The sequence below is a fragment of the Sphingomonas sp. PP-CC-3A-396 genome (assembly GCF_004343105.1).
Classification (GTDB): domain Bacteria; phylum Pseudomonadota; class Alphaproteobacteria; order Sphingomonadales; family Sphingomonadaceae; genus Sphingomonas.
Window position 1 is genome coordinate 458058 of the sequence record NZ_SLYF01000003.1, and the last position, 57671, is coordinate 515728.

At 64.4% G+C, this 57671-nt stretch carries 48 protein-coding genes (1 of these 48 only partly in view); 21 read left to right on the forward strand and 27 right to left on the reverse strand.

All coding sequences use genetic code 11. The annotated features are described in order from the left end of the window. Positions 1–45: 45 nt before the first annotated feature. The 3 genes from C8J40_RS08135 to C8J40_RS08150 all read right to left on the reverse strand — a co-directional run bounded on the left by C8J40_RS08135 (position 46) and on the right by C8J40_RS08150 (position 5392). Positions 46–471 carry a fasciclin domain-containing protein gene (locus tag C8J40_RS08135; RefSeq protein ID WP_132896569.1) on the reverse strand — a complete coding sequence of 142 codons (426 nt, stop codon included), beginning with the start codon at positions 469–471 and terminating at the stop codon, positions 46–48. Between the two features lie 395 nt (positions 472–866). Further along, complete coding sequence (locus tag C8J40_RS08145) at positions 867–2966, reverse strand: phospholipase C, phosphocholine-specific (protein ID WP_132896571.1); 2100 nt, start codon at positions 2964–2966, stop codon at positions 867–869. 62 nt (positions 2967–3028) lie between these two features. After that, positions 3029–5392 carry a TonB-dependent receptor gene (locus C8J40_RS08150; protein ID WP_132896572.1) on the reverse strand — a complete coding sequence of 788 codons (2364 nt, stop codon included), beginning with the start codon at positions 5390–5392 and terminating at the stop codon, positions 3029–3031. 163 nt (positions 5393–5555) lie between these two features. Here C8J40_RS08150 and C8J40_RS08155 point away from each other — a divergent pair, with 163 nt between their 5' ends. Further along, positions 5556–6314 (forward strand): DeoR/GlpR family DNA-binding transcription regulator, encoded by a 759-nt coding sequence (locus C8J40_RS08155; RefSeq protein ID WP_243693272.1) that lies wholly within the window; start codon positions 5556–5558, stop codon positions 6312–6314. Between the two features lie 6 nt (positions 6315–6320). Here the strand turns inward: C8J40_RS08155 and C8J40_RS08160 are convergent, their stop codons facing one another. From C8J40_RS08160 to C8J40_RS08165, 3 genes are read right to left on the reverse strand one after another with little or no spacing between them, the layout of a single operon-like run. Next, positions 6321–7595 carry a DUF5690 family protein gene (locus C8J40_RS08160; protein ID WP_207901165.1) on the reverse strand — a complete coding sequence of 425 codons (1275 nt, stop codon included), beginning with the start codon at positions 7593–7595 and terminating at the stop codon, positions 6321–6323. 49 nt (positions 7596–7644) lie between these two features. Beyond that, positions 7645–7782, reverse strand: coding sequence for a hypothetical protein (locus C8J40_RS20555; RefSeq protein ID WP_207901166.1), 138 nt, complete (start codon positions 7780–7782; stop codon positions 7645–7647). Then, the gene (locus C8J40_RS08165) at positions 7779–8900 is read right to left on the reverse strand and encodes an alkaline phosphatase (RefSeq protein WP_243693273.1); all 1122 of its coding nucleotides are present in this window, start codon (positions 8898–8900) and stop codon (positions 7779–7781) included. The genes C8J40_RS20555 and C8J40_RS08165 overlap by 4 nt, the downstream gene beginning before the upstream one ends. A gap of 303 nt (positions 8901–9203) precedes the next feature. On the opposite strand from C8J40_RS08165, the gene C8J40_RS08170 reads away from it, so the two are divergent. The 3 genes from C8J40_RS08170 to C8J40_RS08180 are packed head-to-tail and all read left to right on the forward strand — an operon-like array spanning position 9204 to position 13536. Next, the gene (locus C8J40_RS08170) at positions 9204–11711 is read left to right on the forward strand and encodes a TonB-dependent receptor (RefSeq protein WP_132896575.1); all 2508 of its coding nucleotides are present in this window, start codon (positions 9204–9206) and stop codon (positions 11709–11711) included. Between the two features lie 14 nt (positions 11712–11725). Next, positions 11726–12799, forward strand: a complete 1074-nt coding sequence (locus C8J40_RS08175) for a phosphatidylinositol-specific phospholipase C1-like protein (protein ID WP_207901167.1) — start codon at positions 11726–11728, stop codon at positions 12797–12799. Continuing rightward, on the forward strand, positions 12796–13536 hold the full coding sequence (locus C8J40_RS08180; protein WP_132896576.1) for a phosphatase PAP2 family protein: 741 nt from the start codon (positions 12796–12798) through the stop codon (positions 13534–13536). Before C8J40_RS08175 ends, C8J40_RS08180 begins: the two co-directional genes overlap by 4 nt. Here the strand turns inward: C8J40_RS08180 and C8J40_RS08185 are convergent. The 6 genes from C8J40_RS08185 to C8J40_RS08210 form a co-directional block, all read right to left on the reverse strand. Next, positions 13527–14009 (reverse strand): hypothetical protein, encoded by a 483-nt coding sequence (locus C8J40_RS08185; protein ID WP_132896577.1) that lies wholly within the window; start codon positions 14007–14009, stop codon positions 13527–13529. The genes C8J40_RS08180 and C8J40_RS08185 overlap by 10 nt on opposite strands. Positions 14010–14070: 61 nt before the next feature. Continuing rightward, positions 14071–14919, reverse strand: a complete 849-nt coding sequence (locus C8J40_RS08190; protein WP_132896578.1) for an NPP1 family protein — start codon at positions 14917–14919, stop codon at positions 14071–14073. Between the two features lie 76 nt (positions 14920–14995). Then, complete coding sequence (locus tag C8J40_RS08195) at positions 14996–17992, reverse strand: TonB-dependent receptor (protein WP_243693274.1); 2997 nt, start codon at positions 17990–17992, stop codon at positions 14996–14998. 78 nt (positions 17993–18070) lie between these two features. Then, positions 18071–18925, reverse strand: a complete 855-nt coding sequence (locus C8J40_RS08200; protein ID WP_132896579.1) for a FecR domain-containing protein — start codon at positions 18923–18925, stop codon at positions 18071–18073. Beyond that, positions 18922–19485 carry an RNA polymerase sigma factor gene (locus C8J40_RS08205; protein WP_165911385.1) on the reverse strand — a complete coding sequence of 188 codons (564 nt, stop codon included), beginning with the start codon at positions 19483–19485 and terminating at the stop codon, positions 18922–18924. Before C8J40_RS08205 ends, C8J40_RS08200 begins: the two co-directional genes overlap by 4 nt. 185 nt (positions 19486–19670) lie before the next feature. Beyond that, complete coding sequence (locus C8J40_RS08210; RefSeq protein ID WP_132896581.1) at positions 19671–19895, reverse strand: hypothetical protein; 225 nt, start codon at positions 19893–19895, stop codon at positions 19671–19673. Between the two features lie 766 nt (positions 19896–20661). On the opposite strand from C8J40_RS08210, the gene C8J40_RS08215 reads away from it, so the two are divergent. The 3 genes from C8J40_RS08215 (at position 20662) to C8J40_RS08225 (ending at position 23399) form a co-directional block, all read left to right on the forward strand. Continuing rightward, positions 20662–21267, forward strand: coding sequence for a sulfite oxidase-like oxidoreductase (locus C8J40_RS08215; protein ID WP_132896582.1), 606 nt, complete (start codon positions 20662–20664; stop codon positions 21265–21267). Beyond that, positions 21260–22006, forward strand: coding sequence for a ferredoxin reductase (locus C8J40_RS08220; protein ID WP_132896583.1), 747 nt, complete (start codon positions 21260–21262; stop codon positions 22004–22006). Before C8J40_RS08215 ends, C8J40_RS08220 begins: the two co-directional genes overlap by 8 nt. A gap of 241 nt (positions 22007–22247) precedes the next feature. Further along, positions 22248–23399: an epoxide hydrolase family protein gene (locus C8J40_RS08225; protein WP_132896584.1), complete on the forward strand. Its 1152-nt coding sequence runs from the start codon at positions 22248–22250 to the stop codon at positions 23397–23399. Between the two features lie 205 nt (positions 23400–23604). Here C8J40_RS08225 and C8J40_RS08230 read toward each other — a convergent pair whose 3' ends face one another. Together C8J40_RS08230 and C8J40_RS08235 are read right to left on the reverse strand one after the other, a co-directional pair. Continuing rightward, a complete protein-coding gene (locus C8J40_RS08230; RefSeq protein WP_207901168.1) occupies positions 23605–24039 on the reverse strand; it encodes an acyltransferase in 435 nt (144 codons plus the stop codon). Positions 24040–24111: 72 nt separating this feature from the next. After that, positions 24112–27018 carry a TonB-dependent receptor gene (locus C8J40_RS08235; protein WP_132896585.1) on the reverse strand — a complete coding sequence of 969 codons (2907 nt, stop codon included), beginning with the start codon at positions 27016–27018 and terminating at the stop codon, positions 24112–24114. A 175-nt stretch (positions 27019–27193) separates the two neighbouring features. Here C8J40_RS08235 and C8J40_RS08240 point away from each other — a divergent pair, with 175 nt between their 5' ends. The 3 genes from C8J40_RS08240 to C8J40_RS08250 are packed head-to-tail and all read left to right on the forward strand — an operon-like array spanning position 27194 to position 30188. Further along, positions 27194–28471: an extracellular solute-binding protein gene (locus C8J40_RS08240; protein WP_165911386.1), complete on the forward strand. Its 1278-nt coding sequence runs from the start codon at positions 27194–27196 to the stop codon at positions 28469–28471. Then, positions 28468–29349, forward strand: coding sequence for a sugar ABC transporter permease (locus C8J40_RS08245; protein ID WP_132896587.1), 882 nt, complete (start codon positions 28468–28470; stop codon positions 29347–29349). Before C8J40_RS08240 ends, C8J40_RS08245 begins: the two co-directional genes overlap by 4 nt. After that, positions 29340–30188 (forward strand): carbohydrate ABC transporter permease, encoded by an 849-nt coding sequence (locus tag C8J40_RS08250; RefSeq protein WP_165911387.1) that lies wholly within the window; start codon positions 29340–29342, stop codon positions 30186–30188. The genes C8J40_RS08245 and C8J40_RS08250 overlap by 10 nt, the downstream gene beginning before the upstream one ends. Here C8J40_RS08250 and C8J40_RS08255 read toward each other — a convergent pair. Then, the gene (locus tag C8J40_RS08255; protein ID WP_132896588.1) at positions 30149–31258 is read right to left on the reverse strand and encodes an ABC transporter ATP-binding protein; all 1110 of its coding nucleotides are present in this window, start codon (positions 31256–31258) and stop codon (positions 30149–30151) included. The genes C8J40_RS08250 and C8J40_RS08255 overlap by 40 nt on opposite strands. Positions 31259–31581: 323 nt before the next feature. Between C8J40_RS08255 and C8J40_RS08260 the strand changes: the two genes are divergently transcribed. Together C8J40_RS08260 and C8J40_RS08265 are read left to right on the forward strand one after the other, a co-directional pair. After that, entirely contained in the window at positions 31582–34137 is a 2556-nt protein-coding gene (locus tag C8J40_RS08260) for a TonB-dependent receptor (protein WP_132896589.1), read from the forward strand. Between the two features lie 78 nt (positions 34138–34215). Next, on the forward strand, positions 34216–36237 hold the full coding sequence (locus C8J40_RS08265; RefSeq protein WP_132896590.1) for a hypothetical protein: 2022 nt from the start codon (positions 34216–34218) through the stop codon (positions 36235–36237). On the opposite strand, the gene C8J40_RS08270 is transcribed toward C8J40_RS08265, so the two are convergent. Continuing rightward, entirely contained in the window at positions 36234–36905 is a 672-nt protein-coding gene (locus tag C8J40_RS08270; protein WP_132896591.1) for a DUF6445 family protein, read from the reverse strand. The genes C8J40_RS08265 and C8J40_RS08270 overlap by 4 nt on opposite strands. After that, positions 36902–38410, reverse strand: a complete 1509-nt coding sequence (locus C8J40_RS08275) for a tryptophan halogenase family protein (protein ID WP_132896592.1) — start codon at positions 38408–38410, stop codon at positions 36902–36904. The genes C8J40_RS08270 and C8J40_RS08275 overlap by 4 nt, the downstream gene beginning before the upstream one ends. 530 nt (positions 38411–38940) lie before the next feature. On the opposite strand from C8J40_RS08275, the gene C8J40_RS08280 reads away from it, so the two are divergent. From C8J40_RS08280 to C8J40_RS08310, 7 genes are all read left to right on the forward strand, one after another. After that, entirely contained in the window at positions 38941–39303 is a 363-nt protein-coding gene (locus C8J40_RS08280; protein WP_243693275.1) for a hypothetical protein, read from the forward strand. Between the two features lie 94 nt (positions 39304–39397). Further along, entirely contained in the window at positions 39398–40822 is a 1425-nt protein-coding gene (locus C8J40_RS08285) for a mechanosensitive ion channel (protein WP_132740673.1), read from the forward strand. A gap of 33 nt (positions 40823–40855) precedes the next feature. Then, positions 40856–41140, forward strand: a complete 285-nt coding sequence (locus tag C8J40_RS08290) for a CsbD family protein (RefSeq protein ID WP_132740676.1) — start codon at positions 40856–40858, stop codon at positions 41138–41140. A 190-nt stretch (positions 41141–41330) separates the two neighbouring features. Then, positions 41331–42119 carry an aquaporin Z gene (aqpZ, locus tag C8J40_RS08295; protein WP_132740927.1) on the forward strand — a complete coding sequence of 263 codons (789 nt, stop codon included), beginning with the start codon at positions 41331–41333 and terminating at the stop codon, positions 42117–42119. A 418-nt stretch (positions 42120–42537) separates the two neighbouring features. Next, positions 42538–43527: a LuxR C-terminal-related transcriptional regulator gene (locus C8J40_RS08300; RefSeq protein ID WP_165911388.1), complete on the forward strand. Its 990-nt coding sequence runs from the start codon at positions 42538–42540 to the stop codon at positions 43525–43527. A gap of 190 nt (positions 43528–43717) precedes the next feature. Next, entirely contained in the window at positions 43718–43900 is a 183-nt protein-coding gene (locus C8J40_RS08305) for a hypothetical protein (protein ID WP_132896594.1), read from the forward strand. Positions 43901–43912: 12 nt separating this feature from the next. After that, positions 43913–44056: an entericidin A/B family lipoprotein gene (locus C8J40_RS08310; protein WP_132740684.1), complete on the forward strand. Its 144-nt coding sequence runs from the start codon at positions 43913–43915 to the stop codon at positions 44054–44056. Between the two features lie 289 nt (positions 44057–44345). Here the strand turns inward: C8J40_RS08310 and C8J40_RS08315 are convergent, their stop codons facing one another. The 9 genes from C8J40_RS08315 to C8J40_RS08355 all read right to left on the reverse strand — a co-directional run bounded on the left by C8J40_RS08315 (position 44346) and on the right by C8J40_RS08355 (position 54763). Further along, positions 44346–45068 (reverse strand): FadR/GntR family transcriptional regulator, encoded by a 723-nt coding sequence (locus C8J40_RS08315; protein ID WP_132896595.1) that lies wholly within the window; start codon positions 45066–45068, stop codon positions 44346–44348. Further along, positions 45065–45817 carry an AraC family transcriptional regulator gene (locus C8J40_RS08320; protein ID WP_132896596.1) on the reverse strand — a complete coding sequence of 251 codons (753 nt, stop codon included), beginning with the start codon at positions 45815–45817 and terminating at the stop codon, positions 45065–45067. The genes C8J40_RS08315 and C8J40_RS08320 overlap by 4 nt, the downstream gene beginning before the upstream one ends. Positions 45818–45913: 96 nt before the next feature. Next, on the reverse strand, positions 45914–47218 hold the full coding sequence (locus C8J40_RS08325) for an MFS transporter (protein ID WP_243693276.1): 1305 nt from the start codon (positions 47216–47218) through the stop codon (positions 45914–45916). A gap of 9 nt (positions 47219–47227) precedes the next feature. After that, positions 47228–48166, reverse strand: a complete 939-nt coding sequence (locus C8J40_RS08330) for an alpha/beta hydrolase (RefSeq protein WP_243693277.1) — start codon at positions 48164–48166, stop codon at positions 47228–47230. Positions 48167–48214: 48 nt separating this feature from the next. Beyond that, positions 48215–49618, reverse strand: a complete 1404-nt coding sequence (locus tag C8J40_RS08335) for an FAD-linked oxidase C-terminal domain-containing protein (RefSeq protein WP_132896598.1) — start codon at positions 49616–49618, stop codon at positions 48215–48217. Position 49619: 1 nt separating this feature from the next. Next, positions 49620–51779, reverse strand: coding sequence for a TonB-dependent receptor (locus C8J40_RS08340; RefSeq protein WP_132896599.1), 2160 nt, complete (start codon positions 51777–51779; stop codon positions 49620–49622). Positions 51780–51908: 129 nt separating this feature from the next. Continuing rightward, positions 51909–52670: an SDR family oxidoreductase gene (locus tag C8J40_RS08345; protein ID WP_132896600.1), complete on the reverse strand. Its 762-nt coding sequence runs from the start codon at positions 52668–52670 to the stop codon at positions 51909–51911. Between the two features lie 9 nt (positions 52671–52679). Further along, complete coding sequence (locus tag C8J40_RS08350) at positions 52680–54164, reverse strand: carboxylesterase family protein (RefSeq protein ID WP_243693278.1); 1485 nt, start codon at positions 54162–54164, stop codon at positions 52680–52682. Positions 54165–54295: 131 nt separating this feature from the next. Continuing rightward, positions 54296–54763, reverse strand: a complete 468-nt coding sequence (locus C8J40_RS08355) for an NUDIX domain-containing protein (protein WP_132896602.1) — start codon at positions 54761–54763, stop codon at positions 54296–54298. A gap of 252 nt (positions 54764–55015) precedes the next feature. On the opposite strand from C8J40_RS08355, the gene C8J40_RS08360 reads away from it, so the two are divergent. Continuing rightward, positions 55016–56143 carry an alpha-hydroxy acid oxidase gene (locus tag C8J40_RS08360; protein WP_243693279.1) on the forward strand — a complete coding sequence of 376 codons (1128 nt, stop codon included), beginning with the start codon at positions 55016–55018 and terminating at the stop codon, positions 56141–56143. A 358-nt stretch (positions 56144–56501) separates the two neighbouring features. Here the strand turns inward: C8J40_RS08360 and C8J40_RS08365 are convergent, their stop codons facing one another. Beyond that, positions 56502–56963: a VOC family protein gene (locus C8J40_RS08365; protein WP_132896604.1), complete on the reverse strand. Its 462-nt coding sequence runs from the start codon at positions 56961–56963 to the stop codon at positions 56502–56504. 635 nt (positions 56964–57598) lie between these two features. Between C8J40_RS08365 and C8J40_RS08370 the strand changes: the two genes are divergently transcribed. Next, positions 57599–57671: the start of an FUSC family protein gene (locus C8J40_RS08370; protein WP_132896605.1), read on the forward strand. The gene runs 1019 nt beyond the window's last position; the window shows 73 of its 1092 coding nt (coding positions 1–73); its start codon is at positions 57599–57601; the stop codon falls past the right edge of the window.

The following is a 57671-nucleotide window of genomic DNA, read 5'->3' on the forward strand; positions in this document are numbered from 1 at the left end:
GGTGGCACCGGGACGTTGCTGCCCCGGTGCCGGATTGTGGAGTCCTCAGCCGGTCGGCAGCAGCACCTTGTCGATCACGTGGATCACACCGTTGGTGCAGGCGATGTCGGCGGTCACCACCTTGGCGCCATTGACGGTCACGCCGTCGGTGCCATCGACATGGACCGTTGCGCCGCCGGCGGTTGCCGGGTCGAGCACCTTGCCGCTCACGTCCGCCGCCATCACCGTACCGGGCAGCACGTGGAGCAGGAGGATTTCGGTCAGCTTGGCCTTGTTCTCGGGCTTGACCAGATCGTCGACGGTGCCGGCCGGCAGCGCAGCGAATGCATTGTCCGACGGTGCGAAGACGGTGAATGGCCCCTCGCCCTTCAGCGTGTCGACCAGCCCCGCGGCGCCGACTGCGGCGACCAGTGTCGTGAACGAACCCGCAGCGACGGCAGTATCGACAATATCATGCTTGGTATCGGTCATCTTGTTCGTCCTGAATCAGAGCAAATTAGTGCGTTTGCCAAGGTTCGACTGACGCAACGATCCGCCGCGGCCACCATCCGAGGCCGAAGATCAGAAATCGTCGCGCCGTGTCGTCGTCCGGCGCGCCCCTCATTCCACCCGGTCATGCGAGGCGCGATATGACCTTTCGGTCGTATGGAAATCGGCGTCGTCAATGCCACGTGCCAATCCACCCCCGGAAAGGGCTGCAGCTTTTCAAGCTGTTCCGGGATGTCGGCAGCGCTGCCGTAGGCATCCGAAAGCTTTTTCCAGCCAGGGTCACCAAGTCCGATCGCAACCCAGCCTAAGCGACGTATCCGATGTCCGCAAAACCCGGTTACGGAATGCACGGTCTTGTCGAGACTAATTGACGAGGGTCAGACCCGCGGAACCATCACGAACGGATCACTACACGTAATTCGGTCGGGGGCGTCGATGCGCCCAGATACCCGCCTTAGATAGTTGGGGACTTTCGCTGCACCGATCGTGATGTCGTACCACCCATGGCTTTTGCTTAGCGGCCAGCTACGCTGGGCTTCGGTCAGCGGCGTTACCAGGGTCGTCGCGCCGATGCGTTCGGTCCGCGCGATCAGCTCGTGCGTGCGGTGCCCGGCGGGAAGAAGCAATGTGATCTCGGTCGTGGTCGCGCGCCAGATCAGCCCGGACAACAGCGCCGGGTCGTCCCTGTGCCCCATGAAGTGTCGGTGAAACCCGTTCGGACCGAGCACCCAGAGATCGTAGCGGCCTTCGTGATCGAACGGCCAGCGCCCATCCAATGCGCGTCCGGGCTCGACCGTGAAGCGGCGCGGCGTCTGGGTCAGGTTGGTCCGATCATAGACGTGGAACACCGCAGCCTGCGTGCCGTCCGCCGCGAAGCGAAGCGTGATCGCGCCATCGGCGATTGTCTCGCCGACGGTCACCGCATACGGTAGCGGGCGAGCACGACGGATCCCGGGTTCCTGCCATGGAGGCGATGAACCGGCCGGTGCCTGCGGGCTTACCTGCTTGGGGATCGCGGCAGCCCGCGCGGCGTCGGTACGCGGATCGGGCATGGCGGCGAACGGCGCAGGATCTGCGGCGGTGAAGTCGAACGCGGAGGTCAGGTCACCGCAGACCGCGCGGCGCCAGGGCGTGATATTGGGCTCGTGAAAATCGAACCGCTTTTCGAGGAAGCGGATTACCGAGGTGTGATCGAACACCTGCGAATTGACCCACCCGCCCCGGCTCCACGGCGACACGACGTACATCGGCACGCGCGGGCCAAGTCCGTAGGGACGACCACGATAGGCGGCGAGATCGAGCGCCGCATCGCCCTTGCTCGGTTCCGTGTGATAGCTGCCGGCCAGATCGACCGTCGAGCCACCAAGTAGCGTGCCGTCAGCCGAACGCGATGGCGGCGCAGGGGGCGGGACGTGATCGAAGAAGCCGTCATTCTCGTCGAACATGACCAGCAACGCGGTCCGCGCCCAGACCTTCGGATCCGCGGTCAGCGCGTCGAGCACCTCTGCGGTATAGGCGGCGCCTTGCGCGGGGCTCGACGGACCGGGATGTTCCGAGCCTTTCGCGGTGGCGATCACGTACGACACCTGCGGCAGTCGCCCGGCGAGCACGTCGGCCCGCAACATGTCGAGCCCGCGTGTCGTCAGCGCACGGTCACGTAATGCAGGATCCCCGCTACCCTGGTGCGCGTCGCGAAACGTAGCGAAACCGACCAGCGGGTTGTCGGTGAAATTGTCCGCCATGTCTTGGTAGATGCGCCAGTCGACGCCCTTCGCCTGCAACCGCTCGACCACCGTCGTCCAGCGATACGGCTCGGCATTGCCGCCGTCCTCGGGAAAGCTGTCGTGCGAATTGCCGATCGCGGGGCCACCCAGCGTGCCGCCGGGATCGTTGGCGCCGCTCCACAAGAACAGGCGGTTGGTGTTCGTGCCGGTCTGGACCGAGCAGTGATACGCGTCACAGACCGTGAACGCTTCGGCGAGCGCGAACTGGAACGGGATGTCCTCGCGCCGGTAATGCCCCATCGCGCGCTGGCTCTTCGCCTCGGGCCAATGCGCCATCCGGCCCTCGTCCCAGCCGCGCTGCGCATCGGGCCAGCTGTGCGGCGTGCCCTCCATCCGCATCAGGTCGAAATTCGTGCGCGTGGCTAGATGGAACGGAAGGACGGTACGCGAGCCGCCGGCCGCCGTCCGGTCGCGCTGATACCAGACCGGCGCAGGCTTCATCGCATCGGCCGCCGAAGGCACGGGGATCGGCAACCGGTCGGCAAACCCGCGAACGCCGCGCAACGACCCGAAATAATGATCGAAACCGCGATTTTCCTGCATCAAGATGACGACATGCTCGACATCCATGATCGACCCCGTCTTCACGTTGGGCGCGATCGCCGCCGCCCGTGCGATCGCCGCGGGAAACGCGGACAGCGCCGCCCCGGTGAGGCTGGCACCTAGCAGCGAACGGCGGGAAACGTCGGTCATTGGGGCAATCCACATGTGAAGGACATGGTCCGCAAACGCCGACGAACCATGCCCATTTCAGATCAGAAGTCGAGCGACAGCGACGCGGTCACGGTCCGCGGCGTGCCGAGGAACGCCGAGCCACCATCGGCACTCGACAGATAGCGTTCGTCGGTTAGGTTGGTCGCCTGCACCGTGAACGACACGCCCTTAAGCTGCTCGCTCACCGCCTCCAGATCGGCGCCGACATAGCCGCTCACCAGCGTGAAGCTGCCGGCCTGGGCCTTGCCCTGCGTGTCGATATTGCGGTCGCCGACGAACTTGGTGGCGATACCCGCCTTGAAGATCGACTTCTTATAGTCCGCCGAGACCACCCACATCGTGCGCGGCGAATTGATCACCTGCTGGCCGGGCGTCACGCCGACATCGGCATCCTGCGCGGCGTTGCCGGTGCCGATATAGGTCGCGTGGTTGTAGGTGAAGCTGCCCGACAGCGTCAGCGGTGGCAGCACGCGGTAGGCGAGCGCCGCCTCGATACCGCGGCTCTTCACGCCGCCGACGTTGAGATACACGCTGTCCTGCTGTTCCAGATAGTCGATGCCGGTGACGAGGTTCGACGAGATCGAGACGATCTGGTTCTTGAACTTGATATCGTAGCCGGTCAGCGACGCCTGGATCCGCCCGGTGTTGTAGCGTGCGCCGATCTCGATGTTGTTCGCGGTTTCCGGCCGCAGGTTGCGGATCGTCTCGGGCGGCTGGCCGAGCGGACCGTTGCCGATCGCCGCGAAGTTCTGCGAATAGCCGGCGAACAGCTCCATGCCCTGCAACGGCGTCGCATAGGTCAGGCCGGCGTTGATCAGCGGATCGGAATGCGACTGGATCGACGTCGCGCTCAAATTGCCGAGCAGTTCGGTGCGGCTCTGGTCGAGGAAGAACTGCTTGACGCCGAGCCGTGCGGTGACCGGGCCATAAGTCACCGCGTCTTCGGCATAATACATCACTTCGTCGAGCCCGTAGTCGGTGCTGAACTGCACGTAATACGGCGTGCCGTCGAAGGCTGGCCCGACCCGCGCGTTGGTGATCTTGTGCCAGTCGCGAAGCTGGTTGGCGCGGCTGTGCTCGAACCAGAAACCCGCGCGGAACTGGTTCTGCACCACGCCGAAGTCATGCTGCCAGTCGACGTCGCTGGTGAAGCCCATGCGGTCGTTCTTGTAGTGGGTGTGGCGGTACGACATGACTGGCGTCGCGTTGGATGCGTAGCAGGTCGGCGAGTATTCGGCGGGCACGCCGCTGGTGCCGACGCACCCTGGCGTCAGGGTCGCCGCCGCACCGGTCGGCGTGACGAAGTAGATCTTGCCGAGCGCGTCGCTGCCGCGCACCGTCGGGCCGCCGACATATTCACTTTCCGGGTTGCCGCTGCCGTCGTTGCGGACATCGACAAGGTACGGCGGTGCGAAATCGCCGCGGCCGCGCATCCGGTGATAATAGCCTGCCGCCTGCAGCTTCACCTCGCCGAGTTCGGTACGGGCCTTCAGATACCCGAACAGGTTCTTCCGCAGCGCGCGCGAGGTCGGGCGATAGGCCTGGTCGACATACGGCAGCCCGGTCCAGCTGTCGGTATAGGCGTCATGGTTCGGGTCGTTCGCGAACTGCGCGGGCGAAACCGATCCGAACTCGGATTCATCCGCATCGTCGTACGAGACGAAGCCGGTCAGATCGACCGTGCCGACACGGCTCAGCACCTTGGCGTCGATATGGTCGCGGCTGGTCTTGCCCGATCCGCCGATCCAGTCGCGCACGCGTGAGGTCGACGCGCTGACATAGGCGGTAGTATTCGGCGCGATGGTGCCGGTATCGCCGCGTACGTAGAATTTGCGCGCACCGAAATCACCCCCGGCGGCAGTGAAGCGCAATCGGCTGTCCGCCGTCGGATCGGAGGTCACGTAATCCAGCGTCGCACCGAGCGCTTCGTTGGAGCGCGACGAGATGTCGGCAGTGCCCTGCGACACGTTGACGGTCTTCAGGTCGAGCACGTCGATATACCGGTTGGCGCGCGATCCTCCGCCATAGCCCGAGCCGCCGTTCGGCAGGCCGTCGATCGTCGAGCCGATCTGCTGGCCGCCGCCGCCGCCGCTGTTGAAGCCGCGGATGCTGATCGAGGTCGCCCAGTCGGACGAGCCGAAAGCGTCACCCTCCGCGACGAACACGCCGGGCAATTCGTTGATGACGTCGTTGACACTGGCGAGCGCGGACTGGCGCTCGATCATAGCCGTGGTCACGCGCGTGTTTGCGAATGCGGTCGACTGTCCGGTCACGACGATCTCGTCGCTGCGCGGCTGTTCTGGATCGCCAGCAGGCGTCGCGGACGGCGTTACGGTCGTCTGCGCGCGCGCATTCGTCGTCGCCGCGATCGCCAGGATCGCAGCCCCCATCATCCACTTGGTCATGTCGTCTTCCCCTTGCCACGGTCCGAGTATTGCCGGGCATCCTGTGACGCAGCCCTTGCAAGCGCCGTGTGACATGGCTGTGACATCGTGTGGATATTGTTGGTATTTTGTGGCTTGTACCCAACGGGAGATGCGGAGAAACAGGCCGTACAGGAGAAGCCGTGTGACGCAGTCGGATCGTATCGCCAGTCTGGTCGCGTTGCTCGAAGCGCGGGGCTCGTGTTCGATCACGATGCTCGCCGATCATTTCGCTGTGTCCGACGAGACGATCCGGCGCGACGTGCGGCAACTGGAAGCGAGCGGTCGCGCGTACAAGGTGCACGGCGGGGTCAAGCTTCCCGACAATCGCCTGGAGGCGCCGTACCGGCTGCGGATGCAGGCCCAGGCGGACGCAAAGCAGGCGATCGCGCGGCGTGCCGCAACGCTGATCGAGGACGGGATGACCGTGCTGATCGATTCGGGCACCACCTCGTGCTGGGTTGCACGCGCGCTCGCCGATCGGCGACGACTGACGATCGTCACGAACAACCTGGAGGTGGCGGGCGACATGCTCGGTTGCGACGGGATCCGCGTCTTCCTGGCCGGCGGCGCGGTCAACGTGGACTACCGCGCGACGTTCGATGCCGAGGCGATTCGCTACTCGCGCTGTTTCTCGCCCGATGCGACGATCCTGTCGATGGGTGCGATCGAAGCGAAGCGCGGCTTCATGGATTTCGAACCCGACGAGGCGGCGTACAAACGCGCGCTGCTCGATGGCGCGCGCCGAGTAATCGTCGTCGCCGACGCGGCGAAGTTCGACCGCGCCGGCACCGTCCATGTTGCCGACTTCGCGCAGGTCCACGATCTTGTTACCGACCTTCCCGCGCCACCGGCGATCGCCGATGCCGCGACACGCGCCGGCGTCCGGCTCCACACCCTCTGATCGCCCTCACCGCGTCGGCGGATGGCGGACGAACCAGAATGCCGAGACGAACGTCAGCACCAGCAGCGCGGCGCCGGTCAGCACGCCGGCATCGAGGAACAACCCGAGCCAGTTCCGCCCAGGGGCGGTCGTGCTCCGCATGAGCAACAGACCGATACTGCCCGAATAGCCGAACGCGTCCGCCAGATAGATCAGGAATCCCGCGGTGCCAGGCGACGGACTCGCGGCCATGATGCGGTCGAATAGGATCGCGCTGAACGGGGCATAGGCGAGGTAGATCCCGATGCCGGTCAGGATCATGCCGGTCACCGGCCCGATCGCCCCTGCGCGCAACGCCAGCATCGATCCGCCAAGGATCACGGCGCCCGCCATGATGACGCCGTGGATCGTGACCACCGCATACCGGTTGTCGCGCACCAGCCCCAGCATCGCCAGGCCGAGCAGCACGATCACCGCCACGGGTATCTCCGTCGCCACGTACAGCGCAGGCGTCGCCGGGTGATCGAGCGCCATCCACAGCTCGGGCGCGAAATTGTCACGGAGGTCCCGAAGTGCCGCCAGCATCGTATAGCCCGCAACCAAAGCGGTCACCGGCACCCAATGCCGCTTCAGATACGCGCGCCGCGCTGCCGCATCCATCGGCCTACGCACCCCTCTCGCGATCGAGTCCGCCGCATCCGGCGGGGGAGAACGCGTCAGCGCCGCCACGCCCACCAACAGCAGCGGCGTGAAGATCAGCCCGGTCAGCGCCGGCATCCAGAACGCGCTGACGCCGTGCTCCAGCAACAGGCTGCCGACCGACCGCGTCACGCCCGACGACAAGATGAAGCTCGCGGTCAGGATCGACGCCAGCACCTCCGAATTGCGCCGCCCCTCCAGATAGCTGAACACCAGTCCCCAGATCATCCCGAGCGGCAACCCGTTCAGCAGCATCGCCAGCGGGCCAAACCGGGCAGGCAACAGCGCCAGCAGCAACAACGCCGCCCACGCCGCGCCGACCAGCGACAGGATCAGGCGCGTGCGGTGCTCCGGCCGATGGACCGACACGACATGCACGCCAATCATCTTCGACAGCGCATAGCCGACCGCTTGGGACAGGATCAGCGCCGTCTTGTAGTCGAGCCCGGCAAACACGGCCGGCACGCCGTCGAACCCTGCTGCCGCGATTGGCTTGCGAAACCCGTACATCGCAAAATACACGCAGAACGCGGCGATGCCCGGCGCGGTCGCCGTCAAGCTGGTTGGGAGGCGCATCGACGACGACAGGGACCGTAAGTTCACCGGCAGTCGCTAGACCAGTCACGTTTCATCCGCGTGACGCCGTTTCGCGTCAGGCTGCCTCACCCCTCCACCAGATCCGGATCACCGCAAGGAAGCCGCGGTACGCCACCAGGTTCTTCCACAGCCTGGATCCGGACAACCCTTCTTCCATGACCGCGTTGCCGCCTCGCGACGTCAAATCGCTCAAGACTCCTTCGTCCATCCGATGGCATTCAGGAGGACGTCGAACAGATGTGTATTTGCGAAAAAGCCATGGATAGTCTCGGCCCCAGGCCCCGAGGCGGCGGCGATGACTTCCTCGCCGGTATGACCGTCCTGGACCCCGATCACGTCGTTGCTCGCGATCGTGGCGCCTGGTTTGGCCGCGGCCGCGGCAAACTGTTCGGCGAGCGGTGCGTCACGATCGCCGTCCGACATGCGCAGGCCAAAGCTGTGGTCGGCCGTGAACAGGATGAGCGTATCCTTGCCTGCAATGGCGCTGACGCGGCGGATCATGTCATCCATCTCGATGACATGGCGCAGCCCCGCTTGCGGATTATCGGTGTGCATGTCCCATTCGACCATCAGGAAATAGCCCTTTGGGTTGCGCGCGAGTTGGCCGATCGTTGCCTCGACGGCCGGTAGCGGCGCGTAATCGTCGTCGCGCAGAACGGCGGCCCGCGCAGCGGTGCGAACGAGCGCCGGATCCGAACCGTAGCGATACCCCGCCTTGGCAAAGGCCTGCTCGGGCGTCTGCTGGATCTTCCCAAAGGACGCGACCGCGTCCTTGCGGCCCTTGCCGATCAGGATGTCGACACCGTTGCCAAACCGGGGCGCCAACATCTGACGGAAAATCTCGTCCTTGTCCTTGCGGGACGCGACGTGCGCGTAACACGCTGCCGGGGTAGCATCCCAGATCGGCATGTTCGTGACGACCCCGGTAGAAAGACCGTGCTGCTCGGCATATTCGAGGAACGTCTTGACCGGCTTCACCTCGCCGCCCGAGCTCGCCGGCACGACCGATACCATCGCATTGTTCGTCTTCCGCCCGGTCATGATCGCAGTCATGCCCGCAGCGGAATCCGTCACCCATCGGTTGAGCGACGAAGTGTCCGATAAGCCGACATGCGGCATCGACTGGATGTACAGGGATTGCGGTTTATCGTGCGCAAGGATACCTGCGGCGTTAAGCGTCGGCAGACCGCCGGCATCGCCCAGGAACACGATGACGTTGCGGGGCTTTACGGGTCGCGCTTGAGCGGACGCTGCGCCGCTCCCCACCAGACCGGCGGCCAGACAGCACGCTGCCAATACATCCTTACGCAACGTGCGTTCGGAAGTGCTTCCGGTTCTTGTCATTGGTCGAGTCCCAGACTGGTAACGTTTTCGAGCGAAGATTTGTGAGTTGTCGCTACAGCGAGCATCTTACCCAATTGTGACAGCAGCGTCTGCGATCCCGCTGCGAAACCGCGCCCCTTAAAGGCGGCCAGGAATGACACCCGTCACCGTCCAGTCACGCAATCATCATGGGACAGTAATGTTACCGTAGTTCCGCCGTCATAGCCCGCCCCCATAGCGCTGTGGACACGTCGGCCGGCAAGGCCGGGACACATTGGGGTTCGAGTTACCATGCAGACGATCACGATACTGCGGGGGACCGCGGCGTTGATGGCCATCGCCGTCGCCACCGGCCCGGTCGATGCACAATCAGCGCCGATCGCACAAAAAGACACTATGTCGGCGCCCGATGCCGGTTCCGGAGATGAGATCCTGGTTACGGGCCGCCTCGGCACCGTCGCGCAGAAGAAGGTGGATGCGAGCTATTCGATCACCACGATCAGCGAGAAGGACCTGCGCGAGCGCGCGATCGGCAACCTGGCCGAGGCGATGCAGCAGATCCCGGGCGTGTGGGCGGACTCCTCAGGCGGCGTTGGTGCGAACAACACGCGCGTGCGCGGCATCCCGCGTGGCGGCTACGAGTCGCTCGCGGTGTACGAGGACGGCCTGCCGATCCAGCACGATCCCGGGATCAACTGGGTCAATGTCGACCAGTTCCTCCGCATCGACGAGACCTATTCGGGGATCGAGGCGGTTCGCGGCGGCCCGTCCTCGATCTTCGCCGCCAACGCGCCCGGCGGCCTCGTCAACTTCATCCCGCGCAAGGGCACGCCGCAGCTGAGCGGCCTGCTCAAGCTGACGACGTCCGATTACGGCCAGATCCGCGGCGACGCGTGGCTCGGCGGGCCGATTGCGGACGGGTGGCGCTTTTCGGTCGGCGGCTATTACAACAAGGACCAGGGCATCCGCGATCCGGGGCCGGCGGCGAACAACGGCGGCCAGGGCCGCGTGCTGATCTCCAAGGATTTCGCGCGGGGCAGCATCTCGTTCGGCGTGAAGTACATGGAAGATAACAACTTCTTCTTCGACGCCATCCCATTGGTGCGCAACGGCGACGATCTGAAGCCGCTCGCGCCGTTCAACGGCCATGACGACACGCTGACCGGGCCGCAGGACGGTCGCGTCCAGATCAAGACGCCCGACGGCATCCGCAAGGCGCAGTTCAACCTGTTCAACCAGACGAGCGACCTGCAATTCACGCTGAAGGGCAATACCGAGTTCGACGACGGCACGACGATCAGCGGCGGGTTCCGCTATCGCGACTCCACCACCGATCGCAACGCGCGCGGGCTGAAGAGCCTCAACACGCAGGCGGCGCAATTGTCCTCGGTCCGTGCCAACGCGGTCAAGGCGTTCGCAGGCCGCGGCGCGACCGACGTGCGGCTGGTCTATAACGACGACGGCAGTGCGTACGGCGCCAATGCGAACGGCAACGGCCTGGTCGGGGTCAACACCTTCCAGTCGATCCAGAATCCGATCAAGGAGACCATGGGCCTGATCGAACTCGGCCATGTCTACGAGACCGGGATCGGTCGCCACGACGTGAAGCTCGGCCTGTACGGCACCACCGCCGACTGGGCGCACGACCGCAACGACGGCGTCGGCCTGACCGAAGTCGCGCCGAACGCAAGGCTGCTCGATATCGTCGCGGTAAACGCGGCCGGGCAAGTGGTGGGGCGCGTCACCGACACCGGTATCCAGCGCTACGAGGCACGGTTCGCGCATTCCTATGGCGGGTATGAAGACGTCGCGTTCTACATATCCGACGAGTGGCAGGTCACGCCGAAGCTGCGCGTCGATGGCGGCTTTCGCTACGAGACGATCTGGATTCACGGCTATTCGGAAGGCGTGAAGAGCTTCAACCTCGGCAATGCCGACACGCTCGCCGACGATAACGTCCTGTACGGCTCGGGCGTGTTCAACCGCTTCGACCCGAAGTTCAGCGATCACAGCTACACGATCGGCGCCAACTGGCAGTTCATCCCCGAAGCCGGCATCTTCGGTCGCTACACCAGCACCTACCGCCTGCCGCAGATCGGCCAGTACCGCGACAACGTGCTGCCGACCGGCATCCGCAGCCAGTCGATCGAACAGGCCGAGGCGGGCGTGAAGTTCCAGAAGCCCTGGGGCAGCCTGTACGCCACGCTGTTCTACAATTCGTTCAAGGACGTGCAGTTCACCAACACCTATATCGATCCGGCCAGCTTACGCATCGTCCAGGAGATCAACTATGGCGACGTCAGCACGACCGGGGTCGAGCTGGAAGCGAACCTGAAGCCGGTGCGCTGGTTCGACGTCTCGGCGACCGCGACCTACCAGGAGCCGAAGTTCAAGAACTACACCTACAACACGATCGTCGCCGGAGCGCCCGTCACGACCTCGTTCGACGGCAATCGCCCGTCGAGCATGCCGAAGGTGATGGCGAGCATCCGGCCACGGGTATCGCTGATCGGCGGTCGGCTGCGCGTGCTGGGCGAATGGCGGTATGAGGGCGACAAGTTCAACGACGATTCCAACCTCGTGAAGCTGCCGGCGTTCTCGGTGTTCAACGCCAGCGCCGAACTGGACGTGACGCAGAACGTCACCGTGCAGGTGAAGGGCACCAACCTGTCGAACGCACTCGGGCTGGGCCAGGGCGGCGGACAGCAGCTCGTGCCGGGGGCGGCGGATGGTGCGGTGATCCTCGCACGACCGATCTTCGGCCGCGCAGTGCAGGGTTCGGTGTTATTCAAATTCTGATCGGGAGAGTATCCGTGAAGCGATCGATCTTGGCGGGGCTGACCCTCGGTCTTCTTACCCAAACGGCAATGGCGCGCGATACCGCGCCGCCGCTGCGGATCAACGACGTGGCGGTGATCGGCACGCATAACAGCTATAAACAGCCGATGCCTGCCACGACGATGGCGAAGGTCCGTGCGGCCGATCCGGCGATGGCGGATGCGCTCGACTATTCGCATCGTAGCCTTGTCGAGCAACTCGATGCCGGCGCCCGGCAACTCGAGATCGACGTGAACTACGATCCGCAGGGCGGGCATTACGCGCGCGGCTCGAACGATCCGAAGCTCAGACGGCCGGGCTTCAAGGTGCTGCACATCCCCGGCATCGACAACGCATCGAGCTGCGTCCTGCTGACCGAATGCCTGACGATCATCCGCGACTGGTCGGCAAAGCATCCGCGTCACGTGCCGATCCTGCTGATGTTCAACGCCAAGGACGAGCGCAACGCCGCGCGGGGTGGGATCCACGCGCTGCCGTTCGACGAGACGGCGTATGATGCGCTCGATGCGGAAATTCGCTCGGTGATGGCGCCGGCCAAGCTGATCGTGCCCGACGATGTGCAGGGTCGCTATCCGACGTTGCGTGACGCGGTGCTGGCGGACAACTGGCCGTTGCTGGAGTCCTCGCGCGGCAAATTCCTGTTCGCGCTCGACGAGCCGCCCGCCAAGGTCGCAGTGTACCGGGGCAAGCGGCGCTCGCTCGAAGGGCGCGTGTTCTTCATCAACACCGACGAAGCCTCGCCTGCGGCCGCCTATCTGACGCTCAACGACCCGGTCCGCGATGCTGACCGGATCCGCCGCGACGTCGCCGCCGGGTTCCTGGTCCGCACCCGCGCCGACGCCAACACGCGCGAAGCTCGCGCTAACGACATCGTCCCACGCGACACCGCGCTGGCAGGCGGCGCGCAATATGTCTCGACCGACTATCTCTGGCCCGATCCGCGGCTGCCCGGCGGCTATCACGTTGCCCTGCCCGGCGATCTGGTCGCGCGCTGCAACCCCGTGCGCCGTCCCAAGGGCTGCGGCGATCTGGAAGGCGCTGCAAAGTGATCCGCAGCCTGTCGCTGCTCGCGGTCCTCGCGCTGACAGGCGCGGCGGATGGTCCCGCGGCTTATCTCGCGAACCAGCCGATGCCGGACCTGATGCAGGTCCTGCCCGCCCCGCCCAGGCCCGGTTCGCCGCAGGATGCCGACGACCGCGCAACCTTCCAGCAAACGCGCGCGCCGCTCGGTACGCCGCGGGGCGAGATGGCAACCCGCGACGTCACCGACGACCGCTTCACCGTCTTCGCCTGCGCGATCGGCCGTACGCTCGATACGACGTCGTCCCCTGCCCTCACCCGCATCTTCGCGCGAATGAGCGACCAGGGCATGGTCGGCCGCGCCAAGGATGGCTTTGCCGTCAAGCGTCCGTACCTGAGGGACGACCTGCCGATCTGCGAACCCAAGACCGCGCATCTGGCGGGCAATGGCGACTATCCCTCGGGCCACACGACTTCGGGGTGGTCCGCCGCGCTGATCCTCGCCGAACTGATGCCGGATCGCGCCACCCGGATCCTGCGCCGTGGACGCCAATATGGCGAGAGCCGCTACATCTGCGGATCGCACAGCCGAAGCGCGGTCGAGGCGGGCTATATGGCAGGATCGGTGCTGGTCGCGATGCTCCACACCTCGCCGGACTTCAGGCGTGAGATGGACGTGGCGCGATCGGAACTCACCGAGATTAAAGCGCCTGCACCGGACGCGGAGCGGTGCAGGGCCGAAGCAAAGGGCGCCGGTCACGGATGATCATCGGCCGTCACGCGCGCTCGGATATGGAATGTGTTGTCCGCCACTTCGTCCATGTCGAACGGGACCGCCATGCGATAGCCGTCCTTGGCAAGCGCGGTCGCCAGTCCGCCGAGCAACATTTCCTGTCGCCGATCCAGATCGTTCTGCGACACCAGCGGGCGGATCGTCGCGGTCAGCGAGCATTGCCTGGCCCGGCATTCCATCGCGACCTCGGATAGCAGGGGATACACACGGCGGAGGTCCGCAACCGCAGTCTCGACTGGCATTGCGGTCGGTGCGACGCGGGTAGGCCTGATCGGGGTGAGCGGTACGGCCTTGGCGGCGGTAATAGGCGCGCCGCGGACCACGACGATCCCCGTTGCCGGATCCGAACGCGCACGAGGATGCCATCCGGCGATTATCCCGCTCACGGCGAGCATCGACGTCACGCCGAGCAACACCGCACCGGATCGGAAACGAACGCTTTGCATACGGCCTCCCCAGTGTTGAAGGAACCTGCGCCGCCGGGACATTGGCGGCGCAGGGTATCGATCAGCAGATGGTGGAGCCCGATGGGCATCCCGGCGAGTCACCGCCGGCATCGAGGTTGGCGTCGAACCCGGGGGCGATGCCGCTCGCATTGGCGGCCGCGAGCGTGCCTGCGAACCGGGCGTCCTTGTTATCGAAATTCGCGCCCTTGAAATCATAGTTGGAAACCGCGTTCCTGACCCCGACCGACGGATAGCCGTTCCAGCTTACCAGCGGCTGGATCAGCCATTGCCCGGTGCCGTTCTCGGCGGGCTCGTCGCCGCCGTCGGTCTTGGAGAAGCGCCACAGATGGGAGAAGCCCCAGGTCTCGTAATGGAAGACGAGCTTTGCGTGCTCGCCGCTCGGGTCGCTGACGAAGCGGAGTTGATCGCCGCTGCGCGTATCCCATTTGCCATGATCGCCGCGCGTGACACCGACGACGCGGCTGCCGGTGCCCTGGTCGGTTGTCCAGACGATGATCGATTCCCAGTCATAGGCGTGCGAGAAATCGGACTGCCAGAAATAGCTGTAGACCCGCCCGCAATAGCCGTTGTTGCAGCGGCTGCGCGCATAGACGTTGCTCTGCGTGCGATGGCTGGCGCTGCGGCACGATGCCGGTGGTCGCGTGGCGTAAGTGGATGCCGCCGGGCTGATCGCGCCTGCCGCGTCCACGGCCGGCACGTTGAAGCAGACGTCGGTGTCGAAGTCGATCGCAGGCTGGAAGCGTTTGTCGAGCGCGGTGGCACGTTCGAGCAGCGGCGAGACCGGCGCCGGCCAGCCTTGTGCGAATGCGGGCGTCGCCTGCGCCACCAGCATGGCAGCGGCGGTGCCGATCATCAGGGATAGCCGGCTCGTCGAAACATGGCTTTTCATACAAACTCCCGTTGCAGGATGTCGTGAGGTACGCCGTACGCTCTCGTCCGAGGCGAACACGCCGCGGACGTGGAGTTCAGAAACTGGTCGTCACGCCGAAGGTGAAGATGCGGCCGCTGCGGGTGTAGACGAGCGTCCGGTCGGTCGAGAGATCGGTGAACTGCTCGATCGGCCGGTTGGTGACGTTGATCCCCTCGACGACGAAGCGCAGGTTCTTGACCGGGCTGTAGCGAATCTGGAAATCGACATTGTTGGTCGGGCGGATGCCGTCGCCGACATTGGCATTGCCGCCTGCCCCCGTCAGATACCGGCTGCGATACGCGGTCGAGACCCGCGCACCGAAGCGCTCGGTCTCGAAGTACAGCGTCGCGTTGGCCGCCCATTTCGACAGATTGTAGAGCGGGATGCTTTTGACGACGCCGTTGTAGACCGCGGTCTGATCACCATCGATCCAGGTGCCGTTCGCGACTATGCCGAACCCGTCGAACGGCGCTGGCAGGAAAGTGAAGTCGTGCTGGAACGCCGCCTCTATACCCTTGATGCTGGCACCGTCTCCGTTGATCGGGCGCGTGTAGTTGTACGGCGTCGTGCCGTCTTGGCCGGGCAGCAGCAGCGAGACCGGAAAGCCTGTTGCGCTATAGGGGACCTGCGACGTCTCCGACGTGATGAAGCTGTTGAGGTCCTTCCAGAAGAACCCGACCGACGCGAACCCGTTGCGATCCATGTAATATTCGAGCCCCGCCTCCGCCGAAGTCGACCGGAACGGCTGGAGATTGGGGTTGCCGACCGAGACGGACCCACCGAACGGCGCCACGGTCAGCGTCCCCGCCGCGGCAAGTTGAGGGAGGCCGGGACGGTTGACGTTGCGGCTGGCGGAGGCGCGCGCGATCAGCTTCGGCGTGATGTCGAGCGCCACGTTGAGCGCGGGCAGCCAATCGTCGTTGCTGGTCCCGACCGTCACCGGCTGGAGCGTCGTTACGCCGTTGGTCGCGGTGGCCAGCGAACCGCTCGAGACCAGGTCGGTATGATAGTAGCGGACGCCTGCGTTACCGCGCAGCCGCATCGACCCGATATCGGTATCGAGATCGAGCTGCGTAAAGCCCGCCCAGGTCTTTTCACGGATGCGAAAGTCGCTGCCCGCGGTCAGGTTGGCGGCGGTCAGGTCCCGGTTGTTGCCGAGCAGTGCGTAGATCCCGGCGATGTCACCGCCGATATACGGGAGCAGGCTGTCGCGGTTGATCACGTATTTCAGTGCGTCGGGTATCGCGCGATCGCTGGTCGCCGCGGTGCCATAGAAGATGTTGGTGAGATACTGATACCCGCTGTTGGTGAAGCGCTTGTATTCGCCGCCGACCTCCAGCTTCAGGATCGGCGTGAGATCGTAGACCGCCTGGAGCTGACCGTTGAGATAGTCGCTCTTGATCATGTTCTCCTGCGTCACCAGCCGCTGGACGTTCCAGTTCGCGGGGTTGGCGAGGTCGAAGCCGTAGGTGTTCACCGGGATCGTCGGCTGCATGTCGAAACTGAACGCGGTGTTGCGCGCCTGCAGGAAGATCTTGTCGAACGTCGGCTGCACGAAATTCGACTTCTGGTACCCACCGAGCGCGGTCAGCTTCAGCCGATCGCCGACGTCCCAGCTTACATTCGCCACCGCCTGGTAGAAATCGGTCTGGTTCTCGACGCGGTGATGCTCGGTGCGCTGATCGATACCGGTGTAACTGGCGGCGACGAGCGAATTGCGCTGGATCGTCGCGGACCGGATGACCTGCGTACCGCTGACGTTGCCGGTCAGCGCGTTGTAGCCGCCTGCCGCGATTGCCCAGTCGTCGCGCTTGTCGGCAAGGTGTCCGTACAGCAGGTCGACGTCGATCTTAAAATTCTCGCCGGGATGATATTGCAGCGCGCTCGTGACGCCGATCCGCTCGCGATCGGTGTACCAGGTCGATGGCGATTGCGCCTGAGGCGCGAAGATCGTGCCGCCGCGCAACAGTGCCCGCGTCGGTGCGTCGATCTCCGGACCGATATTGTTCGCGCCGTAGGTGACCTTGCCCCAGTTCCAGTTGCGATAGCCATATTCGTTGTTGCGAACCTTCGAATAGGCGACCGAGACGAGCGCACCGAAATCACCCTGGCGCTGCGAGAACAGGCCGACGAGCCGCGGGGTGACTCCGCTGGTCTGGTCGTTGGTCTGGGCCTTTGCGGACAGCACGATCTTCTGGCCGTCATAGTCGAACGGCTTGGCGGTGAAGAGCTGCACCGTGCCGGCGATGCCGCCCTCGTCCTGGTTGGCGGCGTAGCTTTTCTGCACGCTGACGCGGTTGAACAGCTCGGACGCGAACAGACTGAAATCGAAGCCGCGGCTGCGACTGACGTTGCCGCGGTTGTCCATGCCGGAGGCGGTGTTGCCGAGGACTTCCATGCCGTTCAGCTGCGTGCGCGTGAAATCGGGGCCGAGACCGCGCAGGGCGATCTGGCGCCCCTCGCCGGTGTCGCGCGTGATCGCGACACCGGGGACGCGTTGCAGTGCCTCGGCGAGGTTCATGTCGGGAAACGCGGCGATGTCGGACGCGACGATGTTGTCTTCGGTCCCGACCGCGCGACGCTTCAGGTCTTGGGCGGCCAGCAAGCTGCTACGATAGCCGTTGACGACGATGTCCGGGGTGGTCTCCGGCGTTTCCCGCGTGAGCGTGGTGGCCTGCGCCGCGGCGGCTACGACGACCGGCGCACGCGAGCCGACGATGCTTGGCGTTGGCGGTGCCTGGTCCCGGCGGAGGATCGTCACGCCGTTGCTCTCGACCGGACGCAAACCCGTGCCGCGTAGCAGCATCGCGAGCGCAGCCGACGTGGTAAGCCGTCCGCTGACGCCCTTGGTCCGCTGCCCATGAACGAGCGCGGGCGCGGCGATGACCTGCATGCCGGTGACGCTCGAATAGGCTGACAGCGCCCGTGCGAGATCGCCCGCGGGAATGGCAAACATCCGTGCGCCCGTCGACTGCGCATCCGCCACCGTCGGTGCGGCTAGAGCGAACGCTACCAAGGCCAGTGCCGACGTTCCGTGAAACCGCGTCATCATATTCCCCCGTCTTGGCGCCATCAGACGCCACCCGGAGGGAAGACGGCCGGCGCCGCCAAATCCGGACAGTGTTTTTCGTCAGCGCGCGGTTTCTAGCGTCAACGTCCCCCGCCGCTCGGTTACCGTGAAGCCGAACCCGCTGCCGATCGCGTTCAGAAGCCGATCCGGATGGTCGGTGCGAAACCGCCCGAACACTGTCGTCGATGCCAGCGGTTCCGCCGGGCGTGCGATCCTGACACCCCCCTGGCGGTCGAGAATTTCGACCAGATCGTCCAGGCGCATACCCGCCGTGTCGATCCAGCCCTTGCGCCAGTCGGGCAGCACCGGATCGAACCGCGTCGGTGCTGCCGCCACACCGCCACGGACGGCGCTGCGGTACCCGGCCCGGACCACGACACCGCGCGGCGTCCCGACCGGGTCGAAGCCGACCGCGCCGCGGTAGACCGCCAGTGCAACCTGAGTCCGGGTCAGATCGAGGTCGAACGCGGTGCCGAGGACGCGTGTCTCGCTGGCACCAGCGCGTACGACAAAGGGGCGAGAAACGTCATGCCGCACGTCGAAGAACGCCTGTCCCGCAAGCAATTCCGCGCGGCGCTGTCCGTCCGCATAGATAACCCGAAGCCGTGTCGCGCCGTTGAGCGAAACGGTGGAGCCATCTGCCAGCGTCACCGTCGTGCGCTCTCCCGCTCGGGTCGCGAACATACGCGTCGAAACCGGCGCCACAGTCGGTTTGCCGACAAACGAGCCGGCGCCCATGAACAGCAGGGCGATGGCGATCGGCGCCGTTGCGACTGCCGCGATGGCGGATCGCCGTCGACGCCTGAGCGACCGGACCTGCTCGTCCGAGAGGCGACCGCAACGCTTCGCCGCCGCCTGCAACGCGTCGGCGAGCGCGGCTTCGCTCACCGACGGTCCACTGCTGGCGGCGGTCACGCGCCGGCGTCCATCGTGAAGCCGCGCTTGGCGAGCGCGCCACGCAGGTCCTGAAAGGCGCGGACGACATGCTTCTCCACCGCCGCCATGCTCATGTCGAGGCTCTGGGCGATCGTGTCGGTCCTAAGACCGTCGAGCCGTTTCCGCAGGAAGATCTCGCGGCGCAGCGGCGGCATACGCTCGAGCGCGTCGGCCATGATTACGACAGCACGACGGAAGGCCAGCACCCGGTCGGCAGTCGGCTGCGGGCAGATGATCGCCTCGTCGAGTTCGACATGCGTGGAGCGCCGCGCGGCGCGGTGATGATCGAGCAGCAGGTTGCGCGCGATCGCAAAGCACAGCGCCTTCATGTCGTTGACCCGCGCGGTCGCCTGATAGGCGAACAGCCGGAGATAGGTTTCCTGCACCACATCGTCGCCATCGGCATGGTGATCCAACCGACCTCGCACGAAACGCCGCAACGCGCCCGCCAGTTCGGCATCCGGATATTCCAGCGCCAGCCTGTGATTGGGTAACGGGCCGTTGCCGATACCATCGACAAGAAATGCTCTGCTGCTCACCACGCCCCCGTCTGCAGTTCCGGAGCGGCTTATGAGACGATCGTGAAGGCAGGATGACAGCGACCGAAATCGTTGATCGGTACACGGCCCTACCCCTCTGCCCCCTTCGCCGAGCTTCGGCTTGGCGAACAGCTCGTCCCGTTGGAAAGAGGTCGGCGCGGTCGCTGGCTTGCGGCAGCGCGGCCCTATGTCCGGCTTTCAGACGCACCGGCGGCCTTGACGAAGGCGTGGACGGTCGCCGGCACGCGAGGCTCGAACGGGGTCGGCGCAAAAGCGAAGCCACGGGTGAACTTGCCGCCGTCGACGATGCAGGGACGCTCCCAGGTTAAGCCGACATCGTCGACCTCCTTGGCAAACCGATACACTAGCCCGTTCAGCCGGAGCAGTGCGAAGGGCCGCGGCGCGGGCAATGTCGAAAACCTCGGCGAAGTCGAGCGGACACTGGCGCTCTTTCAGCCGGTGAAGCCGAAAGCTGCCTTGCCGGATGGCGGAGGGTGAGACGGCATGACGAACGCCGTGACCAGCGGCTCTGGGCTGCGCGCCTTTACGCCGACGCCAGCATTGCTGGTTGGCTACCTTAAGCAACGGACGTTCAAGTGAGAACGGGCGTCGCCGCAACCATACCCGAAGAATTTTTTCGTTTGGTACCTGACTTGCCGAGGCTTCGTCGTCGTCGCTGCTTCAACGCGGCCTGACCGATTAGCTCTCCAACGAAACAGAAGATGCGACGGATGAAAACAATTGGGCGCGATCCGTGCGAGATGCAGCGTGCTCTCCTTCGGCAACGCATGTCGCGGCGTTGCTGGCCGTCGCCACGATCCACCGCCGGCACGGTCATCGCACATACCGGATAGCTCGCCGACCGCCTCGCGTATGTCGAGGAGGGTGAAATCGAGGCAGCCGGCTCGTCGAGCGGGATCGAAACCTCTATGCGGGCGCGGCGTTGCGATGCTATGGAAACTATAGCAACAGGGTATTAGAAAATCAGGATGGCATGCCGCTATAGTCCCCATGCAATCATCACGCTTCGTAGCGGACGATATCATCGCTATTCTAATACAGAACTCGGCATATATTTGGCAGCCGATCGTTTGGCCGGTTGCGAATGCTAAGAGTCTGCAAGAGATCTCAAATCGAAGCCAGTTTCAACTGTCGTGACAAGCAAGGGAATTGGCAATGGTCACAAGAGGATTTACGGGCCGCGGCTCGGGCGGGGATCAGTCGAGCCGGATTCCGCCGGGCCAGCATCTCGTGGAGGATTTCCCCGTCCTGTCCGCCGGCCCCACGCCGCACGTGAAGCCTTCCGATTGGAAATTCACGGTCAAGGTCGGTCCAAAGCCCGTCAAAGTCTGGAGCTGGAGCGAGTTCAACGCGTTGCCGAAGACGAAGGTGACCAAGGACATTCACTGTGTCACCTCCTGGTCCAAGCTGGATACCGCCTGGGAGGGCGTACTCGTCGAAGACATCCTCGCCGATGCCGGGCTCGATCAGCCCACCGATTTCGTGCTGGCGCACTGCTACGATAAGTATTCGACCAACGTGCCTCTGGCAGACCTTCTATCGGGCAAGGCGATGGTCGCGCTCACCTATCGGGGCAAGCCGCTTTCACGCGACCACGGAGGGCCGGCGCGGCTTCTCGTCCCGCATCTCTACTTCTGGAAGTCGGCCAAATGGGTGAATGCGCTGCAATTCACGACGCGGGACGAGCCGGGATTCTGGGAGGGGCATGGCTACCATATCTACGGCGATCCGTGGCGCGAGCAGCGATACACCAATGACTGAGGGCGGTGCGAAAACCCTGCCGTGGCAGTCATGCACGATCGAGGACATCGTCCAGCAGACACCGAGCATCAAGAGCGTCTTCCTGCGGTTGCGCGAACCGTTCGCGCACATCGCAGGGCAGCACGTCGATGTCCGGCTAACCGCGCCCGATGGCTACAGCGCGATGCGTAGCTACTCGATCGCGTCGGCGACAATTTCGTCCCCGATCATCGAACTCGCGATCGAGCGGCTGCCGGATGGCGAAGTCTCGTCGTTTCTCCACGATGTCGCGGCGGTTGGCGATGAAATCGAACTTCGTGGTCCGCTTGGCGGCCATTTCCTGTGGCCTGAACCTGCCGTGGACGCGGTGTTGCTGATCGGTGCCGGCTCCGGCCTCGCGCCGTTGATGGCCATGATCCGACAACGCCGCACACAGTCCCCGGCGGTGCCAACGGCGCTGCTGCTGTCCGCCCGGACCGCCAAAGACGTTCTCTTTTCGGACGAGCTTCATGCCACCGCGACCGGCGACGCGGCATTCGTCCTGGCGTTGGCGATCACGCGCGAAGAACCGGTTCGCGCATCGGACTTCGGGCGACGGATCGACGGCGTGATGGTGCAGGACGTCGTGGCTCGGCTCCACCGAAAGCCCAGCCACGTCTTCGTTTGCGGGTCCAACGGCTTCGTCAACATCGCGACCGAGGGCGCGCTGCTGGCCGGCCTCGACGCCTCCGTTATCAAAACCGAACGCTACGGTGGCTAGCGGCGCAAGCGATCTAGCGTTGCGCTGATCGCTAGCGGCGCAAGCGATCTAGCGTTGCGCTGATCGCGAACGTGCGTGGTTCTTCGTCGAAGCAGCCGTTAGGTCCGCGCGCCCGATCTTTGGCAAGGCAGAAAAGAAGCAACGGTCCGATCGGCCTGCTATGCCGGAAAAAACCCCAAGCGAGCGGCCGTCGCGTCTCAACCGCGGTCAGAATAGAGGCGCTCAGAGCTTGGAGACAGTCATGCCGCCCGTTTCATTCACGATAGACGTGCCGGACGCTGCGCTCGAAGACCTACAGAACCGACTGTCCGCGACGCGCTGGCCGCGCTCGATCGACGATGACAGCTGGGACGATGGCGCAAGCCTCGCGTTCATGCGCCGGCTTGCAGACCATTGGCAGAACCGGTTCGACTGGAGGCTACAGGAACGACGGCTAAACCGGCTGCCGCAGTTCATGGCCACGATCGACGATCAGGACATCCATTTCGTACACCGGCGTGGCGTGGGCCCCAGCCCGATACCCATCGTCATCACGCACGGCTGGCCGGGATCGTTCGTCGAGATGGAACAGCTGATCCCGCTGCTCGCCGACCCGGGCGCACATGGCGGCGATCCTGCCGATGCCTTCCATGTCGTCGTGCCATCTCTGCCCGGCTACGGCTTCTCACCCGCGCCGGCGAGAGGGGGCATCAGCTCGCGGGAAATCGCTTTGCTGTGGCGCAAGGTCATGGCCGAGCTCGGCTATCACAGGTTCGCCGCGCAGGGCGGCGACATCGGTGCAGGGGTGTCCGTCTGGCTGGCACGGCTGTTCCCCGACGTCGTCCGCGGCATCCACCTGAACATCATCCCGGGCAGTTACCGCCCCCCGACAACTGCCGGCACCGCGCCCGTCACACTCGAGGAACAGGCGTATCTCGATCACGTCGCGCAATGGTCCGCGCAGGAGGGAGCCTATGCGGCCCTCCAAGGTACCAAACCACAGACGCTATCGTTCTCGCTGACGGATTCCCCTGTCGGGCTCGCGGCCTGGGTGACGGAGAAGTTCAGGTCTTGGACCGACTGCCACGGGGACCTCGAAAGCGTGATCCCGCTCGACGACCTGCTGACGGATATTTCGCTGTATTGGTTCGGTGGTTCCCTCACCGGATCGCTCAGGCTCTACAAGGAAAACCGGCTGCGCCCTCTCGTGTTCGAGCAGGGTGAGCGCGTCAAACCCCCGCTTGGCGTATCGGTGTTTCCCCGCGAGATCGCCATGCCACCGCACTCCTGGGTGGAGCGGGTCTTCGACGTGCAACGCTGGAACGAAATGCCAGCCGGTGGGCATTTTGCTGCGCTGGAGAAACCGGACCTGCTTGCGGCTGAAATACGGGCGTTCTTTCGTCCGCTTCGGTAGCTAACGTAACACCTCATGCCCTGTTCGAACCGTCTGCTCTGGATTAACGAGCTGACCCATAGTCCGCCATCCACGCCCCTTCCCACGCTTCCCAACTCCAGGCATCAAATCATTCGGCTGATCGCCATTTCTCGGCGGTCCGGATCACATGTCTTCACAGCTTGAAGCGTGCTGGAAAGCAGATCGGCGGCTTAGATTTCAACAATCAGTCGAACTCAAGGTCCTTGGTCCGAGCAGCGTAGGGCGGACAGTACAGCCCGTGCGCCTCGGTAGATTTTGCAACTACCGATCCTGCATTTATCACGCACCCCTCTCGTACAATGACGCCCGGATAAAGCGTGACGTTGGCGCCTATCCAGCAGCCACGTTCGATGAGAACGGGTCGGAGTCGATCTCCGTCGACACCTCGCCGCCAGACTGAGCGCGTGATGTGGTGGGTCAGCGAGATGATCGTGCACCGGTAGCTGATTCGCACCGCTTCGCCGATCTCGACGCCACCGCCGGCGTCGATCAGTCCTTCCGGGCCGACGAACGCACCCTTGCGCAGCGTCAGACGATGCGGATCGATGACCGTACAGCTCGGATCGATAAACGCCCCTTCCTCCATCGTGATGAGGCGCAGCATGTCTTCGGTCAGCACGGGCGTCTTTTCTCAGTTCTGCAATCCGCCGTCCGTCGTCGAGACGTCCCCCGCGGTCAACTCCCAAGCGTCTCAGTACCGGACCTTCGCCCCCGCGTAGAAATACCGATCGACCGGCGAGATCGGCACGTTGGTCTCGAAACCGATATCGGGCTTCTGGTCGGCGAGGTTGTTGACGCCGCCGTAGAACGAGAAGCGCGCGTCGACCGCGACCTCGGCCTGCACGTCGTGCTGCCACAGCTCCTTGTACCGGAAATAGCGCGGATCGACGAGGCTGGGGTTCGCGTCGGTATCGGCCTTGGCGAAACGACGGACGCCGTCCTGCCAGCGCAGATTGTAGCTCAGGGTCAGCGCCCCCGCGGTCCAGCTCGGCGAGAAGGTGAAGGTATATTTCGGGCGGAACGGCTGGTCGACATTGTCCTCGGTAGTGGCGCCGGGCGTGGCGACCTGTTCGAGCTTGTCGAGATAGCCGCCTACCAACCGGATATCGAACGCCCCCATTCGCGCCGTCCGGAAACGATAGGCGATGTTGAGTTCGGCGCCGGCGGTGCGGAACGCCGCGACGTTCTGCGGCTGGACGACATAGCCGTTGATGAACCCGGTGCCGCGCTCCCGACTGATCGCGTTGCAATAGGCGTTATCGAGCGTCGGCTGGTCGACGCACAGCGAGGCGATCGTGTTCGCATCAGGCGTGTTGATCGCGTCGCGCAACCGGAAGTCGTACCAGTCGAGCCCGATCGACAGCCCCGAGATCGGCCGCACCACGACGCCCGCCGTCCAGGTGCGGGCGACTTCGGCGCGCAGGTCCGGATTGCCCTGCTGCGTGCCGGGGATGAAGATCGTCGCGTTCGGGTTGTTCTGCGCGGTGAAATTCGCGGGATTGCCCCCTGCCCCGGTGATCAGCGTCTGGCAGTTCGCGGTGCGGAACTGCGTGCCGAGCGTGCGGTTGCTAAGGTAGCAGGGGTCGGAGAAGAAGTTGCTGCTGCCGGTCTGCGGGCGGAAGATTTCGCCGATGTTGGGCGCGCGGACCGAGCGACCATACGAGCCTCGGAAGCTGATCTCGCGGATCGGCGCGTAAATGCCGTTGAACTGGTAGGCGCGGGTCGAGCCGACCGTCGAATAGTCCGAATAGCGTCCGGCCGCACCGACGGAGAGCAGGCTGGCGAACGGCACGTCCTTCAGGATGGGCGCGTTAAGCTCGCCGAACGCTTCCCAGACATCGAAATGGCCGCTCGACGGGGTCGGCAGGATGTATTCGTCAAACTGGTAGAAAAGATTGTCGGTGATCGCCTGCGCCGGACGGAAGCTGCTAGACTCGCGGCGATATTCGCCACCGACAGCAAATGCGACCGGGCCGCCGGGCAGTGTAAAAAACTGTCCAAAGTCGCCGTTCAGCGAGGCGTTAGCGACGTGCTGAGTCAGTCGCGCATTGCTGGCCGGGTTGCTAAGGAAATAGCCGAACGAGGCCGGGTTCACGGTGTTGCCGCCGAACGTGTTGACCGGGACGCAGCCGGCCGCGCGGGCCTCGGCCGAACGGCAGACGATCGTTCCCCCCGGCGCGCGCACCGCATCGAGCGCGTTCAGGAAGCGATCGTTCAGGCGGTCGTTGAGCTTGGTCGCGCGGACGTCGGTCTGGCCATAGGTATAGGACACGTCGTAGCTGGCATGCTCCGAGATGCGGCCGGTGACGTCGATGACGCCGCGATATGTGCGTCGGCGGTCTTCCTCGCCACGCCGCGGGATGTCGAAATTGTTGCGGTTGACGTCGACCGAGCCAAGTCCGGCGGCGGTCGCCGCGGCGAGGATGCTGGTCGGGATGTAGGGGTTGTCGAGCGCGATGGTCGCCGGATAATTGCCGCCATAACCGCCGAAGCTTGTCACGGTCGACTGGACGAACTTGCCCTCCAGGCTGATCTTGAACGCGTCCGACGCGTCGTAGTGCGTCAGCGCGTTGACCGCATGGCGGCGGGTGCGCGGGAAGATATCGCCGATATAGCCCGCGACCGGCGTGTCGTCGCCGCCGACCGAGTAGCCGTCGTTCTGCAGGAATCGGCCGGGCGTGTAGAACGCGCCGTCGCCGCGGAATGTCTGGTCGCCGATATACACGATGCCCTGGTTCGAGCTGTACGGATAGCGCAGGTCGCCGACCGGTCCGATCTTGTAGCTGCCGGCGCGCGTCGGGTCGTAATTGTCGAGGTTGACGAAATACTGGCGGTCGCCCTGGGCGAAATACCGGCGGTCGTCGTTCGCGAGCGGCTGGTCGGCATTATACTCATAGGCAAGCGTCAGGTTGCCGCGACCGTCGGCGAAGTTGCGGCCTGCGATCAGCGAGGCGAAGCGGTTGGCGGCGTCGCCGCGCTCGGAGATGCCGAACTGGCTGCGGGCGGCGACGCCGTCGAAATCGCGCTTCAGGACGAAATTGACGACGCCAGAGACGCCGTCCGCACCATACACCGCGGACGCCGCGCCGGTGAGCACGTCGACGCGCTCGATCAGGTCGGTCGGGATCGCGTTGATGTCCACGGCAGCGGTGTCGGGCTGGCCGGCGACATGGCGGCGGCCATTGACGAGCACCAGCGTCCGGTTGGGCCCCAGACCGCGCAGGTCGAGCAGGTTGAGCCCGACCTGCCCGAAGCTGCCGTCGGCCTGGGAATTGCCGGCTGTCCGCGTGCTGTCGCGCGAGTTGGTGAGCGCCGGCACGCGCTGGAGGAAGGTGGTGACGTTGGTGTTGCCCGACTTCTGGAGGTCGGCGGCGCTGAAGGAGACGATCGGGTTGGGCGCCTCGTAGTCCGGGCGCGCAATGCGTGACCCGGTGACGACGATCTCACTTGCCGGATCCGGGGCCGGATCGACGGCGGCGGGCGCGGGCGTATCGGAGGTCGGCGTACTGGTAGTCTGAGGGATGACCTGCGCTTGAGCAGAAGTCGCGGCAAGTAGGGCGACGCCAGACAGCAGATGACGGCGGCGAAGGATACGCATGACTTCTCTCCCTGTTCGCCGGCGTTGGCCCCCGCCGGCGTTCGTTGCACTCGGCTTAGGCGCATCGTCGGCTGCGGAGCAAGGTCATCGACTTTGCAAACGCTGCCAAGGCATTAACCTGGCGCAATATTTCGGCGGTTATCGCCTTATGCAGGGGGTGGCGCGGAACGCTGCGATGCGCCACGATCCGACGATGGGGGAGCAGGCGCAGGACTGGACGCGGAGGGACGTATTGGGACTCCTGCCGACGCTCGGCCTGGTGGCCTGTGCCGGCACGCGCGGCGCCGAACCGTTGAAGTTCTGGGCGATGAGCTACGAGGGCGACTATTCGCCGATGCTGATGCCCGCCTTCACCGCCGCGACGGGGATCGCGGTCGACGTTCAATCCTTGCCGGCGACCGCCAGTCACGAGAAGCTGCTGACCGCGCAAGCCGGCGGCGCGATGCCGGACGTGCTGATGCTGTATAACGGCTGGGTGCAGGAGTTCGCGACGATCGACGCGATCGCCCCGATCCCCTCGCCCGCTCTGGTCGCCGACATGTTTCCCGGTGTGCTTGATGCTACGCAGGTCGGCGGTCGCGACTTCGCGGTGCCGTGGTCGGTCGCGCCTCAGGCGCAGTTCTACCGCCGGGATATTCTTGCCAAAGCAGGCTATGCCGCGCCTGCCGAAGACTGGGACGGCTGGCTTCGCATGGGGCATGCGATCAAGCGACAGCGGCCCGACGACTTCGTATTCATGCTCCTGCTCAACTGGCCGGGCACGCTCATCACGATGCTTGGCCAGACCGGCGCGACGATGCTCCGCGACCACGATACGCGCGGCAATTTCCAGACCCCGGAAGCACGGGCCGCGTTCGCCTACTACGTGCGGCTCTTCGCCGAAGGGCTCGCGCCAAAAGCGCTCTCCACCGAGATTCAGGACCCGGTCGCGGCCTTTGCACAGGGCTATTTTGCGATCTGGCCGACCGGGCCGACGACGTTGCTCGACCTCCATCGGCGTGCCGCGGAGATCCCCGCCGAGCGTTGGGGTACGGCGCGGCTCGCCGGTCCGCATGGGCTCGGCGCGGTATCGGGACTGAGTACCAGCCTATGCGTTTCCGCCTCGACGCCGCGCCCGGCCGAGGCGTGGGCGCTCGTCCGCCATCTCAGTTCGCCGGCAAGCGAACTCCGCTACCAGCGCCTGATCGGCAATCTCCCCGCCCGCCTGAGCGCCTGGTCGTCACCGCAACTCCGCGCGCCCATACTCGCGCCGTTCAAGGAGCAGATGCGCTTCCCCGCCGCCGCGCCGAAGGTGATCGAGTGGGAGCGGATCAAGCTCGAGATACAGTTCGCCGCCGAGCGCGTCGTGCGGGGCGTCCAGACGATCCCGCAGGCGCTGACACGGCTCGACACGCGCGTCGACCAGTTGCTGGCCAAGCGCCGCGCGCTGGTCGAGGCGGGGACGCTCGCATGACCCGTCAGGAACGTGCCGCCTGGCTATTCTCCGCCCCCGTCCTCGCGATCATTGCGCTGGTGTTCGTCCTGCCGACCGCGCTGGCGATGGCGTTGTCGGTCACCGATTACTCGATCTACGCGCTCGCCGACTGGGCGAACCTGCGCTTCGTCGGGCTCGGCAATTTCGTCGACCTGTTCTCGACACCGCTGTTCTGGCGCGCGATCGGCAATACTGCGCTGTTCGCGGTGCTCGGCGTACCGATGGCGATCGGTACATCGCTCGCCGTCGCGCTGCTGCTCAACGACGCGACGGTCCGGTGGAAGCCGCTCTGGCGCGTGCTGTTGTTCGCGCCCTACGTCACCAGCATCGTCGCGACCGCGGTGGTGTGGAGGTTCCTGTTCAACGAACGCTCGGGGCTCATCAACCGCGCGCTGGCGACGATCGGGGCGGCGCCGGTCGACTGGCTGGGCAACCCGCACACCTCGATCCCGGCAATCCTGATCTTCGTGACGTGGAAGATCTTCGGCTACAACATGATCGTCTTCACCGCCGCGCTGTCCGCGGTGCCGCAGGACCTGATGGAGGCCGCACGGCTCGACGGCGCCGGCCGCTGGGGCCGCTTCCGCCACGTCACCCTCCCCGCGATCGGCCCGACGCTGTTGCTCGCCGCGGTGATGAGCGTCGCGGGCTTCCTCCAGATCTTCGCCGAACCCTATGTGATGACGCTTGGCGGGCCGGCGCAGAGCACTACGACGATCCTGTATTTCATGTTCGACGAAGGCTTCAAATGGTGGAACCTGGGGCAGGCGAGCGCGGTCGCGTTCGTGCTGTTCCTGATGATCCTCGCGCTGACGATGGTCCAGACGCGGATCGGGAGGCGCTACGAATGGCTCTGAAACCCCGGGCGATCCTCGCCAATGCCGCGGTGGCGACCCTGACCGCGCTGACGATCGCCCCTCTGCTCTACATGGTGATCGTGTCGTTCATGCCGCGCGGCCAGTCGAGCAACCTGCCGACGCCGGTGTGGCCGTCGCACTGGTCGCTGGAGAATTACCACGAACTGCTCGTCCGGCGGCTGATCGACGGGGCGTGGTTCGATTACCGGATCGTCCCCGCATTGATCAACAGCATCGCGGTCGCCGCGATCTCGACGCTGCTCGGGCTGCTGCTGACGGTGCCGGCGGGGTATGCGTTCGCCAAGCTGCGGTTCCGCGGGCGAGAGCGGCTGTTGAAGATCCTGATCGCGTCGCTGGTCGTGCCCGGTCAGGTCGCGATGCTGCCGCTGTTCCTGATCTTCAAGCAACTCGGGCTGGTAAACACCTATGCCGGCGTGATCCTGCCGAGCCTTGCGGGGATTTTCGCGATCCTGTTCGTGCGGCAGGCGACGCTGGCGATTCCCGACGAGATGATCGACGCGGCGCGGATCGACGGCGCGAGCGAGGCGCGGATCTTCGTGACCATCGTCCTCCCCCTCCTCACCCCGATCGTGGTCACGCTGGCGCTCTTCATGTTCCTCGGCTCGTGGAACGACTTCCTCTGGCCGCTGATCGTGCTGGCCGACCAGCATCTCTACACGCTGCCGGTCGCGGTCGCCGCGATCGCGCGCGAGCATTCGGCGGACGGCGAGCTGATGATGGCCGCGGCCGTGGTCACAACGATGCCGGTGCTGCTGCTCTTCCTCGCGATGCAGCGTTACTATTTGACCGGACTGCTCGGCGGCAGCGTGAAGGGATAGGCGCGACCATCGGCGCCGAACACGTGCGCGTCCTCGGGGGCTACCCCGACGCGGAGAATTTCCCCGAGAGTCACCGACCGATCCCCCGGCAACTGCGCGACGATCGTATCCGCCGCGCCGCGTGCGCCGAGATGCGCGAACGACAATGGCCCGAGTCGCTCGAACAGCTCGACTGCGCCAACGAACGGCCCCGCATCATCGACGTGCAGATGTTCGGGCCGGACGCCGAGAGTGACCACCGCGCCGACCGAGGCCGGAGGCATGATCGCCCCGGTCCTCACTATCTCGCCCCCAGCCAACCGCACCGTGCCGCCAGACCCGTCGACCGACGCGATCGTCGCCGCGAGCAGGTTCATGCCCGGCGACCCGATCGCCGCCGCGACGGCCAGGCTCGCCGGCCGCCGGTACACCTCGATCGGCGGCCCGACCTGTTCGACGCGCCCCTCGCTCATCACGATGATGCGGTTGGCGAGCGTCATTGCTTCGAGCTGGTCGTGCGTGACGTAGATCATCGTCGCGCCGAGTTGCTGGTGCAGCCGCGCAAACTCGTGACGCATCCGCGCGCGCAGATTGGCGTCGAGGTTCGACAACGGCTCGTCTAGCAAAAGCACCTTCGGCCGCCGTACCACCGCGCGGGCGATAGAGACGCGCTGGCGCTGTCCGCCCGACAAGGCACGCGGCCGCCGGTCGAGCAACTCCGACAGATCGAGCATCGCCGCGACCTCCGCAACCCGCTCGGCAATCTCGCGCTTGGCGACCTTTGCGACCTTCAACGGAAATGCGATGTTCTCTGCAACCGTGAGATGCGGATACAGCGCATAGGACTGGAACACCATCGCCAGCCCGCGGTCTGACGGCGCTGCGTCGGTCACGTCGCGTCCGCCGATCATGACTTGCCCCGCGCTCGGGATCTCAAGGCCCGCGATCATCCGCAACAGCGTCGACTTGCCACACCCAGATGGCCCGACGAGCACGACGAACTCGCCCTCCTCGATCGCCAGGTCGGTCGACTGGAGCACGGTCGTGTCTCCGAAACGCTTGGAAAGTCCGCAGATTTCAACGCTCGCCACCGCATGCCCCTTTCCCGATGCCGCTTTGGTAGCGGCATGAACGGTAGCGTGCAAAGCAGCGACCGCGTGACGAAAAAGACGAACTACACAATTCACAACCGGTATTTTGCCAGGAACGGTCCGTTCTAGCGCTGCCCGGAGCGGATGCAGATGCTTCCTGAGTTTACAGATTGGCCTCGATGCGCTGGCGAGTGCGACCGATTCGCCACACTTGCAACTTAATCTACCTCAAGTCTCACTTCGGTGATTGGCGCGAACCGGCGCGGGGATTACAGGGTATCCCACTGGCTTCATTAGAAAAGCTGGCCGTTGGGAGAGCTATGATGACTGATCGACGCGCGCTTCGCGTGTTCCTTTTGGCTGGTTGCGCGACCGTGTCGCTCCCGGCTTATGCGCAGACCGCAGAACCGACCGCGTCGACGGCCGCGACCATCCCGCAGGACCCGGCCCAGGCTGCCACCGCTGCCGACGACTCCACCACCCCCGATATCGTCGTCACCGGCCAGACCACGCGCAACCGTCCGCTGATCACCGCCTCCGCCGACATCACGCTCGCTTCGCGCGCCGATATCGACCGCAAGGCTCCACGGTCGACGGCGGACATGCTCGAACTGATCCCCGGCATCTTCGTCGAGTCGACCGCGGGCGCCGTCTCGAACAATTATTCGGTGCGCGGCCTGCAAGGTGGCGGCCAGCGCTTCATCCAGCTGGAAGAGGACGGCATGCCGATCCTGTACAGCGGCGGCGGTGCCGATTTCTTCTTCGACCAGGACCTGACCATCGATCGCCTCGAAGCGGTGAAGGGCGGCTCGTCGGGCGTGCTGACCGTCAACGGTGCCGGCGCGACGATCAACTTCATCTCGAAGTCGCCGAACTTCACGCGTACCGAAGCGATGGCGCGCGGCAGCTACTATAATTACGGCCAGAAGCGCGGCGAAATGTACCTGTCGTCGCCTATCACCGACAAGCTGGCGTTCAACATCGGCGGCTATTTCCAGTCGAGCCCTGGCGTGCGCGACAACCCGTTCGACTATCGCGGCTGGCGCATCAAGGGCGCGCTGGAATATCGCCCCGAGGCCGGTGGCTATATCCGGATCTCGGCCAAGGGCGGTGATATCGAGAATGCCTTTTACGCGGATCAGCCGTACCGCTTCATTGATGGCGAGCCGAGCGGTATCCCGAGCCTCAGCACCCAGTTCGGCAATGTCGGCGGCGATGCGTTCAAGAGCATCCAGGTCCCGGTCTCGACCTTCGCGCATCCAAGCGGCTTCCGCGAATTCCGCTATCAGGATGGCATCAAGGCGAAGACGGCGCAGTTCCGCATCGACATGGAGACGCCGGTCAGCGACAGCGTCAACCTGTTCCTGCACAGTCGCTACCTGAAATATTCGTACGACTTTAACGGCCTGTTCCCCGGCTCGGGCACCGGGAACGCCGGCCTGACCAGCGCGGTCAACTATCTGACGCCCGGCGCCGGTTCGCCGATCAACGACCTGCTGACCGCGGGGCGAACGGCGTTTCCGACCGCGACGCGCTTCGGCATCCGCAACCTGCGGACCGGCACGGTGCTGGGCAGCAACCAGACTGCGGAACTCAATGCGCTGAACGGCAACGGCTTCCTCCAGCGCACGACACTCAACCACGATTACATCGACGGCAAGGATTTCGGTCTCAACGGCGGCGGCACGTGGGAATATGAGAGCGGCGGCTTCAAGAACTCGCTGACCGTCGGCGCGATGTATTACGACGTGACACGCGAGCAGGACCAGTCGGCGACGGCAAGCGTCGTCAACGACGTGCGGTCGAACAGCGACATCTACGACATCGTCGCGCTGAACGCGGCTAATGGCGTCGTCGGTACGCTGTCCGATAACGGCCTAGTTTCGTATGGCGACTGGGGCGCTGGCATCCGCACGCGCAAGGACTCCACCGTCTCGTTTTATGCCAATGACGAGCTGTCGATCGGCGACCTGCATCTCGACGGCGGCATCCGCTGGGAGCGCGACTCCGCGACGTTCCTGGACGGTCAGGCAGCAGCGGTGAACCAGCCGGTGCAGCCGAACGTGCCCGGCCTCATCCGCACGGTCGGATCGACCTTCGACGGGACCTTTGCACGGACGCAGCGGACGCAGTCGAAGGCAGCGTACACCGCCGGCGCGAACTATCAGTTCACGCCGAACCTCGCGATCTACGCGCGCTATGCGAACGGTTTCCAGACCAACAACACCGATCCGATCACGACGATCGAGCTGTACGAGGCTGGCGTCCGCTATCAATACCAGCGCTTCATCAGCGGCTCGGCGACGGTATTCCAGACCAACTTCAAGAACCAGAACTACAACTTCGCCAACCCGACCAACCCGTCGCAACAGCAGAACATCAACGCCGACCTGCGCACGCGCGGTGTCGAAGTGGATGTGAACGTCCGTCCGGTCACGTGGTTCTCGGTCGATTTCCAGGGCGTGTTCCAGCAACCCAAGCTGCTCAACCTCGAGATCGACGGCGTCAGCCAAGGTGCGCAGTACGAAGGCAACCGCCCCGAACGGACGCCCGCCAAGCTGTTCACGATCACGCCGGCGATCAAGCTGCCGAATGGGTTGGGCGAAGTGTACGGCCGCTACAAATATGTCGGGCGGATCTTCGCCGATGCCGGCAACGGGGTCGCGCTGCCCAGCTACGGCGTGACCAGCGCGGGGATCACGATCAACGTCAACGAGCGGATCCAGGCGAATTTCAACGCCGACAACATCTTCAACGTCGTTGGCCTGACCGAGGGCAATCCGCGCCAGGGCCAGACTCAGGCGGTAACCGATGGCTATTTCTATGCCCGCGGCATTGTCGGTACGACCTATGGCGGATCGGTGACGCTGAAGTTCTGATCGACCGGCGATGTGAGGGTTCAAACGGGGCGGCGAGCAGGCGACTGTTCTGCCGCCCCTTTTCGCGGAGTGACAATCATGAAGACGATAGCGCGCATGGCGATGGCAGGTGGCCTCGCACTCCTCACCTGCGCCGCGGCGCCGATCACGGGTCGACCGGAACTTGCGTATCAGTTGACCGAGGGGAAGAACCTCAACGCCTTCGTCCGCGACAAGGCGGTGGCCGCGCACGTCCTGCTGCGCAACGGCGACGATCCGCGCATCCTGGTAGCGTTTCCCGCGGGTAACAGCGGTGTCGGCCTGTGGTTCGCGAACACTGCGCAGCCCGTGACCTGGCGGCTGGATCAGGCGCCGCTACCGCTGAACCGCGGGAGCCTGCACGGCATCGTCGCGGTCGCGACCGTCGATGCGCCGCGGTTGATCCCAAAGCAGGCGGTGTTGTCCAATATCCGCTTCCTGCGCGACTATCAGGCGGTCGGTACGTTTCCCCAGGAGCTCACCGCGACGCCGGTAATCGCCGGGGACACGATCACGTGGCGCCGCAAGCGCCTCGACGGCGCGGCAGGCTATGAGCTGACGCTACGGGTTATGGAGGGCCGGATCGACCAGGGCGCGATCGTTGCCGGCGCGAACGGGCAAATTCGGTTGGAGATCACGGCGCTGACCGGCGACACACCGCTGACCCCGATCCCGGCTGTGGAGTTGCTCAATGCGACGGCGGCCGCCGATCCCACCGCGCGCAATGCACTCGCGTTTCTCAGCTACCGGGAGAAGTTCCTGGCGGGTTCATGGCGCTTCGATACCTATTTCGGGCGCGACACGCTGATGTCGTTGCGGCTGCTGATGCCCGCGCTAAAACCCGTCGCGATCGAAGCGGGCCTCAATGCCGTCATCGCGCGACTGTCGGCTGGCGGCGAAGTCGCGCATGAAGAAGGGATTGGCGAATTCGCGATCCTCGCCAATCGCAAGACGAGCCGCAGCGGTGACGCCGCCGATCTCGATTATGGCATGGTCGACGACGATTACATGCTCGGGCCGGTCGCCGCTGACTATCTGCTCGGGGCCGACAAAGCACGTGCGTCCGCCTATCTGGCCGCACCCCTCGCGAGCGAGAGCCAGCCTGGGCGCCGGGAGCCGGTCGGTGCGGCACTGGTCCGCAATCTCCGCTTCGTGCTGGCGCGGGCGAGCGCGTTCGCGGCAGCGCCATCAGCCCGCAATCTGGTCGCGATCAAGCCCGGCCGGATGACCGGCGAGTGGCGCGACAGCAATGAAGGTCTTGGACGCGGCATCTATGCCTATGACGTGAACGCTGCCCTAGTCCCAGCGGCGATCGAAGCGGCAGACCGCCTCATGCACGCCGGACTACTCGACAGATATCTGTCGGCGCGCGATCGCGCGGCGTTTGGGCGGGCCGGCACGATGGCCGACGTCTGGCGGACAAAGGCGCCCACGCTGTTCCGTGTCGAAATCCCTGCTGCAACGGCCGCGGCGGACGTGCGGCGCTATGCAGCGACCCTCGGCGTGCCCGCAGCCCCGGCGCTGGCGGCACTGGGCAAGGCCCCGGTCGTATTTCATGCGCTGTCTTTGGGCGCCGATGGCGCGCCGGTGAAGATCGTCAATTCGGACGAAGGCTTCACGCTGTTGTTCGGGCGACCGACCTCTATTGATCTCGACACTTTTGTCGGCGGGATCATGCGGCCCTTCCCGGCAGGTCTGATGACCGACATCGGGTTGCTGGTAGCCAATCCAGCGTTCGCCGATGGGGCGGCACAGGCGGGCTTTACGCCCGCGGCATATCACGGCGCAGTCGTCTGGTCGTGGCAGCAGGCGTTGCTGGCAGCGGGGCTTGAACGCCAGTTGCACCGGACTGACCTGCCCGCGGCGACCCGGACTCGTCTCAGGACGGCACAGGCGGCCTTGTGGCGCGCGATCGCTGCAGGCAGAACGATCCGCGGATCGGAACTCTGGTCGTGGACGTACAAGGACGGCGGCTACCGCATCGTCGCCTTCGGTGCAGGCAAGGCCGATGTCGACGAATCGAACGCGGCGCAATTATGGAGCACGGTCTATCTGGCCGTGCAGCCGCCCGGAACTCGCTAACCGGCGAAGAAGCCCGTGATCGTCAGGCGTCCGGTTTGCGGGTCGGACGCCAGCGTCACGCCGTCCGCGATCTCACCCGAATGCAGCAGGCTGCTGCGATACAGCAGGGCCCGATTGTACACGCCGTCGATGCGCGCGATCCGTTCGAACAGCGGGGTGTCACCGGCGATATAGGACTCGGGTGCGCCGTGCTTCGCCAGATCCCGGTTGAGCGCGGAGAAATAAGGATCGCGGCGACTGGCGTCGATCGTCTCGAACCCGGACGAACGATGCCGGTAGAACGCGGTACCGCCGGTTTCGTCGGGCACGAGATAATGGATCAGCGCCAGCCGTCCAGGCTCCACCGCATCAACGTGCGGCAGGCGTTGCTCGATCGACAGCGCGGACGGCGCCATCGTCACGATCGAGAAGCGCGCCTCCAGCAGCGACAGCCCGGCCGACATCCCAAAAACCTGCTTCGCGATCGTCGCGATGAGCGCCCCTTGATCGCGCATATAGCTATCGGGAAGCGACGCGGCGATGCCGGGGTAGTGTCGTCCTGCCGGGCCATAATCCTGGGTCGCGGCAAAAACTCGCAGCGCGTGGGGATCGGGGACGAAGTGGTCGATGACGACCACGGGTTCCCCCTCCGTGCCGATACGACGTGCCCGCACGTCGGGCGTCGTCATCGCGCGGCGACCTGCGGGTCAACTAGCGCTGCGATCGCCACGTCATGCAACGGCAGCGTCGGCGTCGCGCGTGCGATGACGGTCTCGATCTGGTCGAGCTGGCGGCGGTTTGTCACCGCATCGAGGGTATCGGCCAACGGCGCATGGCCCAAGGCGCCCACCCCTTGCCCCTCCAGCACCGCGAGCCAGCTTGCCTCGCGGAACAGTTCGTCGGCACTCAGCATCAGCCGTCCAGCACGCGCGTATTGCGTCATCTTGTCGATCAGCGTGGGAGGCGGCGTCATGTGACGCGTGTGTCGCCAGAGCGGCGCGTCATGGCCCTGCGTGGCGTGATAGTGAAGGATCAGAAAGTCGCGAATGCCGTCCATGTCGCGCGCCAACAGAGTGTTGAACTGACGTGCCAGCGCGGGGTCGCAATCGGCATCCGGGAACAGCGTGATAAGTTTGGCGATGCCACTCTGGATCAAGTGAATACTGGTCGATTCGAGCGGCTCGAGGAACCCTGATGCCAGCCCGATCGCGACGACATTGCCGCGCCATGCCTCGCGCCGAAACCCTGCGGTGAAGCGAAGCATGCGTGGATCCGCCAGCGCTTCGCCGTCGAGGTTGGAGAGCAGGGTCGCCACCGCCTCATCGTCCGACACGAAACTGCTTGCATAGACATAGCCGTTGCCGGTGCGGTGCTGGAGCGGGATCCGCCACTGCCAGCCGGCGGGGCGCAGCGTCGACCGCGTGAACGGCGTAGTCGCCGCGATGCGCGCACACGGAACGGCGACTGCGCGATCGCAGGGCAGCCAATGCGACCAGTCCTCGAACTGCGCGCCCATCGTCTCGCCGATAAGCAGGGCACGAAACCCCGAGCAGTCGATGAAGAGATCGCCTTCCAGCCGCTCGCCTCGGTCGTTCGTCAAGGCGGTAACGAAGCCGGTTTCGGGATCACGCTCGATGTCGCGCAACAGGCCCTCGTGCCGAACGACGCCGCGCTTCTCGGCAAGTTGACGCAGATGGCGGGCATAGAGGCCGGCGTCGAAATGATAGGCATAGCCGAGCGTCGACAGGATCGACCGCGGGTCGTCCACGGGCTTCGCGAAGCGGCCGGCAGCGGCAAGCTGCGCGGCCAGCGAATAGGCCGATAGCGGCCGATCGAGCCCATCCGCCCTGGCCCGCAGCCAGTGCTGATGGAACGGCACGGGTCCAAGATCGACGCCGTAGCGGCCGAACGGGTGGAAATACCGCGTGCCGGGTCGCGCCCAATCGACGAATTCGATGCCGAGCTTGAAACTCGCTTTCGTCGCCGCGACGAACGCCGCCTCTTCCAGTCCGATCAACTGATTGAACCAGTGGATCGTCGGGATAGTCGCTTCGCCGACACCGACGGTCCCGATCGCGTCAGATTCGAGGATGCTGATCTTGACCAGGTCGCCGAACGTGGCGCCCAAGGCCGCGGCGGTCATCCACCCCGCGGTTCCTCCGCCAAGGATTACAAGACGTTGCACGCGCTTCATGCCGCGCAGTCCTGCGCAATTTCTTTTGGATAGCAAGCTGCTTCCTTGACCATGCCCCGCACGACGGTCAGCATTGACAGGTGCCCAATGCCCTGAAGTCCCGGTTGGCCAGTGGCGTTCTGTCGGCGTGTAATCGATCAAACTAGCCCGCGTAGACTGGGCCGTGCCCAAGCTCCGCAGCGGGTCAGCCATTCGGACACGTTACGGGGCCCACAACCGGTCGTTCAGACCGCGCTACCGTGCTTGCGACGCTGCCCGGGTCGAGTGGCATAGCCACCGTGCCGCGGTCACGGTTGATAGCAGGACGAGCATCCTGCACGAAAAATTTGCGCGACTGTATTGCGCGCATCGAGGCCGACGATACCAATACCTTGTTGTCGGCAGAGTTTTGATATTATTGGTACTTCTGCACCGGGCAAGTTGATGATTATACTAGAAGCTTTGGTCCGCCTCGCTGGTTTGGCGCTTGGGATCATCAGATTGTCGGCTGCTCCGGTCTGACTGTGTGACCCCTAACAAAAGGGGCTTTTATGACAGAATATCGTAGTCTTTCCCGGGTCGGGCTTGTTGCCGTCGGCATCACGACGATGGCGCTAACCGGGTGCGTCAATCCGTCGGCGAAGATCGCGACCTCGCTCGAAGGCTATGGCTTCCAGCCTGCCCAGTCGCAGTGCGTCGGCGATCGGCTCGAGGCTAACCTATCGCTCGGTCAGCTTCAGCAGCTCGGCCGCGCCGCCAAGGCATCGCGCCAGGGCGACACGACACCGGGGCGCCTGACCGCCAGCGATTTCATTCGCGTATCCGCGCAGGTGAGGGACCCGAAGGTTCCGCTGGAAGTCGGCAAGGCCGCTGCGGCGTGCGGCATTCTGACGGACCCCGCCTCGCCACTTTAATCACGCCAACCGCGCCGCTGCACGCGCCCGAAACGGCGGGGCGGCGGCGTCATGCAAGACACGTCCCGGATGGGCGTTTTCAGGAACACCACACATGCAAGACGTAACCTATGCGGGCGATACGGTGGTATCGAACACTCGCGATTTCGGGGCGCAAGCCTGGAGCTATGTCGAGATCTGGACACCACGGATCATCGCGGCGCTGATCATCCTCGTCATCGGCTGGGCGATCGCCCGCGCCGTGAAATGGGGCGTCGCCAAGCTCGTCAACAAGACGCCGCTCGCGATCCATGCCAACGAGCCGAATGCCAACCCGCGCAACCCGACGACAATCGGCGCACAGGTCGGTGATGCCGCCTATTGGGTGGTCCTCCTCATCGCGCTGTTCCTTGCGACCCAGCCGCTCGGTCTGGCCGGCGCAACCGGCCCGCTCGGCGACATGCTGCAGGGCTTCGGCACGGCCATCCCGAGGATCATCGGCGCTGCGCTGATCTTCTTCCTCGGCTACGTGCTCGCCAAGGTCGCCAAGAAGGCGGTCGAGGCGGTCATCACGGCCAGCCATGTCGAGCGCTTCTCGACGCATGTCGGCGCGACCACGCCGACCGATCCGACGATGCTGCCGCGTACCATCGGTGGCATCGTGTTCGCGCTGATCATCATCCCGGTCTCGATCGCGGCACTCGACACGCTCAACATCGCGGCGATCTCGCAGCCGGCAACCGCCATGCTGCGCATCATCCTCGACGCCATTCCGCACGTCATCGCCGCCGGCATGATCCTGGCCGTTGCCTATGTCATTGCCAAGTTCGCGTCGCGTCTGTTGACGCAGTTCCTGGCAACGACCGGCTTCGACCGGACGATCGGTTCGATCGGCATCTTCGGCAACACGGAAAACCGCGAGCTCGGCAGCACCAGCCAGTCGACCGGTCCGTCGTTCGTGCCCTCGAAGACGGTCGGCACCGGCGCATTCGTCGCGATCCTGATCTTCGGCCTGATGGAAGCTTTCCGCCAGCTGAACTTCGCCTATGGCTCGCAGATCATGGCCGAGGTGCTGACGCTGTTCGGGCAGGTCGTGTTCGGGGCGATCATCATCTTCGCATCGGTCGTCATTGCCCGCTTCGTGGCGCACGCGATCGAGCGTAACGGCGACCATGGCACGCGCGTTGCCGCCCCCGTCGTGCGGATCGCGATCATCGTGCTCGGCACGGCGATCGGCCTGCGCTTCATGGGTCTCGCCGACGACATCATCAACTTGGCGTTCGGGTTGCTGCTCGGTGCGATCGCAGTGGCCTTTGCCTTGGCGTTCGGCCTGGGTGGTCGCGATGCGGCCGGGAATGCCGTGAAGCGGATGCTCGACGGTGCCAAGTCGACCGACGACCGCGCCAACCCGGCCATCGACAGCGACCGCACGACGCCCCCCTCAGGAATGGCGTCGATGGATCGCCAGTCGGACGGCAATTTCGCCCGTCAGGATGACCGCGGCGACGTCCAGGACCTTACCGACCGCCCCCTGATCTGACTGCCCTTCCCGAGAGAACCAAAGGAAACTCTTATGAACACCGATACCCTCAACGGCACCGCCGCCAACGTCGGCGGCAAGCTCAAGGAGACGCTCGGCGGCGCGATCGGCGACAAGTCGCTGCGGAGCGAAGGTGCCGAGGACCAACTCGGCGGCACCATCCAGAAGACTGTTGGCCAAGCCAAGGATGCCGTCGAGGACAACATCCGCCCGCTGCTCGACTATGTCCGCCAATTCTCGAAGGAACGCCCCTTCACCGCTGCAGCCTTAGCCGGCGTGCTCGGCATCGCGGTCATCAACACCCTGCGCGGCAAGTAAGCAGCCAGAAACGCCGATTCCCAACGGCGGGCCGGGCAGCGATCGCCGCGCCCTGCCCGCCACCCCAAAGACCGACGGGCGCTCATCGATGCACCCCATGTTAGGCACGAAAGACATGGCCGACAGTCCACACCTCCAGCGCGCATCGACCATTGGTACGCCCGTCGGTCAGGTAGCCCGACCCCGCCGTATCGCTACCGCGCGACGGTTGGCCGCCGAAGTCATCGGCACGTTCTGGCTGGTCCTGGGTGGATGCGGCGCTGCGGTACTTGCCGCGGGCACGGGCGTTCCCGGCACGATCGGCATGGCTGGCGTAGCACTGGCGTTCGGCCTCACGGTCTTCACGATGGCGTTTGCCGTCGGCTTCATCTCGGGCGGCCACTTCAACCCGGCCGTCAGCGTCGGCTTGACGGTCGCCGGCCGCTTTCCCGTTCGCGACCTGCCGGGCTATGTCATCGCGCAGGTCATCGGCGGCATCTTGGGCAGCGCGGCACTGGCTGCACTGGCATCGGGCACCGCAGGATTCGACCTGGTCGCGAGCGGGTTCGCCGCGAATGGCTATGGCGTGCATTCGCCGGGTGGATACAGCGCGGCAACCGCATTCCTATCCGAGGCATTGCTGACCGCGGGCTTCCTTACGGTCATCCTCGGCGCGACCGACGAGCGCTCCCCGGCAGCGTTCGCACCACTGTCGATCGGTCTAGCATTGACGCTGATCCACCTCATTTCGATCCCGATCGACAATACGTCGGTGAACCCGGCGCGCAGCACGGGTCCCGCGCTGTTCGTCGGCGGATGGGCGCTGTCGCAGCTCTGGCTGTTCTGGATTGCTCCTTTGGGTGGCGCCGCCGTAGCCGGCCTTCTTGGTCGCTGGCTGTTCGCGCATACCGATGAAGATCAGTCGCCGGGGCCGATCGGCGATACACCGGTCGAACTGATGGTCGGCGATGACCGCAATACTGCACCGCTTGAAAGATAAACCATCGGGCAATCCCGAGGACGGCGAGCGGTAGTGCAACGGGTAGACAGCAACGCACGTCTCGAGGCGACACTAAACGAACCGCTTTGAGTGTATATCATAGTTAAGCTTCCCAATATCGGCATAAGTAACCGACCCTTACCTTTCACCTTATCTGTCGTACAGATTGTGAACTACCATACATCTCTACTTTGTATCAAAATGGGGCACTCTTGGTATGACAGATTTTTCATTACATCTATCGATTAACTGAGGCGTATCTTCGTGACGACGAGGGACGACCATGACGAACGATTGCCTGGATATCTTCACACGCCCCCATCACACCCTCGCGGGCACTATGTGGCATGCGCCCGAACACGCAACGCGGCTAGAATGCTCGATCGAGTCGAACCCCGCCCCCGCGATCGTCTGCGGCTTGCGGGACCTGCGTTACGTGATGGTCAACCGCCGTTTTCTTGCGCTTACCGATAGCGCGGACGAGGATTGGCGGAGACGCTCGATGTACGAGCGCAACATCCTTGAGGGCCTCGCGAATTACGAGTTGGTGAAGCGCGCGCTCGTCAACGCGCAGACGATCCCGCAAACCCGGGCTCGTCTGGCTATGCCTGACGGCACGTACCGGCCCGTGATCGTCACAGGCCAGCCCGTGACCGTCGCCGGCCAGCCGTGCATGCTGTTTACCTTCACGGATATTGGGGCATGGCAAGAGACTGAACGCTGCCACGATCAACTGCGCACAAGCGTCCAAACCGCGTTCACAACCTCGTCGGCGTGCATGACGATCGTCGATCCGGCCGACAACGTCGTGACAGTTGCGAATGAGAGTTTTTGTTCATTGCTCGGCTACTCACTCAACGAACTATCCGGTCGATCGACTGACGACATCGATATCTGGCCATCGGGAATTGCAACCGGCTTCGTCCGTACGAAGTGCGGACAGCATCTCGAATGCGTCATTTCCGAGGCCACGATCCTCGTCGTCGGCAAAGCCTACGCCCTGTGGACGTTTCAGGACGTGACCAGTCGTCGGATCGACGAACGCAGTCTGGCCGCGGCGATCGAAGCGACGATTTCGGAATCCAAATGGCTCAGCCATGCCATCTTGGATAATATGGCGCTTCGGTCCGCACCGTCGCGAGACGATGGCGCATCGGGATTGAGCGAACTCACTGCACGCGAACGCGATGTGCTGGCGTTGATCTGCGAGGGAATGGACGACAAGACGATGGCACGTACACTGCAAGTCAGCGGCAACACGATCCGCAACCACGTCGCTCGCGTCTACAGCAAGATCGGCGTCAATCGCAGAGTGGCAGCGGCCGCCTGGGGCCGCGCGCGAGGGTTTGACACCGGAAGCAATCGTGTTGCGCTACTGGCATGCGCCACCGACGCTCTATCGAACTGAAGGCATATCCCCTTCATCATGCAAATGCCCACGCTTTAAAAATCGCGCCTGGGGGACTCGGAACAACGCTGTCATCCGCCGCTCATGTTGAAAATACTATTTCGGCACGACAAATCGATCTGTCGGCTGCGTTCGCCTTTGGTTAGATAACAGTAACTTGGCCAAGCCACCGAACGAGGGAGCGTTCATCATGCAGAAGGATACCAGCAAACTTTCCAACGTGGCCAAAATTTCGGTCACGGATACGCTGTGTAAACTTACCGGCATTTCGCCATCGCAGACTAATGCCGGCGTGAAGTCGGTAGATACCGAAGAATCTTCTCGGGCCAAACCCCTTTCGCGCCGTGTTGGCACGATTCACCTCAAGCATTAAATTGGGAAACATATGAAACAAGCATTTACACTGATCGTCCTTGCCGCAGGCCTGTCCTTGACCGGTTGCCATACCGTCAACGGCGTCGGCAAAGACGTGAAATCCGCAGGAACGGCTGTATCGAACGCCTCAGGCGAGAGCGGCAAGAAGAAGTAGCGCACAATAGATTGGGGACTTCGTCAAATCGTCGCTCCCCAATCATTCATCCGCTCTTGGCGTTTTCGATTGCCTATAATTCCAACGCGCCAGACTTTATAATATCCGGCCACTGGCGGGATTTTTACTACGCTTTTTGCTAGGTATCGTTCGGCGTGAACTCGTGAGTTAGACTAGGTTTTAGTGCCCAGGCGCAGTCGCCGATGCTCAAGTGCGGTCGATGGCGTCCCGGATACGAACGCTCTATTATCGTCAGCTACAGCCCTTCCATCCAGATGGTGGACGCCGACTAATTACCATTCTCACGACGGGCGAACAGATCGCCGATGGATGCGACGAAATGCGTATTCATTGCGGCGATCGCAGCTTTCGGATCACGATTGGCTATCGTGCGCGCCAGGTCGTGATGGTGCGCCAACACGGCGGTACGCTGCCGTGCGGTTGTTCGCGTTGCCCAGGCGGCAGGCACAGCATGGACCATCATCGGCGCGAACGAGCGGACGATCTGCAAGAACAGCATGTTGCGCCCCGCCTGCGCGATCGCCTGGTGGAACGCGATATCGTGGCGGGTCAGCGCGTCGACGTCGGTACCGGCCGCTTCCATCGCCTCGGCCAGGCCGACGATCGTCCGTGCCTCGTCGTCGGTGCGCTCGATCGCGGCGAGTTCGGCGGTGCGGAGTTCCAGCGTGCGGCGCACGTCCCAGATCTGCACCATCGAGATCTGCGCCGTCGCCACCGCGTGATCAAGCGACGTCGCCATCACCGAACCATCGATCGCGGCAACTCGCGCGCGCCGGCCGTTGCCGACGTCGATCAGCCGCAACGCCGCAAGCGCACCGAACGCCTCTCGTAATACTGGCCGACTGACGCCAAGCTCGGCCGCGAAATGCCCTTCGGACGGCAGCGTGTCGCCGACCTTCATGTCGTTCGTGCGGATGTGCGTGCGGACCGCATGGACTGCCTGATCGACGAGCGAGCCGCCCTCGACCAGTCGCAGGCTCGCCGCGCTCATGCCGCAAGCCGTGGTGCGCGCAGCGACGACGGGGTCGCGCCGAACTGCCGCGAGAAGGCACGCGTGAAACTGGCGTTGTTGAGATAGCCGCACTGGTACCCGATCGACGATACCGGCAGGTCGGTCGCGATCAGCAGCTGACGCGCCGCTCCGAGCCGCCGGTCGAGCAGCGCGTCGGCGACCGTGCAAGCGAACATGTCGCGGAAGCCGCGCGTCAGCTTCGCTCGGTTCAGTCCACAGGCGCGCGCGATCGAATCGAGCGTCATCTTCTCACCCCAGCGCTCGTCGATCATCCGCTTCGCCGCGACGATCCGCTGGCTGTCGCGGGCGGACAATTGCCCGGCGCCCGCGAGAGGAACGAGGTCGTCCTCGACGATCCGCTGAAACGTGCTGGACAGGAGCTCGATGCATTTTGCCGAACGATGCGTGCTGCGCCAGGGTTCGGGCAACGTGCAATCGAGGATCGCCGCGACCATCATCCGCAACTCGCTCGGCAGATGGCACGCGATGTTCGCGTCGGGCGCATAATCGAAGACCCGCAGGCAGGCGCCACGTTCGACCGCAAGGACGAGGATCGCGCGCTCCTCCGAGGGAACCGTGCCGGTGGTGACGGTGACCTGCGCCGGCGCGTCATCGCCGAGTGTGAAGCAGAGGACCACCGCGTCGGCGGAAACAGCCGCCGGGTCGACCAGGCCCTCGCCGATGAAGGCCGCCATCTCTGGCGACACCGTGACCCGTTCCTTCTGCATGCTATCCTCACCCAACACCGATCTCCTGTTCCCGATTGCCGGGATTGAGTCGATCATGCAGCTATCGGATAGCTCGTACAAGAGCTATCTTACAGGTCAGGTGGTTGCCGATACCGGCGCGCGCCGCATCGCCATCGTGAAGGCGATGACCGAGATCGCGCTGGTCACCACGCCAACGATCGCGAGACCCTGCGCGAGATGCGCCTCGCCGCCCAGCATGCCGCTTGCCGCCGCGACCAGCGTCGGTGCGAGGCCGTAGCCGATCAGCCCGGCGATCGCGATGAACGCGCCGATGCACAGTCCGCGCAGCTCATTGGGGATCAGAACGGTCAATGCCACCGAGGTCACGACGCCCGTCACCGCGCCGCACGTCACGAGCAGGCCGACCGCGACCCCGAACAACGGAACCGAGGGCATGATCGGGAACAGCGCGGCAGGCACGCCAACCGCTGCGGCGACGATCGCACCGATCAGCAGGCCACCGCGCCGTCCGCTTTTCTGTCCCCGGTCGGCGGAAAGCCCACCGACGATCGCACCGACTACGCCCGAGCCAAAGAGCAGCGTGCCCATCCAGCCGGCGAACTGGTCGGGCTGCAGGTGGAAATTGCGCGACAGGACCGGCGAGACCCAGATCCCCGCGGCGGCATCGGCCATCACCACGCTGATCTGGCCGATGAACAAGGGGATCAGGAACACGCGACGCGCCCAGAGTTCACCAGCGACGACCTTGAAAGGCGCATGCGTGCCCGCCGCGACCTCCTGTCGCGCCGGCTCGCGCAACAGCAACAGCGGCAGGATGGCAAACACGCTGATGACCGCAAGGCCGAGATGGACGCTGCGCCACGGCATCATGCCTGCGAACCATGACGGCGCGCCGCCATGGGCGAACAGGCCGAACAGCGCGCCTGACAAGCCCAGGGCGAGCGCAACGCCGAGCGACTTGCCGAGGTTGACGATCAGCATGGCCCTGCCCCGCTGCGTTGGAACGCAAAAGTCGGCGCACAGCGACAGCGCTGCGGTCAAGGCGCCGGTCGTGCCGATCCCGGTCAGCATGCGCGCGACGAACAGCACGGGCACGCCCTGCGCGAACGCGGTGAGCACCGTCCCCAGCGTCCACGCGAGCGCAAGCGCGATCATCATTCGCACGCGGTTGTAGCGATCGACCAGGATACCGATCGGGATCGAGAACACCGCGAGAGGCAGTGCCGCCGACAGCCCCTGGATCAGGCTCAGCGTATAGTCGCTCAGGTGAAGTTCGGCTTTCGCGCCCTCCTGGACCGTCCCAAACGAGCCCATCATCGTGAAGCCGACCGCCATCGCCAGCGCGAGCGCGAGCAACGGCAGCAGCGTCCTTGCGAACGGCGGTGAGGTTGCCTCGATCGGTCGGGCGAAATCGGTCATGCGGATTCCTTATGCAAGCGCACGGCGCAATGCCTCGTGGCTGTCGCGGCGCGCCTGTTGCGAGACCGGACCGTCGGCGAAGACATCGAAGGCGTGATAGCCGCCGGGATAGACGTGAAGCTCGACCGGCACGCCCGCTCGGATCAGCCGCGTCGCGTAGTCGATGTCCTCGTCGACGAAGAGATCGAGCGCACCGGTCGCGATATAGGTACGCGGCAGGTTGCCGAGGTCGGTCGCTCGGGCTGGTGCGGCGTAGGGCGAGACGTCGTCGCCACCGGGCGCGTGGCCGAGCAACGAACTCCAGCCGAAGCGATTGCTCTGCGCAGTCCAGATAAACTCGCCGGCGTACGGATGCGGCGCGGCGGTGCACGTACGATCGTCGAGCATCGGGTAGATCAGGTGCTGGAACGCGAGCGCATATTCGCCACGGTCGCGCACCATCAGCGCCAGCGCCGCGGCATACCCGCCGCCTGCGCTCTGCCCCATCACGCCGAGCCGCGCCGGATCGATGCCGAGTTCCTTGGCATGGGCGATCGTCCAGGCGAGCCCGGCATAGCAATCCTCGATCGGACCCGGAAAGCTCGTCTCGGGCGCGAGGCGATACTCGACCGACACCATGACGCATTGGAGGTCGGCGATCAGCGGGCGGACCAAAGGATCATAGTCGCTGACCTTGCCCATGACATAGCCGCCGCCGTGGATATGATAGATACAGGGCAGGACGCCAGTGACGCCCACCGGGCGGAACACGTGCAGGTCGATATCCGGGGCTCCGGCAGGCCCTGGAACCGTATGGATCTCCAGCGTCGCCAGCGACTCGTCGGCCGGGGGAAACATCGAGGGCCGGTCGCGCATTGCCGGCAGGATATCGGCAGTGAGCGATATCGGCGGCAACATCTCCAGCAGCGGGCGCAGCGTCGGATCCACCAGGTGCAGGCTGTCCATCATTCTCTCCACGATCTTTGTTATGACGCGCGTTCGATATCGGAACGGCGTTCAGAACGCGAAGATCTTGCCCGGATTGAACAGGTTGTGCGGGTCCAGCGCATGCTTCAGCGTCCGCATCAGTTCGACCGCGTCACCGAGTTCGGCGACCAGCCAGTCCTGCTTGCCGATGCCGATGCCGTGCTCCCCGGTGCACGTGCCATCCATCGCCAGCGCCCGCTCGACCATCCGTGAATTGATCGCCGAAACCTCGGCCAGTTCGGCTTCGGACTCCGGATCGATCGAGAACACGACGTGGAAATTGCCGTCGCCGACATGGCCGAGAATGGTTGCCGGGACCGACGAGGCCTGGAGGTCGGCCTTCGTCTCGCCGATGCACTCCGCCAGGCGGCTGATCGGCACGCACACGTCGGTCGCCCAGCCGACCGCGCCGGGGCGCAGGTTGACCGCAGCGTAATACGCCTCGTGCCGCGCCTTCCACAGCTTCGAGCGTTCCTCGGGCAGATTCGACCAACGGAAGTCGCCGCCGCCGTTCGCCGCCGCGAGTTCGCGCACCGTCTCGGCCTGTTCGTCGACATAGCGCGGCGAGCCGTGGAATTCGAAGAAGAGTGTCGTCAGTTCCGGGTAATCGAGCTTCGACCAGGCGTTGACCGCCTTCATCTGCATGTCGTCGAGGATCTCGACGCGAGCGAGCGGCACGCCGATCTGGATCGCCTGCACCACCGTATCGACCGCGCCGTTCAGCGTGTCGAAGCTGCACACCGCGGACGAGATCGCCTCGGGTATCCCATGAAGCCGCAGCGTCACTTCGGTGATGATCCCGAGCGTACCCTCGGAGCCGACGAACAGCCGGGTCAGGTCATAGCCCGCCGCCGACTTGCGCGCGCGGCGGCTGGTGCGGATCTCGCGACCGTCGGGCGTTACCACGCGCAGGCTCAGTACAGCCTCGCGCATCGTGCCGTAGCGCACCGCGTTGGTACCGCTTGCGCGCGTCGCGGCCATCCCGCCGATCGTCGCATTGGCGCCGGGATCGATCGGGAAGAACAGCCCCAGGTCGCGGATATGCTCGTTCAGCTGCTCGCGGCGGACACCGGCCTGCACCGTGCAGTCGAAGTCGTCGGCGTTGATCGACACGATCTGCGTCATCTCCGACAGGTCGACCGACACGCCACCTTGCACCGCCAGCGTGTTGCCCTCGATCGAGGTGCCAGCCCCGAACGCCACGATCGGCACCTTGGCGGCGGTACACAGCTTGACGAGATCGACCACCTCCTCGGTCGATCGCGCGAAGACGACCGCGTCGGGCAGCATCGGTGCGAAATGCGCCTCGCTGCTACCGTGGTGGAGCCGCATTGCGTCGCTCATCTGGAGCGCGTCGCCGAACCGCTGCTTGAGCGCCGCGACGAACGCCGGGTCGAGCGGTGCGCGCTCGATATGTTCGAATTGCATGGTCATCCTAGAACCGGAAGCTCGCGCGCACGCCGTAGCGGCGGCGGTCGCCCTGGATCGCGAGGTTCGACGCCAGCGGCGCGAGCCCGGCGCGGACCAGCGCAGACTTGTCGATATAGCTCTCGATGAACTTGGTGTTGAACAGGTTGGTGCCGAACGCCGTGACGGTCAGGCCGCTCGAGAAACGGAAGCCGAGCGAGGCGTTGGTGATCGCATAGGCCGACAGTTTCGGCGCGACATTGGGGTCGAGCGAGGAGCCGACCCGGCTGCCCTTGCCGAAGATCCCGGCGTCGAGCAGCACCGCATTCTCGCCGACCGGCACGGTGTAGGTCGTGTTGAAGTTGAAGTTGTAATCGGGCGTGAAGATGATCCGATCGCTCGATACGTGGACGCCGGTGGTCGCGAAATACTGGCTGTCGTCGGTGATGCGGGCATGGAGATAGGATGCGCCGGCATCGATCCGCCACTGGTTCGTCACGCGCAGATGCGCCTCCACTTCGGCGCCGTAGCTTTCGACGGTGCCGGTATTGAGGTTGATCGCGACGAATCCCCCGCTGGTGTTGGGCGCGAGCGAGTTCTGGCCGATGAAGTCCTTATAGTCGTTGTAGAACACGTCGGCGTTGATCGTCAGGCGACGGTCGAACGCGTCGAACTTGGTGCCGAGTTCGTAGGTCCAGACATTGTCGCCTTTGTAGGTCGCATCCTCCGGCCGCGTACCCGGACCGTTCTGGCCACCGCCGCGGATACCCTTGGCGACCGACGCGTAGCTCATCACTGCCGGTGTCCAGTGCTGCGTCAGCGTGACGCGCGGTTGGAATTGGTCCTTCTTGTACTCGGGTGCTGTATACGGCGTCGTGCCGTTGACTTGGCTCGCGACCAGCTTCTGGTGATCGTAACGGCCACCTACCGCGAGATCGAGCGTGCCGACTTTCAGGAACGCGGTCGCGAAGATCGCACGCGTATCGTTGCGGACATAGGTCGACGACGGCGTGGTCGAGGCCGGCACTGGGAAGGTCGGCCCCAGCAGCGCGCGGAAATCGATCGTCGTCAGCTGGTCGCTCGTCTGCGTGTAGCGGTTGCCGTACAGCCCGATCAACGTCGAGAACGCGTCGCTCCACTGCGTATCGAAGCGCAGTTCGGCGGTCTTGGTCTTCAAGGTCGAACCACCGCGGGTGCGGAGCAGGTCGACCGCGCTGAAATCACCGTCGTTGATTCCGGCGACATTCTTCTGGTTGTAGGCGCCGATCGCGGTGATCTTGGTTTTCAGCGAGGCGGCATCGAACTCACCCTTCACGTTCGCGCCGTAATAGTCGATTACCGCACGGTTGAGGACATTAGTCGCGCCGTCGAGGCGGTAATCGGTCGGCCCGGCGACGTGGATATACGACGTGCTGCCGCCCGCGGTCCGGTCGTAATTGCCGTTGACGGTGAACACCGCCCAGTCGGCCGGCGTGAAGCGGAGCGTGCCGCCGACACTCTGCTGCTTCAGCGGGTTCATGTCGCCGATCGTCAGCGTGTTGCGCATGAAGCCGTCCTGCTCGTGATAGGACGCGCCGATTCGGAACTGCAGCAGGTCGCGTACGATCGGCCCGCTGACAGAGCCCGAGACCGACGCGTAATTGTCCGTGCCGGCGACCGCGGCGTCGAACCGCCCTTCCCATTCGTTGCCCGGCTGGCGTGTGATGACGTTGATCGCGCCACCCAGCGTGTTGTTGCCGAACAGCGTCCCCTGCGGTCCGCGCAGCACTTCGATCCGCGCGACGTCGACGATTGGCGAGTTGAGGTAGGACGTGTTCGGCTGATAGACGCCGTCGATGAAGATGCCGACGCCTGGCTGGACCGTATCGATCAGCGTCGTACCGATGCCGCGGATCGAGACGAACGCGCGACCGACGCTGTCCGAGTTGATGTTGAGCCCCGGCGTGTAGGACGCGATGTCCTTCACCGTGTTGACCTGCAACTCCTTCAGCCGGTCGCCGGTGATCGCGGTCACCGCGATCGGCACGTCTTTCAGCGACTCCTGGCGCTGGCGGGCGGTGACGACGATGTCATCGGAGCTGACGGGCGTTGCGGTCTTGGCCGTATCGGCGGCGTCCTGAGCGAAGGCCGGCACGGTCGTGAAGGCGGCGGCGGCGCATCCTGCGGCGAGCAATGTCTTAAAGCGCATCGGATCCTCATCCCTGTAGAGCGCCGATCCATTGCCGGCTACTTCTACAGTCAGAGCTATCCGATAGCTTACCTGTATGAAAGGTCTCGCGCTATGCCGTCCGGCTCGCGGACTTCGCCGATCGGTGCGTTACCAGCAACTGTAACCGCCATCGGCCAGGACGATGCTGCCGGTCATCAGGCTCGCCGCATCCGAGGCTAGGAATGCAACGATCGACGCGACTTCTTCGGGTTCGCCGAGACGGCCCTGCGGCGTGCCGTCGATCCAGCGCTTGTACATTTCGCCCTCGCGATCCGCGAAGCTGTTGAGAACGGTGTTGATATAGGTCGGGGCGACCGCGTTGACGCGGACGCCGCGTGGCGCCCATTCGGCAGCGAGGCTCTTAATCAGCTGATGCACTGCGGCCTTCGACGCGTTGTAATAGCTCTGCGGTTGCGGCCGGTTGACGATGAAACCGCTCATCGACCCGACATTGACGATCGCGCCCTTCCCCGCCGCCAGCATGTGCCGGCCAAAGGCGCGCGCGCACCAGAAGGTGCCGTTGAGATTGACGTCGAGTACGTTCAGCCAATGCTCGTCGGCGACGTCTTCGGCCGCGGTTTCGCTGCGTGCGATGCCGGCATTATTCACGAGAATATCGATCGCCCCGAGCTGATCGGCAACGGCAGTCACGCGGGCGGAATCGGTCACGTCCATCGCTACGCCGTCGATCGCGTAGCCCTTGTCCGAGAGCGCCGCCTGCCCGGCTGCGATCACCGCCTCGTCGCGGTCGGCGATCGTCACGTGCGCGCCCATCTCCGCCAGCGCTTCGGCACAGGCCAGGCCGATCCCTGCCGCGCCACCCGTTACGAGGGCACGGCGGCCGGTCAGTTTCAGTCTTTCGAAATACATGGTCGGTCCTCAGGGCAGGAAGGGTGCGGCCGGCATGACGGGCTCGTGCCGCGCCTCCTGCCGGACAAGCGAATAGACCTGCCGCGTCTCGGCATCGAATTCGACCCAGGGCAGGCGGCCGTCGGTCGCGAACCGGATCCACAGCGCGTGCATCCGCTCGGCGAGATCCTGCGGCGGATTGGGTCCGCACAGACCCTGCTCGCCGGTCGCACACGCCAGGGTGTCGAACACGAACGGCAGCTCCATGCCGTGCGACGCGCCGAGCTCGCCGCCGAACATCGGCGAGCGCCAATCGAACTCGTACATATGCGTGCGCCCCTTGTGCGCCTCGGCAAAGCGCCGCGCGGGCCAGCGGAAGACGAGATCGTTCATCGCATCGGTCAGCGCCTGCCCCGGCTTCTTGCCCTTCGTCCCGATCCCGTACGCCTTCAGCACTTTGCGCGCATGCGGTTGCGACTTGTGGAGGACATAGGTCGCCAGCAACCGCCCGATCTTGTCGCGCACGCCGGTGGGGACGAGATACAGGTTCATCTCCTCGGCATTGGTGCCGATCAACAGATCCACCTCCGCGCCAGCGCCGTTCGCCAGCGCATCGAGCGGACGCTGGGGCAGCACGTCGTCGCCGTGGACGGGGACGAAGCGGCTGATCCCGAACACCGGTTCGTGGCCCGCCTCGTCGCGCAGATCGATCCGCGCAGTCGGTGCCGATATCGCCTCGACCGCGTCGATCAATGCGTCATACGGCACACTGCTAAAGCCGGTCGCGTCCGGGGTGATCTTCAGGATCTTCGCGAGCTTCTTCACCAGCCGCTGCATCACCGGGACCGAGCGCGTCATCCCGCCATGGCCGCTCTGGACGATCGCCCGCCGGAACAATCCCTTGGCTTGTGGCGAGGCGATAAGATCGGCGATTGCCATGGCACCCGCGGACTCACCGAACACCGTGATGTTGCCCGGATCGCCACCGAACGCGGTAATGCCGTCCCGTACCCACGTCAGCGCCGCGATCATGTCGCGCAGACCAAGGTTGGTCGGCACGCCCGGGATCGGCAGGAAGCCGTCCACGCCCATCCGGTAATTGATCGCGACGCAGATCACGCCGTCTCGCGCGAACGTGCTGCCGTCCTGCACCGGCGCATCCTTGCTGCCGATCACGAAGCCGCCACCATGGATGAACACCATCACCGGCAGGCCAGTCCGGTGGTCATCGGGCCGCCAGATATTCGCCGTCAGATAGTCGTCGCCCGGCGCCCAGCCTTCACCAATCAGCGGCACGGTATCGAGGCCTGGGAACGCCTTGGTCCGCTGCGGCGCATTGGGTCCGGCCACCGTCGCGTCGCGCACGCCTTGCCACGGCACGACCGGTTGGGGCGGCGTGAACCGGTTCGCACCCACCGGCGCCGCGGCGTAGGGCACGCCGAGGAACCGCCGCACGTCGCCCGCGGCACTCCCCTGCACGATACCGGCGGCGGTCGAGACGATGGGTTGGCTCACGATGTTCTCTCCTCCCGACCGCGGCTCCGGTCGGAGGACCAAGGTAGCAGTCCGGCAAAGCACGTCGCGAACTCACGTTATGCGCATCGTTGCTTTTATCGTGCAGTCCGGTGAGCCGTCGAGCGCCCGCGTTACCAGGCCCCGGCGCCGGTCACACCCTGCCGGTATTCGGCGATGCGCCGTCGGGTCGCCGGCGATGTTGTCTCCGGCAGGTCGCCCAGCGGGAACCAGCCCGCCTGTTCGATCTCCCGCAGGTCGGTGCGGGCGAGAACACCGCTCGCCTCGGTTCGTACGACGAAGATCACGATGTGGTCGTCCTTGCCCTCCCCGCGACTGTGATAGACGCCGAGCACCCGCTCGATCACCGGGTCGGCGATCGCCACTTCCTCGGCAAGCTCGCGCATCAGCGCGGCGGCGATACTCTCGCCCTTCTTCACGCCGCCGCCGGGGAGATACCAGTGGTCGTCATAGGTGTGCCGCACCAGCGCGACCCGCCCGTCCCGGTCCAGCAATAGCGCGCGAACACCGATCGTGCGCGGCTTGCCGATCCGCCATACGAGGCTCGCTATCCTGCCGATCAATCGATGACGTACACCCACGCTTCTATCCCTCTGCCTTCATCGACTCGTCCCAAGGTACCCGGGAACTTGGTTTACGCCCGATGCCGTTGGGAGGCACAACCAAGCAGCGGACGGGCACAGCGAATGGTTTTGTAGCTCGCTCCGAATGCGGTCAGATTGGAATGGCTTCTCCGACATCCTGATCACGGGAGCAATCCGCACCGACTTCAATCAGTGGCAGGGCCCATGACGCGACTTCAACGTGCGAACAACATTTCCGATCTGCGCCTGATGGCACGCAAACGGCTGCCGCGACCGATCTTCGACTATATCGACGGCGGCGCCGACGACGAAGTGTCGCTGCGCCGAAACGTCAGCGCATTTTCGAACTACGAGCTGGTGCCGGACGTCCTGAACGACGTCTCGGAAATCCGGACCGGCACGACGCTCTTCGGACAGCCATCGCGCTGGCCGCTGATGCTGGCGCCGACAGGGCTTACCCGAATGTTCCACGGCCATGCCGAACTCGCCGTAGCGCGCGCGGCCGCACGCCACGGCATCCTCTACAGCCTGTCGACAATGGGAACGACGCGGCTGGAAGACCTTGCCCAGGCCTTCGCCGGACCGAAGGTTTTCCAGATCTATATTTTCAAGGACCGCGGCCTTACCGCAGAGTTCGTCGCTCGCTGCCGGGACGCAGGCTTCCACGGACTGGCGTTGACGGTCGACACACCTGTAGCCGGCAACCGCGAGCGAGACAGGCGCAGCGGACTGTCCCTGCCGCCCAAGCTGACGCTGAAGTCGTTGCTGAGCTTCGCGCGTCATCCCTCATGGTCGCTGCCCGCGCTGACGGGGTCCAAATTCGATCTCGCGAACGTCAGCCACAAGATCGACGCGCTCGCGTCGGGGCCGATGAGCCTGTTCGATTATATCGGCGGCCAGTTCGATAGGTCGGTCGGTTGGCGCGATGTCGAATGGCTCGCCCGCGAGTGGAACGGGCCGCTCGCGATCAAGGGCGTGATGACACCCGAGGACGCGCGCCGTTCGATCGCGTCGGGCGCGACCGGCGTGATGGTATCAAACCATGGCGGCCGCCAACTCGACGGAGCGCCTGCACCGATCGACCAGATCGCGGCGGTGCGCGACACCGTTGGCGATGCGCCAGACGTCATCTGCGACGGCGGCATCAGGCGCGGGTCGGATGTTGTGAAGGCGTTGGCGCTAGGGGCGACCGCCTGTTCGATCGGGCGCCCATATCTGTACGGCCTGGCAGCGGGCGGAGAAGCAGGCGTCGATCGCGTCCTAACGCTGTTGACCGAAGAATTCGAGCGCACGTTGACTCTCGCTGGCGTGAATGATGCAGCAGCCTTGTCACGTGGCCATGTTCGATCTCGGGAAAACCGGAGTGATATGGCGTAGCTCTCGGCATAAATAAGATCGCCATGTTCGCTGGCGCTACTGAACAGGCCCAAACGATGCGTGTGTATCCGAATCCCTGCTGCCTTGACCGGATCTGATGTTTTTTGGCATAAGTGTACTCAAGAGAAGCAGCCTAATTGCCCGATCTAACATTCCATAGTTCGGGCTCTTGCTAACATCTCAAAATAGATTTCAAATCAGATTGACCCACTTGCGATCATTCGCGGCCTCTTTCTAGCTCCCCAACTTCTGCCATCCATTCAGTATTGCAGCAAAGAAGGTGCTGAGCCTCGGCCCTGCCCGCTGCCTCGCCAGCTTTCAAAAAGGATGATGAGGCGTCAAAGCTTTTGCCGGCCCATTAACGGGCTGTCGGCTGCATAAGCTCTATCGTGATATGATCGGGGCCTGAAACGTAGGCCACCAACGTTCCCTTCCGTGGACCACCCGGGATCGGCAGCGGATTGCCTTTCGCCTTCCATCCTGCTGCCTCGACACGGGCAATGGCGACATGAATATCCTTTACGGTCAGAGCCAGATGGGCCGCGCCGATCGATCCCGCGCCGCTGGGCACCGTCCCGTTCTGGAACCCGTTTGAATATTCCAACAGTTCGACCACGTAGCCGTCTTGTGCCTTGACGATTGCCGTTCTCACTTTCGGATCATCGACACCTGTCACCTGATGGAGGAAATGGCCCCCCATCTCCGATTGCCGCTCAAGTGTGAAACCGAGCGCTCCCGTCCAGAACCGAACGGCTTCGTCCAAAGACGACACAGCGAAGCCTGTGTGGTCCACGCCAATTACGCTTGCGGCGTCCGTCATTACTGCCCTCTCACTGGTATGCCGCCCGTGCTTACCACGCGACCGTTCACCATCGTAAACTGCTTTCCCTAAACCCTTCCCCGCATACACTTTCCCAATATGGGCTGGTGGGCACGGAGAAACGGAAAGGCTTCGAGCTCCTAAAGCAGCGAGTTCCAGGATGCGAAAGACCTTGGGAGCAGACGAGCTTGGTATGCAGCGATCAGGCGACCAGCGGCCGCGGAGACCCACATTCGGTCATCCCGATGCGGCTTTTGCCGTTCCGAATTCCGACATCCGTTCATGTTTGCCGCTGACTTGAGCGATCAATCATGACGGCGGTACGGAGCAAGCTTGCGCGGGCCAGCGACGTATAGCTGGTGCGGTGATCTCCCTTGACCTGCTCCTCAGAAGTCATCCGCTTGGTAAGTTATCTCGTCAGATGCAGGGGAGTGATGCGGCATGGCCGATCTTGCGAGCATCAGATCATTGGCGCCCTACGTGAGCATAAGGCTGACGCGAAAACATCGCTCGGATGGCGACGATGTCAGCCAATCGAATTGTAGCTAAGCCGATCATGGAGATTTACGATTGCAGGAACGAGCATTACCGCCGGCGGACTACTTTACAGAAAGTTGGAGGGAGCCACGCTGCCATTGGAGTTCCGGCCCAGCGCGTTGATCAAGGCGAATGCGGACAGCCTGCGCCAGACGGTCCGCGTGATCGTTG

Bases quoted from the DNA above. Each gene is read 5' to 3' on its own strand.
- C8J40_RS08235 (WP_132896585.1), bottom strand. From the start codon at position 27,018: ATGCGTATCCTTCGCCGCCGTCATCTGCTGTCTGGCGTCGCCCTACTT.
- C8J40_RS08185 (WP_132896577.1), bottom strand. From the start codon at position 14,009: ATGCAAAGCGTTCGTTTCCGATCCGGTGCGGTGTTGCTCGGCGTGACG.
- C8J40_RS08250 (WP_165911387.1), top strand. From the start codon at position 29,340: ATGGCTCTGAAACCCCGGGCGATCCTCGCCAATGCCGCGGTGGCGACC.
- C8J40_RS08265 (WP_132896590.1), top strand. From the start codon at position 34,216: ATGAAGACGATAGCGCGCATGGCGATGGCAGGTGGCCTCGCACTCCTC.
- C8J40_RS08215 (WP_132896582.1), top strand. From the start codon at position 20,662: ATGGTCACAAGAGGATTTACGGGCCGCGGCTCGGGCGGGGATCAGTCG.
- C8J40_RS08365 (WP_132896604.1), bottom strand. From the start codon at position 56,963: ATGACGGACGCCGCAAGCGTAATTGGCGTGGACCACACAGGCTTCGCT.
- C8J40_RS08320 (WP_132896596.1), bottom strand. From the start codon at position 45,817: ATGCAGAAGGAACGGGTCACGGTGTCGCCAGAGATGGCGGCCTTCATC.
- C8J40_RS08240 (WP_165911386.1), top strand. From the start codon at position 27,194: ATGCGCCACGATCCGACGATGGGGGAGCAGGCGCAGGACTGGACGCGG.
- C8J40_RS08260 (WP_132896589.1), top strand. From the start codon at position 31,582: ATGACTGATCGACGCGCGCTTCGCGTGTTCCTTTTGGCTGGTTGCGCG.
- C8J40_RS08285 (WP_132740673.1), top strand. From the start codon at position 39,398: ATGCAAGACGTAACCTATGCGGGCGATACGGTGGTATCGAACACTCGC.
- C8J40_RS08310 (WP_132740684.1), top strand. From the start codon at position 43,913: ATGAAACAAGCATTTACACTGATCGTCCTTGCCGCAGGCCTGTCCTTG.
- C8J40_RS08280 (WP_243693275.1), top strand. From the start codon at position 38,941: ATGACAGAATATCGTAGTCTTTCCCGGGTCGGGCTTGTTGCCGTCGGC.
- C8J40_RS08135 (WP_132896569.1), bottom strand. From the start codon at position 471: ATGACCGATACCAAGCATGATATTGTCGATACTGCCGTCGCTGCGGGT.
- C8J40_RS08195 (WP_243693274.1), bottom strand. From the start codon at position 17,992: ATGATGACGCGGTTTCACGGAACGTCGGCACTGGCCTTGGTAGCGTTC.
- C8J40_RS08275 (WP_132896592.1), bottom strand. From the start codon at position 38,410: ATGAAGCGCGTGCAACGTCTTGTAATCCTTGGCGGAGGAACCGCGGGG.
- C8J40_RS08340 (WP_132896599.1), bottom strand. From the start codon at position 51,779: ATGCGCTTTAAGACATTGCTCGCCGCAGGATGCGCCGCCGCCGCCTTC.
- C8J40_RS08315 (WP_132896595.1), bottom strand. From the start codon at position 45,068: ATGAGCGCGGCGAGCCTGCGACTGGTCGAGGGCGGCTCGCTCGTCGAT.
- C8J40_RS08330 (WP_243693277.1), bottom strand. From the start codon at position 48,166: ATGATGGACAGCCTGCACCTGGTGGATCCGACGCTGCGCCCGCTGCTG.
- C8J40_RS08305 (WP_132896594.1), top strand. From the start codon at position 43,718: ATGCAGAAGGATACCAGCAAACTTTCCAACGTGGCCAAAATTTCGGTC.
- C8J40_RS08190 (WP_132896578.1), bottom strand. From the start codon at position 14,919: ATGAAAAGCCATGTTTCGACGAGCCGGCTATCCCTGATGATCGGCACC.
- C8J40_RS08360 (WP_243693279.1), top strand. From the start codon at position 55,016: ATGGCACGCAAACGGCTGCCGCGACCGATCTTCGACTATATCGACGGC.
- C8J40_RS08145 (WP_132896571.1), bottom strand. From the start codon at position 2,966: ATGACCGACGTTTCCCGCCGTTCGCTGCTAGGTGCCAGCCTCACCGGG.
- C8J40_RS08290 (WP_132740676.1), top strand. From the start codon at position 40,856: ATGAACACCGATACCCTCAACGGCACCGCCGCCAACGTCGGCGGCAAG.
- C8J40_RS08335 (WP_132896598.1), bottom strand. From the start codon at position 49,618: ATGACCATGCAATTCGAACATATCGAGCGCGCACCGCTCGACCCGGCG.
- C8J40_RS08345 (WP_132896600.1), bottom strand. From the start codon at position 52,670: ATGTATTTCGAAAGACTGAAACTGACCGGCCGCCGTGCCCTCGTAACG.
- C8J40_RS08325 (WP_243693276.1), bottom strand. From the start codon at position 47,218: ATGACCGATTTCGCCCGACCGATCGAGGCAACCTCACCGCCGTTCGCA.
- C8J40_RS08245 (WP_132896587.1), top strand. From the start codon at position 28,468: ATGACCCGTCAGGAACGTGCCGCCTGGCTATTCTCCGCCCCCGTCCTC.
- C8J40_RS08170 (WP_132896575.1), top strand. From the start codon at position 9,204: ATGCAGACGATCACGATACTGCGGGGGACCGCGGCGTTGATGGCCATC.
- C8J40_RS08150 (WP_132896572.1), bottom strand. From the start codon at position 5,392: ATGACCAAGTGGATGATGGGGGCTGCGATCCTGGCGATCGCGGCGACG.
- C8J40_RS08225 (WP_132896584.1), top strand. From the start codon at position 22,248: ATGCCGCCCGTTTCATTCACGATAGACGTGCCGGACGCTGCGCTCGAA.
- C8J40_RS08270 (WP_132896591.1), bottom strand. From the start codon at position 36,905: ATGACGACGCCCGACGTGCGGGCACGTCGTATCGGCACGGAGGGGGAA.
- C8J40_RS08220 (WP_132896583.1), top strand. From the start codon at position 21,260: ATGACTGAGGGCGGTGCGAAAACCCTGCCGTGGCAGTCATGCACGATC.